Below are 56,916 nucleotides of genomic sequence, written 5' to 3'. Positions count from 1 at the left end.
GGCAATCTCCTTCAGCACATCCATACTGGCTGTGAGCGTGGCCGATCCTGTGACCGGCATACTGCCCTCGCCCCGCCAGTCGGAAGAATGCAGCACAAAGCCGCGCCCCTCCTCCAGCGGCCCGCCCGCACACAGGCCCAGCCGCCGCAAAGGGGGAGACGGCGGAATTTCCAGTTGCTCCAGCAGGTCTTCAAACCCCGGTTTGGGCAGACGGCGGTTGATAACCAGCCCCATCGCCCCCTCACCCGAGGCATGCGCGCAAAGATATATGACACTTCTGTCAAAAGGCGTTACGCTGAGGGCTGGCGTTGCCACCAGAAGCAGGCCGGTTAACGTCCCGCCGGGGCGGACAGAGCGTTCAAGTAGGGAAACATGCGGAAAAGCCATAGGCTCGATATGTGGTCCCCGCGTTTTTTTAGCAACCTCTGCCTTCACACCTGCCATACGGCAGGAAAGAGAATGAAGAAGCAAAACGATGAATAAACTCGCCAAATTCCTGCGCGCTCTGGACAGCTACCACGTCACCGACGGGGACAAATTCGACCTCAGCAAATGCAACCCGGATGATGATGGTGATCTGGGCCTGACCAAGGAAGATGGTGCAAAACTGCTGAAAGACGTGAAGGAGCAGTTACAGGACCTGCAGGACCTGCTTTACGCCAACCAGACAAGTTCCGTGCTCATTATCCTGCAGGGGATGGACGCCGCTGGTAAGGATGGCACCATCAAACACGTCATGTCTGGGGTCAATCCGCAGGGCGTTTCCGTGACCTCCTTCAAACAGCCCGGCCCGGCGGAACTCCAGCACGGGTTTTTATGGCGTATTCATGCCGCCGCCCCGCAGGTCGGGCGCATCGCCATTTTCAACCGCAGCCATTATGAGGATGTGCTTGTCACCCGCGTCCATCCTGAAATTCTGGAACGCGAGCATCTTCCCGGCCCGGTCAACACGCCGGAATTCTGGAAAGGCCGTTACAGCGATATCCGCCATCTGGAACATTATCTGAACCGGCAGGGGACGATTGTGCTGAAATTCTTCCTGCATATTTCCAGAGAAGAACAGCGCGAGCGCCTGCTGGAGCGGCTGAATGTTCCTGAAAAACGCTGGAAATTCTCCCCGGCAGATATCCACGAACGTGAATACTGGGACGACTATACAAAGGCTTATCAGGACGCCATTGCCGAGACCGCGCGCCCGCATGCCCCGTGGATTGTGGTGCCTGCCAACCATAAATGGTATGCCCGGCTTGTCGTGATTGGGGCGATTATCCGCGCTCTGAAGGCACTGGGCCAGACAGAACCCAAGCCTGCGCCGGAAGTCACCCAGTCCCTTGATGATTATCGCGCCCGCCTGATGGCGGAAAAGAAATAAAAGGTCTGTCCCTGATGATGGCATATTCCCGCCTGCTCCTCGCCGCGCTGCTGCTTGCAGGACTGAGCAGCCTGACACACCCGGCGCAGGCCCGTGGCTGGCATGATGAGAGGGCTGACGTCCCTCAGACAGTGTCTGCCACCTGTGACAATCAGGATTTTCTGTCCAAACAGCTCGCATATGAAAATGGCGGGGCAAAAGCGGATACGCCTGTACATATCTGCGGCAAAGTCATTGCCGTCAGCCCAAACGCCAAACGCACGCGCAGCGGCTGGCATGGGTATTTTTACGTTGCGGTAAGCCCCTCCGTCTCAATCCGCATTGTCTCGGGTCTGGATGAAATGCACGCCCCGGCCTGGCCGTGGGTCGCCAAGGGGGATCAGGTCGATGTGGTCGGGCGCTATTACTACGATTCCATCCGGCGTCAGGGAGTGGACTGGACCCACCACGGCACTGGCCGCTCCTGGCATGTGCCGGGCTACGTGACGGTGAATGGCACAAAGTACGATTAACTCTTTTAAAAAAAGTCCTGCCTGCATCAGGCGGTCTTTCTTACAAAAGCGGGCAGGTTGTTCCTTGCCTGCAAACTTTTAAACCCAAAACAAACGGCCAGTCTGGATAACCAGACTGGCCGTTCTGCTGTGTCCCTGTCGACTAGTCCTGCCCGCTGAGCGACGGATCAGGAGCGAGGAAAACGCCCGTTAGTCGGCGGCTTCCTCTTCGCGTTCGTTACCGCGCTCGTCTTCTTTTGCGCTGCCGGGCACTTTGCTCGGCAGGATATCGAACACAAGGGCGTCGTTCTTCAGACCGATTTTTACAGCGCCACCTTTGGTCAGTTTGCCAAACAGCAGTTCTTCCGCCAGCGGTTTTTTGATGAACTCCTGAATGACACGCCCCAGCGGACGTGCGCCATACAGCCGGTCATACCCACGCTCTGCCAGCCACTCCTTGGCGGCGGAAGACAGTTCGATCGTCACGTTGCGGTCCGCAAGCTGCGCTTCAAGCTGAAGCACAAACTTCTCAACCACGCAGCCCACAGTTTCCGGCGTGAGGTTGGCAAACGGGATAATGGCGTCCAGACGGTTGCGGAATTCCGGGGTAAACAGGCGTTTGATCGCCTCTTCATCTTCCCCGATCCGCGCATCCCGGCCAAAACCAATGGCTTCCTTGCTGAGGTCAGCCGCCCCGGCATTGGTCGTCATGATCAGGATGACATTCCGGAAATCAACCGTCTTGCCGTTATGATCCGTCAGCCTCCCGTGGTCCATCACCTGCAACAGCACGTTGTAGAGGTCCGGGTGGGCCTTCTCAATTTCGTCCAGCAGCAGAACCGCGTGCGGATGCTGGTCAATCGCGTCCGTCAGCAGACCGCCCTGATCAAACCCGACATACCCCGGAGGCGCCCCCAGCAGGCGGGAGATAGAGTGCCGCTCCATATATTCGGACATATCAAAACGGATCAGCTCAATCCCCAGCGTGGTGGACAACTGGCGCGCCACCTCGGTTTTCCCCACACCTGTCGGCCCGGAGAAGAGATAGTTACCAATCGGCTTTTCAGGGTCACGCAGGCCAGCGCGGGAAAGTTTGATGGCAGCGGAAAGCGTATCGATCGCCTGATCCTGCCCGAACACCATGCCCTTGAGGTCACGCTCAAGAGACCGTAGCACTTCCTTATCATCCGCCGAGATGCTTTTGGGCGGAATACGGGCAATGCGGGCAATGATATCTTCCACATCCTTCAGGTTGACGGTTTTACGCCGCCGCCCTTCCGGCTGAAGCATCCGGGACGCCCCCACCTCATCAATCACGTCAATCGCCTTATCGGGCAGCTTGCGGTCATGAATATATTTGGCGGACAGTTCCACGGCCCCACGGATCGCATCATCCGTGTAGCGCACCTTATGGTGTTTTTCGTAGCTGCTCTTCAGCCCGCGCAGGATTTTGACGGCATCATCCACACTCGGTTCCGGCACATCAATCTTCTGGAACCGGCGCACCAGAGCACGGTCCTTTTCAAAATGCTGGCGGAATTCCTTATAGGTTGTGGAGCCAATGCAGCGCAGCGTGCCCGCAGCCAGAGCAGGCTTGAGCAGGTTGGAAGCATCCATCGCGCCGCCGGATGTCGCACCAGCCCCGATCACGGTATGGATTTCATCAATAAACAGGATGCCGTGCGGGTCCTGATCCAGCTCTGTCACCACAGCTTTCAGGCGTTCTTCAAAATCCCCGCGGTAGCGGGTGCCAGCCAGCAACGCGCCCATATCCAGAGAATAGATGGTGGACTGCAACAGCACTTCCGGCACGTTACCTTCCACAATGCGGCGGGCCAGACCTTCGGCAATGGCGGTCTTCCCCACACCCGGGTCCCCCACATAAAGCGGGTTGTTCTTGGTGCGGCGGCACAGAATCTGGATCGTGCGCTCAATTTCCTCATCCCGCCCGATCAGCGGATCAACCTTACCGGCTTCCGCCTTGGTGTTCAGGTTGACGCAATAGGTGGAGAGCGCGTCCTGATTTTTCTGGGTGCGGCTTTCCCCACGCTCCGCGTCCTCGCCTTTTTCAGGCCCCGGCGTGCTGTTACTGCCTGTTACAGGGCGGCGTGTTGAACGATCCGGTGCCTTTGCAATGCCGTGAGACAGGAAGTTGACGGCATCAAGCCGCGTCATGTCCTGCAATTGCAGGAAGTAGACGGCATGGCTTTCACGCTCGGCAAACAGCGCGACAAGCACATTCGCCCCTGTCACTTCATCCCGCCCGGTGGACTGGACATGAATAGCCGCACGCTGAATGACGCGCTGGAACGCGGCTGTGGGTTTGGGTTCGGTCGGGCGGTCCGAGGCCAGCCCGGCCAGATCCTTATCAAGAAAACCTGTGAGATCGGTACGCAGGCGTTCAAGATCAACACCACACGCCCGGAACACCGTTACGGCGTCCGCATCATCAACCAGGGCAAGCAGCAGATGCTCCAGCGTGGCATATTCATGATGCCGCTCCCCGGCCAGAATAAGCGCCCGATGTAGCGTCTGCTCAAGATTGCGTGACAACATGACGAGACGCTCCTTTCCCCCGATGCCCAGAGTGCGGTGACTATGACCGCCACCGCGTCTGGTACCTTCACATCATATTTGGCTGCTTTGCGAGGAATTGCGAGTCACAACTGCACAAAAAATGGCATGTGTGCTTTTTCTGCTGCTCCGCACTCAGTCCTTTTCAAGTGTGCATTGCAGGGGGTGCTGGTTCTGCCGGGCCAGATCCATCACCTGCGTGACTTTTGTCTCGGCCACTTCATAGGTGAAAACGCCGCATACCCCCACGCCGCGTTTGTGCACGTTGAGCATGATGCTGGTGGCTTCATCCCGAGTCTTCTGAAAAAACCGCTCCAGCACATGCACGACGAATTCCATCGGCGTGTAATCATCATTCAGCATCAGAACTTTATACATGGCCGGTTTGCGGGTTTTGGGGCGCGCACGCACCACCACGCCCACATCATTCAGATCATCGCCCGAATCGGCCCCTCCTGCATCACGCCGGGAGGGCCCGTTACCCGCATGCAGGACTGAAAAATGACGCGATACCATCGGGCTAGAACTCCGGCTCCGGTTTCTGACAGAAAAAATCATGCCACATCATATTGGTATTCCCCTGAGGGATGGAAGAGGCTTAGGGGCTGACAATCGTTCCAAAATCAAGACAATACCGGGGCAAATGCCTTATTTATGCCACATGCCAGACTGACATTTCACGCAGAATACCCCCGCGCCAGAGTCCGGAGTCTCCAGATTTCTTATAGACGCGGTCTTATTATCTGAAGTACCACACTTAAATATCCTGAAGAAGAACCAGGTAGGATCGCGCAGTGTCAGACAGTTACGCAGCAGGAGACGGGACAGGCCGCCGCAAACAGGCTGGAATTTCACACAAACGCCGCTCCGGGCTGCGCAAATGGGCTGGCCTGCTTGCTGGCGTGGCACTGGGCAGCTTTGCAACGCAGCGCGCAGCGCACGCACAGTATGCCGGGCAGCTCAGCTCCATTGTGATGGATGCCAGAACAGGCGCCGTTCTCTCTCAGGACGATCCGGACCTGCGCCGCTACCCTGCCAGCCTGACAAAACTGATGACGCTGTATATGGCGTTCTCCGCCTTGCGCGCTGGTACCATTACGCTTGATCAGACAATCCCTGTCTCCATTCATGCGTCTACTATGGAACCCTCCAAACTCGGTCTGGTTCCCGGCTCCCGCCTTACGGTCGAGCAGGCCATGCTGGCTCTGGTGACAAAATCCGCCAATGATGCCGCCTGCGCGCTGGGTGAGTTTCTGGGTGGCGGCAGTGAGCCGCAGTTTGCCGCCATGATGACGCAGCAGGCCCGCGCACTGGGCATGAGCAACACCACCTTCCGTAACGCCTCCGGCCTGCCGGACCCGGACCAGCTCACCACCGCGCGGGATCTGGCCGTGCTGGCCCGCCATATCGTGACGGACTTTCCCGAGGATTATCACTATTTCTCGGTGGCGGCGTTCCGCTTCCACGGGCGCATGATCCCCAACCATAACCCCATGCTGAAGGCCTATGTCGGGGCTGATGGCATGAAGACGGGCTATACGCAGGAAGCAGGCCGCAACCTCGTCACCTCCGCTATCCGCAATAATGTGCGGCTGGTTGGTGTGGTGCTGGGCGCTTCCTCCAATGTGCAGCGCACGCTGGCCATGGCCGACCAGCTTGACCGCGGGTTTGATGCGGAAGGCGTGGCCCCGGTTGCGCGTCCGCTGGTGCTGGCCCGCAACACCGTCTCCCCCCGCCATACGCGCGGTGGCCGCGTGATCATGCTGGCAGCAGCCTCCTCCCGCCATGCGCCGATGGAAGTGGCGGAAGCCCCGGCAGGCCGCCGCACCACGCTGCGGCATGGCCACCGCTACGTGCTGGCAACTCCGGTTGCCGGCGGGCATCATATCCGCCTGATCGGCGCAAAGGTTCGTCCCGCTACGGCCACAACACATCGGGCGCGTGCTGGCCATACCTCACGTAATCATACCTGATTTTTCTCTAAATAACCCGCTTCCCTCCCGGAAGCGGGTTGCCTTTACTGCGCCCTGACTCCATTTTGCACCTCTCTTTAAAACGAGAGCTGTATCAATAAGGGAGTCTCAGCATGGCGGGCAGGAACGGCATTGTTCTGCATAACGAACAGGATTTTGTGGGCCTGCGCGCCGCGGGACGCCTTGCGGCCGCCACACTGGATATGATCACCCCCTACGTCAAACCCGGCGTCACCACAGGGGAGCTTGACCGCATTATTCATGAGTACACGCTGGAACACGGCGCCATTCCGGCCCCGCTGAACTATCGCGGCTTCCCTAAATCCTGCTGTATTTCCATCAATCATGTGGTCTGCCACGGTATTCCGGGGGAAAAAACCCTTCAGGAAGGGGATATCGTCAATATTGACGTCACCTCCATTGTGGATGGCTGGTATGGTGACAACAGCCGGATGTACACCGTTGGCAAAGTGCCCATCAAAGCCGCAAAACTGGTGCAGACAACTTATGACTGCCTGATGCGCGCCATTGATGTTGTGCGTCCGGGCGCTACTCTTGGCGATATCGGCCATGCCATTCAGACACTGGCTGAAAAACATCGCTATTCCATTGTGGAAGATTTCTGCGGGCACGGGATCGGTCGTACCTTCCATGCAGAACCTACTGTTCTGCACTTCGGCAAACCCGGCGAGGGCATGAAGCTGAAAGCCGGGATGGTGTTTACCATTGAACCGATGCTCAATCTCGGCAAAGCTGACGTGAAAATTCTCGATGATGGCTGGACGGCCGTCACACGGGACCGGTCTTTGTCCGCACAGTTCGAGCATATGCTGGGCGTGACAGAAACCGGGTGTGAGATCTTCACCCTCTCCCCCGCTGGCTACACCTGCCCGCCCTACCCGACTGAAAGCTGAGCCCTATGCCTGTTCTGCCTGACCGCACCCTCTCTGCCCTGCGTTCCGCCGCACTGGTTTTGCTGGCCTGTGGCGCAGGCAGTCTGCCCACTCTGTCCTTTGCCGCAGCCCCGCAGGCCGCCGATGCGCCAGACCCGCTGGCCTACGGCACCAGCCAGCCGGAAGGCCTGCCTCCCCTCGCCCCCACGCCGGGGCAGCATGGGATGGCCGTTTCCGCGCAGAAGCTGGCGTCTCAGGTCGGGGCGCGTATTCTGGCACAGGGTGGCAACGCGGCGGATGCGGCCGTTGCCATGGGCTATGCTCTGGCGGTTGTTTATCCTGCTGCCGGGAATATTGGCGGCGGCGGCTTCATGCTGCTGCGCGCACCGGGCAAACAGGCGATCTTTATCGATTTCCGGGAAAAAGCTCCCGCAGCCGCCCGCGCCGATATGTATCTGGACGCCAAAGGCAATGTTATCCCGGATCTGTCCGTCACCGGCTGGAAGGCCGTTGCTGTGCCGGGCACCGTGGCGGGGCTGGACAGTGTTCACCAGAAATGGGGGCATCTCTCCCGCAAGGCCGTCATGGCTCCGGCCATTGCTCTGGCACGGGATGGCTTTGTGCTGGAGGAGGGAGACGTCGCCCTCCTGAACACCTCAACCGCAGCGTTCCGGGCCGATCCGTTCGCCCGCTCCATTTTTCTGCGGCCTGATGGCGCCCCCCTTCAGGTCGGGGACCGTCTGGTGCAGAAGGACCTTGCCCGGTCTCTGGAACAGATTGAGCAGCATGGGCCGGATGCCTTTTATAAAGGCCCGATCATGCAGGCGATTGTTGCGGAGTCCCGCAAGAATGGCGGCCTGCTCCAGCCAGCAGACTTTGCCAGCTATGCCCCGCGTGAACTTGCGCCCCTCAGCTGCGCCTATCGGGGCTTTCAGGTTGAAACCGCGCCGCCTCCCAGCGGCGGCGGCATCGCGCTGTGCGAAATTCTGGACATTCTCTCTGGCTATGACATGCACGCACTGGGTCTGCACACGGCTCCGGCCCTGCATTATGAGCTGGAAGCCATGCGCCATGCCTATTCTGACCGGCGTGACCTCGGGGACCCGGCTTTTGTAAAAAACCCGGTGGCCCATCTGCTGGACCCGGCTTATGCCGCCGCCGTGCGCGCGCATATTCCAACGGATACAACGGTGCCCTCCAGCACGTTGCAGCCGGGGGACAGCACACCGGAAAAGCATGAAACGACCCAGTTTTCCGTAATTGATAAAGATGGATTTGCCATCTCCACCACCTACACGCTAAACGGCTGGTTCGGCGCAAAGGTGATTGGCGGCAATACCGGCATCTTCATGAATGACGAAATGGACGATTTCTCCGCCAAACCCGGCTCCGCCAACATGTTTGGCATTGTCGGCAGTGCGGCCAACGCCATTGCACCGGGCAAGACGCCTCTTTCCTCCATGTCTCCCACCATTCTCTCACGCGATGGCAAACCGGTGATGGTTATTGGCAGCCCTGGCGGTTCCCGTATCCCCACCATCGTTCTGTCCGTGGTTCTGGGCGTGGTGGATTACGGGCTGGATATCCAGCAGGCCATTGACCTGCCGCGCCTGCACCAGCAGTGGCTGCCCGAAGCGGTGGAAGTGGAGAGCGGCGCGGTCTCCCCCGATGTGCAAAAAACACTGGAGCATGAAGGCTATCAGTTTTCACCCCACGCGCCGTGGGGCATGCCGGAAGGGATTCTGGTCGGCGGTCCGCGTCTGGGTGAAAAAGGGAGCGCCCGTTATTATGGCGGGTATGACCGCAGGCACCCCGGCGGTGGCGCAGTCGGGGAATAATTTCTTCCCACCCAGCAAAGCGGCGCTCCTCTCCGGAGCGTCGCTTTTTTTATGTCTGTGGACTTGTATGTCTGTGAGCAGATACTGGTGACCATCTCCCCCCCCCACCAGACTGGTGTCTCCCGCATGGTCACGACCGCCCGATGGACCTGTGGCCTTCTCCGAACGCCTTATAAACGCTGTAAATGATGCAGCCGCCCCTCCGGGTCCCGCACCTGCAACGCGCCATCCACATAGTCCGGGCCAAGCGGCACCTTGCCGTAGCCGCCGGGAATATCCAGCACATACGTGGGCCATGCGAGCCCCGTAACGCGCCCGCGCAGGCCAGCCAGAAGCCGCTGCCCTTCTTCCACCGGCACATGGAAGCGCGCGGTGCCGGGGGCCGGGTCAAGCTGATGCAGGTAATAAGGACGCATCCGTACTTCCACCATGCTCCGGAACAGGTCTTCCAGCGCCTGCTCACTATCATTCACGCCGCGCAGCAACACGGACTGGCCCAGCAGCGGCACGCCACGCCGCACAAGGCGCTTCAGGCAGGTGCGTGCTGCCTCAGACATTTCCCGCGCATGATTGATATGGACGGCCATCCACAACGCCTTGTCCGTCTCCAGCATATCCAGCAACGCATCCGTCACACGCTCCGGGGCGGCAACCGGCACCCGCGTATGCAGACGAATGGTGGTGACATGCGGCATAGCGGACAGCGCCGCAATAATCTGACCAAGCCTGCGCGGGGAAAGCATCAGCGGGTCTCCCCCCGTCAGAATCACTTCCCGGATTGCGGGATGCGCCCGCAGCCAGTCCAGCGCCACCTCCAGCGCGGCATCATCCAGCACACCACCACCCGGCCCCACATGCTCACGCCGGAAACAGAAGCGGCAATAAAGCGGGCAGACCAGCAGGGGCTTGAGCAAAGCGCGGTCCGCGTATCGATGCACAATGCCCGGCACCGGGGAGAGCGCATCATCCCCTATCGGGTCGGACCGTTCTTCCGGCGTGACCAGCAGTTCCTCCGGCGAGGGAATAACCTGTATGCCAATCGGGTCGTCCGGCTGTTCAATCAGGTCCAGAAATGCCGGGGGAATGGCGGTGGCATAGTCCTGCGCCACGGCGGCCAGCGCCTCTCTCTGCTCAGGCGGAACCAGCCCTGCGGCAATCAGATCCTCAGGAGTGCGCAGCAGCCTGCGCGCGGATGAAGGGGGGTTGACCGGATGAGACATGTCACGGCTCTACTCTCACCATGTCCAGTCCTGCAATCCCACAGACTGATTCCCAGTCTCGTTCCACGCACCCTGACCCGGCCCATATCCGGGACCGCCTGCCCTTTTTGCGCCGCCGTGGCCTGATGATGCGGGGCATCCGCGCGTTTCTGGAAGCCCGCGATCATCTGGAAGTAGAAACCCCTTACGCCGTGCCCACACCGGGGGAAGAAGTGCATCTGCACCCCTTCCGCACCGTGCGGGAAACACCACAGGGGGAGCAGGAAGCCCTTTTCCTGCACACCAGTCCGGAATTCGCCATGAAGCGGATTGTCGCCGCGACGGGCCTGCCCGTATTCCAGTTTGCGCGAGTCTGGCGCAATGGCGAGCAAAGTGCCCTGCACGCGCCGGAATTTACCATGCTGGAATGGTATCACCCCGGCATAGGGCTGGACGGGCTGATGGACGAGACAGAGGCTCTGGTGCGCGCCGTCCTGCCGCCCCGCCTTGAACACACCGGCCCCACGCTCGACCAGACGCTGGACATTCAGTCCCCTTTTGAACGCCTGACCATGCAGGACGCCTTCCGCCTGCATGCCGGGGTCGATCTGCTGCCCACGGAAGGCGATGCCACAGCACTGGCGCAGGCCGCAGGCTGCACCCTCCGTAGCGGAGAAAACTGGGAAGATCTGTTTTTCCGGCTGCTGCTGGAACGGGTGGAACCCGCCATTGGCCGCACGCGCCCGACCTTTCTGACCCACTGGCCCGCCAGTCAGGCCGCCCTTGCCCGGCGAGACCCTGCGGACCCGCGCGTGGCGCTGCGGTTTGAGCTCTATGCCGCAGGCATGGAGCTGGCCAACGCGTTTGAAGAACTGACAGACGCTGCGGAACAGCGCCGCCGCTTTCTGGCTGACCGCGCGGCCCGCACAGCCCTTTACCCCACCCGCCCGGACTGGCCGATGGATGAAAACCTGCTGGACGCCCTGCCCCACATGCCCCCCTGTTCTGGTATTGCACTGGGGTTTGACAGGCTGGTTATGCTAGGCTGTGGCGCGCGCCGCATACAGGATGTCTTGTGGCTGAGCCGTTAGTCTGCAAGATTTAGCGTATGTCTCTGTTAACCCGCCCCCGTTAGGCCGCACGCAGCATAACGGGGCAGCATGTTTCACCCTGTCTGGATCTCGTCATGACGCATAGAAAATTTCTTCTTCTGGTGAGCATGCTCTCTCTGGCTGCCTGCCAGGTGCCGACAGCCAAAGAACGCCGCCAGCTTGATTCCATGATTGGCAAGCAGGCAGTGGACGTGGTGCGGACCTACGGCGTGCCCACCCGCCAGTTTGTGTCCGGCAACCATACGTTCATGTCCTACATCAACCAGCAGACTGACTACTCCATGCCCATGAGCGGCTGGGGTGGTGGCTGGGGCGGAACCGCCTATACCTACACCTGCCAGACCAATTTTGAGCTGGTGAACGGAGTTGTCTCCGCCTGGACAATGCGGGGAGACGGCTGCTGACCATGCCCGGCGCAGTCTGCATTGCGACTCCACTCTGATTTTTACGGCATGATTTTTTGGGAGACGCCCATGCGGCATCGCTGCGTTCCGGCTCGTACATCGTTAAAACCGGCCCTGCTGGCCCCTGCCTTTCTCGCTCTGACAGCTCTGGCCGGGTGCCAGAGCGGCGCACGGCAGGATACGTATGTGACGCATAACTCCACGTGCTCCTACATGCTCCCCACCGTCTCGGGAGAACGCACCTACGCGCCGGGCAAAAAAGCGGCTGAAAACCAGAAAGGCATTCCGGACAGCGCCATTGCCTACGCGGACCCGGAAAGTCCGGCTTTTTGTGACCGCCCGCTGTCTGACACGCTGCCCTCCGCCATCGAGATGGCAAACTATGTCCACGGCCTGAACAGCACCGGCCTGTTCAGCACCTTGCAGCAGAGCGGGCCGTTTACCGTATTCGGCATCCCCAATGCCGTGCTGGAAAACTACCAGACGCCCACCGGCAGCAAACTGAATGCACCGGAAAACGCTGCCCTCCTGCAGGAAATTCTGGCCTATTCCATTGTAAAAGGGGAATGGTCGGTCGAGCAGTTGCGGGCCGCAGCCCTCGCCTCCCCCACCCATTCCGTTGGGCTGCCGACTCTGAATGGCCGTATCCTGTCCGCCTGGATTGACCAGCCGACCGGCCAGATCATTCTGGGGAACGGCGTAGGCGTGACAAGCCGCCTGTGGGTGACGGGTGTGCCGCAATCCAACGGCCGCCTGTATTTCACCCAGTCCCTGCTGCTACCCCCGGTGAGTGACCCGGCTCTGACAGTCGCAAAACAGGCGACGCAGGCCGCACGGGCCGATACCCCCAAAGGCCTTCCCGCCCCGGTTGCCGTGCAGCCGGTTGTGCCCCAGCCCAAGCCGGGCCACCGCATAACCGGGGCAGCCAGCAGCCTTGCAACGCCGCCTGTGCTGCAAAACAGCGCATCCCGCTAAGCACAAAAAAAGCCTGCCAGTTTTTATCTGGCAGGCTTTTTTCATACAGCGGCTCAGAGCCTTACAGCAGAGACTGCGCCTTGCTCAGCACCATGTTACACAGCTTGGTCTTCAACTGTCCTTTCAGATTGGCGAGGGAAAACATCTGATTGTCCCCCGTCTGAAGCAGACCCTGCTGCCCGGCGCTATAGCCGCTGGAAGAGGTCACGCCCTGCTGCTGGGTCAGGTTGTTCAGCACAGAATTGGCTGAGGTCGCCGTCGTGCCGGAAAGCACGTTGTTCTGCACGCAATAGCCCAGAATACCGGTCAGGTTGCTTGTGCTGGCGGAGGACAGGCTGGGAAGCATATTCCCCACCATGCCCGTCATCCCGCTTTTGGCGCTGCTGGTGGCAGCGGACAGAGCGTTCTGCCCGATGCTGCCAAAGCTCTGCGCCTGCGCGGAAGAGGCCGCACCCGTAAGCCCGGCAACAGCAACCAGTGCCAGAAGAGTTTTCTTGTTCATCATGGGAATACCCTTTTTGAAACGTCCTCAGCCTGTATGCGGCCAGACAGGCCGGGCTTCAAGCTGAAGATCAGGGTGCAGACATGGCGCAGACACATGGCTGAACTAAGGCGCAGCCTCAGTGTTCAGCCAGAAAACGTCCACAAAGACGGGTTTTCCCAGAAGACCGGACCGGGCTGGATAAAATCCGCTCCAACCTCCGCAAAAGGAGCAACCTGCGCCGGAGTTTCAACCTCCACCACGGCAGGCAGTTCCATCACCAGACACCACCAGCGCACAAGGTCGGTCAGGCTTTCGGGAGCCTCCCCTTCCGCCGCAACCACCGGAATGGTTGTGGAAAAGCTGATATAATCCGCACCAGCCTCACCCGCCCGCATTGCGGCATCCCGGCTACCGCCAACAGACACACCCAGTTGCAGATCATCCCCGATCTGCCTGCGCACATCCTTGATGGACGCCCCCGCAAAACCTGGGGACAGATGTACGCCATCACACCCGGTACGGGCCGCAAGTGCCGGTCTGTCCTCCAGCATCAGGGCAATATCCTGCGCCTGCACCACGGGCTGAACGGTCTGAATTTTTCTGATAAGGTCCGCATCCGGCGCATCCGCCAGACGCAGCAGAACAGCCGCGGGGGCATGCTGCTGCATCCCCCGCGCCAGATCTGGTAAAAAAGCCTCGGCGTCCCGCAGAACGGGGGTGGCGAGATAGACATCATACGCCGTCATCCCGGCCCCCTGTCCTGTGGTCACGTCCGCTGTTTCAGCTTTTGAAGATGGTGATGATCTGGTTCAGCAGATCGAGAGCTTCCGCCTTCGGACGCTGGAAGACGTTACGGCCAATGATGGAGCCGAAGCCGCCGCCATCGTGAATGCCCTTAATCGTCGTCAGCAGGTTGTCCGTCCCGGCTTTTTCACCACCGGAGAAGATCACGATGCGGCGGCCGGCAAAGCTGGACTGCACCACATGCTGGATACGGGCCGGCAGCGTGGAGATATCAATCTTGTTCTGCTCATAAGCCGCCTTGTTGGCGGGCAGAGCGACCAGATCCGTCGGCGGCTTCACCTTAATGATGTGCGCACCACACAGAGCGGCCATATGAGCCGCGTAAGCACAGACGTCCACTGCGGTTTCAGCCGGTTTGTCCAGCATCGGGCCACGCGGGTAGCTCCACAGGATCACGGCCAGACCAGCCGCCTTGGCTTCTGCTGCCAGTTCACGGAATTCTTCCATCTGGTCGAAGCAGTATTCAGAACCCGGATAGATGGTAAACCCGATACCCGCACAGCCCAGACGCAGGGCGTCCGCCACGGTGCCGGTCACGGCCTGATCTTTTTCCGTCGCAAGGCTGTTGGAGCTGTTGCACTTCAGGATCAGCGGAATTTCAGACGCATATTTGGCCGCGCCACATTCCAGCATACCCAGCGGAGCCGCATAGCCGCTCAGCCCGGCTTCAATCGCCAGTTCAAAATGATAGTGCGGGTCATAAGCGGCCGGGTTTGCCGCAAAAGAGCGGGCCGGACCGTGCTCAAAACCCTGATCAACCGGCAGAATAACCAGCTTACCTGTGCCACCAAGTTTACCTGCATTCAGGAAACGGGCGAGATTTGTTTTTGTACCGGGATTATCGCTCTCGTACTGATCAAGAATAGCCTTAACCTGGGGGGTAAGCGTCATTGGGAAATCCTTCCTCTTGGCTTTTATCCGGGCCGTTATTTCCCGGAACCGTTTATTGGCAATAACTGCGCATGAAATACGCGGCAAGATGCGTTTTTGAAGATAGCGGCCCGGTAAGGTCAAATGATGGCGGTCGCGCCGAAAAAAATACCCCGCCTTCTGACTGATACAGAACGCGAACTGCGGCGGCACGTGCGGGGTCGGTCTGTAAAATGACATTTTTCTGACCCTGCGTCCGGGCCAGCACCGCATGCCCGACGCTGCTGCCGCAATCCAGAACATGGACGTACTGGCAGCCTGTCTCCTCTTCCATCTGGCGGATCAGCGCCTGCCACCAGAGGGCGCCCATAAATCCGGCCGCCCCCGGTGCGGAGAGAAACCCGAACGGCGCAACAGACGCCTGTGCTGTCAGCACGCCAGCATTTCGTGCGGCAGCGCAGGCTGCCATGCCGGTGGCGTAATCATGCAGTGTAAGGAACCCGCAGGGCAGAAAAGTGGGGAATAAATTTGGAGTGTTTTCCATGACCATGCTTGACGCCGCCGCGTTTGCGGGTGATTCCTTTTGTGAGAAGGGTAAACAAGAATGCAAGATCAGGGTCCCGGACCAGCTTTGACAGACACACAGACATCTGCCGCCCATGCGCTGGCAGAAACACCCTCCCCTGCAGAAACTGACCCGATTGACCGGCTGAATCGTGCCTTGCAGCGTATCTCCTTCGCGCTTGATAAAAGCCGTCAGGCAGAACAGCGCAAGAGCGTTGATACGCAGGAACTCGTCGCTAATGTTGATGTGCTGATCAGCCGCGTGCGCGACGCTCTGGCCCACGCGGACCGACCGGAAGATAAATAATCATGGCGCTTGTTTCAATTCGCATTAATGGCCACAGCTATTCCGTCGGATGTGAAAACGGAGAAGAACGGCACGTTCAGGCCATGGCCCAGCAGGTTGAACGCCGTGTGCAGCGCGTGCGGGACCTCGGTTTTACCGGGGAAAGCCGGGTGCTGGTGCTGGCCGCGCTGTTCATGGCCGATGAAATTCAGGATCTCTCAAGCCAGCATGTGCCGGAAAGCACGACGCAGGCCGTGGAAGAGGCCGAGCGCCTGCGTGTCGAGCAAATGCTGAGGAACAATCGTCTGGCTGAAATGGCAGACCATGCGGAAGCTATTGCAGCCAGCCTTGAGGACGCCTACATAGAAGAGGCGGAGCTGCCCGGCACGTCAGGCGAGTCATCCCCTGGGCCGATAAGCACTTCCTAAGGGAGCTGGCTCTGTTGTGGCCCTGGTCACATTATCCGGCGCCCACCTGCACACGCAGGTCCTGGAGGTTGAAAGACCAACGGCCATGGCGGCTTCGCACTCTCCTTCTTCTCTCATGTCAGACTCTCCGGCCATTGCCGAAGCCAAGCAGGCCCTGCGCGCCCGCTGCCTGAGCGTTCTCAAAACGCGGCCTGCCGGGGTTGATGCCGTTCTGTGCGCACGTCTGGCCGAAAGACTGCTGGCAACAGACCACGCCCATATTGCCTGCGTCTGGCCCCTGCCGCACGAACTTGACCTTCGTCCTCTCTGCCATCAGCTAAACGCCGCCGGGCGGCACGTTCTCCTGCCGGAGACACCGCCACGCGGCCAGCCGCTGACGTTCCGGCTCTGGACACCACAAACCGCCCTGCTACGCGGCCGCTTTGGCACGCAAGTGCCTGATGGACCTCTTATGAGGCCGGACCTCGTATTAGTGCCGCTGCTGGGGTTTGACCGCACCGGCAACCGTCTGGGATATGGGGGCGGCTATTATGACCGCACACTGGCCGCCCTGCCAGGTATTGCGAGCATGGGCTACGCGCTGGCTGCGCAGGAAGTGGAGCAGCTTCCCACCGGGCCGTATGACCAGCCACTCTCCTCTCTGGTAACAGAACAGGAGAGTCTGCATTTTGACTGACTATAACCAAAGAAAGACGACGGCGTGAGAATTCTGTTTCTGGGTGATATTGTTGGCCGGTGTGGCCGTGAGGCCGTTCTGTCCCGTCTGCCCGCTTTACGGAAATCGCTCGCGCTTGATCTGGTCGTCGTCAACGCGGAAAACGCCAGCCACGGATTCGGCCTCTCCCCCGCCATTGCCACAAGCCTGTTTGAAGGCGGCGTGGATGTTATCACGCTGGGCAACCATAGCTGGGACCGCCGGGATCTGATCGGACATATCGACGCCACACCCCGCATTATCCGCCCCATCAACTTCCCGCCCGGCACCCCCGGCAACGGCAGCGTACAGGTTGAACTGCCGGACGGCCGCAAGGCGCTGGTGGTCAACGCCATGGGCCGCCTGTTCATGGACCCGCTGGATGACCCTTTCCGCTGCATGAACGAACTCCTCAGCCGCCACCGCCTCGGTGTGACCACGCAGGCCATTGTGGTGGATATTCATGCGGAAGCCACCAGTGAGAAATGGGCCTTTGGCAATGTGCTGGATGGCCGGGTTTCTCTGGTTGTGGGCACCCACACCCACACACCCACCGCAGACCACCGCATTCTGCCTGCCGGAACAGCCTTCCAGACCGATGCCGGGATGTGCGGGGATTATGACAGTGTGATTGGCATGACCAAGGAACCGGCCATGGCCCGGTTTATCCGCAAAATGCCCGGTGAACGCCTGCAACCGGCGGAAGGCGACGCCACGATGTGCGGCATTATGGTGGAAACAGACGACGCGACAGGTCTGGCCCGCCGCCTCGCCCCCATCCGGCAGGGCGGACATCTGGCCCAGACGCTGCCAGATTTTTAAACCACGAGCGCACAACCCCGTGAACGCTCCTCCATCGTCCCACCACAGAGGAAGGCTTTATCTGCCTTCCAGCAGGTTACCAGACCAGTCGCGGTAAGGTTGCCACAGGCCGCAGACCGGCAGCATCCGCTTCTCTGGCGGCCAGTTCCGCATCGTCGCCCACCATTTCCTGATGAATGCCGCCCAGAATCCATGCTCCGGCAATCCCGGCCACAGCAGCCCCACGCATGTCCGTCGCCAGTGCATCGCCAATGGCCAGAATACGATCCTGCGGGACATTGAGCATGGAAAAGACGGGGGCGTAAATCTCTTTGTACGGCTTACCAACCCACCGCACATTACCGCCTTCCTGCTCATAAAACGCTGCCAGAGCCCCGGCACAGATCATCCTGCGGCCGCCTTTGACCACAACCATATCCGGGTTTGCGCACAGCATTGGCAGGCCGCGTTCCAGACCGACCCGCAGTTCCGGCAGATAAGGATCAACCGAGTCCGTGCCACGCTCGGCATCCGGCCCGGTGTTGAGAATAAACTGCGCCTCTGCCGGGTCTGCCACCCGCTCCAGATCCAGCCCGTCATACAGGCCCAGATCATGCGTGCCCCCCACATGAAGCACGCGCTGGCCTAAGCGGGCAAACCACGGATCAGCACGCTCACGCAGGAGGCGGCGCACTTCTTCCCCACTGGTCATCACACCGTCATGCAGGTCTCGGTCGATCCCAAACGCTTCAAGCTGACGGGCGACAACATCCGCCGGGCGCGGCGCGTTGGAAAGCATCACCACGCGCTTCCCTGCCGCCCGTAAGGCCTTAAGGCAGGCAACCGCGCCGGGGTAAGGCTGCACGCCATCATGCACCGTGCCCCACAGATCAATCACGTACCCGTCATACTGGTCCGCAAGGGAGGACAGACCCGTCAGGGTCTGCATGTCGGTCTGTGTGCCCGGCATCTTACAGGTCCGCCCCGCGGATATCTGCCAGCGTTTCCACGCCGTCAGCCCGCATACGGTCCAGCATTTCCTGCTTCAGACGAGCAAGAATAGCCGGACCTTCATAAGAAAATGCGGCGTAGAACTGCACCAGATCCGCGCCAAGCCGGATGCGCTCCAGCACATCCGCACCGGATTCAATCCCGCCGCAGGAAATCAGCGCCATACGGCCGGCAGAGGCTTCCGCGACCAGCCGCAGCATTTCCGTAGCCCGCGCACGCAGCGGACGACCGGAGAGACCACCGCTTTCCGTTTTGTGCGGGCTGAGCAACGTGGCAGGCCGGGCCAGCGTGGTGTTGGTCACAATCAGTCCCTGTGCGCCACCGGCAATGGCCGCTTCCACAATCGGGCCGACCGCATCATTTTCCAGATCCGGGGCCAGTTTGACCAGCAGCGGAGGCCGTTCCGGGTGGCGCTCCGCAATGGCATCCAGAATACCGCGCAGGCGGGCCGCATCCTGCAAGCCGCGCAATCCCGGCGTGTTGGGGGAGGAAACGTTCAGCACAATGTAATTCACATAGGGCTTAACGCGCGCCACAAGAGCAGGGTAATCCCGCTCCGGGTCCGCTCCTGTTTTATTAATCCCCAGATTAGCGCCAACCGGCACGCCTGCCCCGGCCCCGCGGCCAGAGGGCAAAGGCCGGTGCAGGCGGGCCAGCCGGACCGTAAAGCGGTCAATACCCTGATTGTTAAAACCCATCCGGTTAATCACCGCGTGGTCTTCCGTCAGGCGGAACAAGCGCGGTCTGGGGTTGCCTGCCTGCGGGCGCGGCGTAACCGTTCCGGCTTCCACAAACCCAAATCCCAGTTTCGCCAGCGGGCGAATCACGCGCGCATTTTTATCAAACCCGGCTGCAATCCCCAGCGGGTTTGAAAAGCGCATACCCATGGCGCGGGTGGCCAGAGCCGGATCATCCTTCGGGCGGCTGACCGGCACGGACACACCCAGTTGCAGGGCGTCCAGCGCCAGCTCGTGCGCGGTTTCAGGGTCCATCTTACGAAGGAGCGGAAGGGAGAGAGATGCGAGCAGAGACATGCGTCTGTACTGCCCCAAGCCGCCAGACAAGAAAAGAGGAAAAACCATGCCCTCCTCAACACACTGGCCGCCACGGGATGCTGCCTCCCGTATTTTTATCTTGCAAATGAGAATTGTTCTCATTTAAATCAGAACATCACCGCAAAAGAGGACCGAAGGGCTGCCCCCTTCAGGATGACGCCATGACACGCTCACCGGTTTACCTGACAGACCTTGCCTGCAGCGAACGGCTGACCATCTGGACCATTCGCCGCCTTGCCGGCACGGCCTCCTGCTGCCAGCATGCCCGCAACACAACACCCACCAGCCTGTTTCTGCCGTGCTTCCGGCAGGACTTTCTGGCGGTAGCCCATGCCTTCCATGAGACTCTGAGCCAGATGGCTGCGCTGGAACTCCCCTCTCTGGATATCCGCTCAGGCAGCGCGCTGGCCATTACGCCCACAGAATACAGCCTTCTTCTGGCAACGGAAGCCGCGCAGAATGAGCAGGACACCACGGTCCAGTCCCTGCTCAAGCCGCTCATGTCCTTCCCCACCCTTCTGGCCCGGCTGACCAGAGCCATCACAACACTGGGAGCCTGTCTGGCGGGTGCCGGATACTGGCTCTCACACCACACCGGCTGGCCCGGTCCGGGCTCCATGCAGGCGGGCCCCATGCCCAAAGGCGAAAAGCCTGCTGCCTCACCGCGCAAACTGCACACTACAGCCGCGGCTCTGTCTCTGACGCGCTGGCATGATTTTGATATTACGTCCGCCCCCATAAGCTGGCCGCAGGCGCTGAGACACGCCCCGTTACCAGACGCAGCAATCGCCGTTCCGCACTGATCCTGAGAGACTGACCCGGATAGGAGCCCCGAGCCGTCAGCCCGACAGCTCGGAACCTGAGCAAGATCAGGGCCAGTCTTTTCCAGAGCCCAGACTTCGTTTTTCCCCGGTGGCTATCCTGCTGCCCCTCAGGACGTGTTATCCTGCGCGGGATGACTGAGCCTGTACGCCGGATTATTCATATCGACATGGACGCTTTTTATGCGTCCGTTGAACAACGCGACACACCAGAACTGCGCGGTCGGCCTGTCGCTGTCGGGCGCAGTCAGGAACGTGGGGTTGTGGCGGCCGCCAGCTATGAAGCCCGAAAATTCGGCGTCCGTTCCGCCATGCCGTCTCTGGTTGCGCAACGGAAATGTCCGGAATTGATTTTCGTGCCACCTCGCTTTGATGTGTATCGTGCGGTCTCGGCCCAGATTCATGCGGTTTTTGCCCGCTACACCCCCATTATCCAGCCTCTTTCTCTGGATGAAGCCTATCTGGACGTGACAGACCCGCTACTGCCCCGCCCCTCGGCCACAGCTATTGCGCAGGAAATTCGGGCCGCCATTTATGCGGAAACCCGGCTGACCGCATCCGCCGGCATTTCCTACAACAAGTTTCTGGCCAAACTGGCCTCCGATTACCGTAAACCTGACGGCCAGTTTGTGATCCCACCCGGCGCGGGAGAAGCCTTTGTGGCAGACCTGCCTGTCGGGAGTTTTCACGGAGTTGGGCCAGCCACCGCAACACGAATGAACGCTCTGGGTATTTATACCGGAGCCGATCTGCGCAGGCAGACGCTGGACATGCTTGTCCGCCATTTTGGGAAAGCCGCGACCTTTTATTATGGCATTGCCCGCGGGGAAGACCCGAGACCGGTGGAACCCCATCGCCCCCGCAAGTCGATCGGCAAAGAAACGACTTACGAAAAAGACCTGCTACAGGAAGAGGCGCTCTTTGCAGCACTGACAACATTATCCCAAAGCGTCTGGCACGCCTGCACCCGGCGACAGACATCCGGGCGCACAGTCACGCTCAAACTGCGCTACGTAAATTTCCAGCAACTCACACGCAGCCGCTCCTTTCCAGACCCGGTCACGTCAGCGACAGCACTGGAAGAAACAGCGCGTTTCCTGCTGCACCCACTGTTGCCTCTTCCCCGGCCTGTGCGTCTTCTGGGCATTACCGTTTCTTCTCTGGCATCAGCAGAAGAAAAGCCAGCCTCACGACAACTCTCACTTCTTTCCGATTTTGAGTAATAGCAATACAAAATTCAAAAAAAATAAAAATTATTTTTTACTATTTTGATATTTTATATTTTCTTAAACTTACTTCTTACAAAAAAATTAAGGCTCTATAAGAAAGATATACTCTGACACATGCTCTGCCAGCGTCAGCAACCACACCCTAAAGACACTCTTCCTTCGCACGAGGGACAAACACATTCCGCAACAAAGACGTTAATAAATTATTAAAAAATAGCATGAAATTTTAAGAAACCTTATGCTGATACCCGCATAACTCTTTGTCCGAAAACACCAGTATTCTCCAGCGTTTAAATAAAGATAGATTTATTCTTAAATTCGACATCAAAGCAGAATGCCGACTGATAATATCTCAGGCACCCACTAGGCCTGTTAGAGCTATACCGGGAAATTTTCGATTGTACGAGAAAATATAGCTTATTGACTGGCTGTTGACCAATTAAGCCAATTTACAGAACAAAACGCACGATCCTGCCTTACAGACAATGAGCACTGCCTCTGATTCTTTTGCAGATGACAGGCCCCGGATTTCTTCCGCCCCTCACCCAGTACCCAGAGGGCTCCTCTGAATACTGGGTGAGGAGAAAGCTTTTAACGCAACGGGCGCTTTTCCTGAAAACCGAAGCAAATATAATGAATAAACGGGCCGCGTTCAAAATCAGCGACGTCCGGGTTCGCACGCAAATAGGCCTGACTATCAAAAAGCGCATTCGGGCTGCGGCCTTCCTGAGAACCATGATTCAGGAAATGTTCCAGCGGATCGATCCCTGCGGCGCGTACATCGGGATACATATCCAGATACCAGCCCCCATCAAAATAAATGGCAGACTGGAATTCCTGATTTTCCTGCATGGACGGCTGTGCTCCGTTAATTTCATCTGGCAACGAGGCTGTCGCAGGCGCAATCTCCTGCGGCCTCTCTTCTGCTTTTGGTGCTTCAACACTGGGTTCCGGAGCAAAAGCCACAGCTTTCTTAGACACTCTGGAACGGCGTGCGACCTTGAGGTCCTTTACCAACTTCGGTTCTGCTCCCTTGGCCGCTTTGGTCTGACCCTTGCTCGTACGCACACTCATATGCCAACTCACACCTTTAGATATATTCGGTTTTTTACTAATAATTTTTCGAGGATATTGTCCAGCAAAAACAGATATAAACCGAGTTTAATTTTCTTTTATGTAACGTCAAAAAACGATAATAAATGCTCCGTTAATCCTTCATTTACGCATTAACTGCGATTGTTTCAATAAAACACAACAACCATTTAATCTATAAACTGTAATAGAACTATTTTCCAAAAAAAAATGCCGCATTAAAATGCGGCATTCAAAGAAACACTTATTCGTAACGATTTCAATACTACGCAACGGCCTTGATATGAGCAGCAGTTTTAGGGTTAAGGCCTTCATCCAGAATATAATAATGAATCCCTTCCGAAACCCAGTCTTCTCTGAAACCAGCACGAACATAAACATCCCGACAAGGAGTATTGTCCGGCAGTTCATGCACAGACGCCGTCACCCGAACATTCCCATGCGCTTTACGAACATGGGCAACCGCCTGCGCGACAACAAACTCCTCGACTTCCATCCCCAGCACGCGGCAGCTCATAACATACTGAACAATTTCGGATTTTTTGAGATATAACACCCCAACCAGCCCGTACTCCGTGAATTTATCCTGCACATTAAATGCCAGTAGCTGCCCACCGTCCTTCAGAAAATCTGCGACTTCCTTAAAAGACCACCGTTTGCCAGATGTATTGAACTGGTTGGTTTTGTTGGTCAGCTCGAGGGCACGTGCAAATTCAGGTTGTGCCGTGTCGGTAATATATTTGATGGCCACCCGACAGTCGAGAGAAGCCAGAAACTCTTCCCGGCTCATGGCGGAGCGCGTTTCTTCCCGCTCGATCTGGCTCCGAATCATGTCTTCGCGCCGTTCAGATTCCGCTGTGAGCTGGGCAATTTGCGTCTCGGCTGACCACAGTAGAATACGCCGCGTCAGATAAGGATTGCCGCCCATCACACGCAAATCCGGGAAAGTAGAGGCCACTGCGGCCCGCTCTACAGGATTATCGTCAACAAAAACCACGCTCTTGGGCTTGATGTTGAATTCCTTGCAGATCGCCGCAATATTTTCCGCCTTGGGCTGCCAGTTGATTTTCAGAGACGCAAAATCTTCCAGAGCGACAAATCCGGGGTTAACCACATCATCCCACCTCTGCCTGACAGTCTCATAATCATTTTTTGAGCAGATCGCGACGAGAATACCGCGGGCACGCAGGTAATGGATTGCCTCCCAGATCCCTAGCGGCCAGCCGTCCGTACGCGGCCAGGGCTGCACGTCCGGGCGATAATGTTCTGCCAGTTGCCCCCGCCACAGGGTATTATCGAGATCAAAGATAACAGCCTTGACCTGATCCACCTGATGCACCGTGCGATAGGACGTCACAATCTGGCGGTAAATTGCATCCAGAAACTCCTCGCGCCTGACAGGATACACTGTCTCCAGAGGCGGGATAGGCTCATTACGGGCAATCGCTCCAAAATCATCCCAATCCTGAAACGCCACCCCCCCGTGTGAATAGAAATAAATGACATCATCCAGAATATGTCGTTTCCCAATCGCACTGGCGACGGCGTCGACATCCAGCACATAGGCATTTTTATAGGTTTCGACACGCTCATTCAGATAGTCATTCAGGCGATGAACCAGCGTCACGAGATCACGCTGGCTGCCTTTACCCCGCAGGCTGGACGCACTGCTCATTTGCGGCACAATAAAATTCGAGACGAATGTCAGCAGTCCGTGTGATTTATTGTAAACCATTGCTGCGGAGAGCATGACATCCAGAAGATTTTTCGCATCTTCAAAAACTGTCTCAGCAAAACCAGGCTCGTTGAAGCGAAAGCCCTCGATAACCCGATCACTCAGAAGGGTCCGCAAAGGGATCTGAACGTATTGCAGATCATAGCCTTCAACCGGGGATGGCGGCTGCGGAGGAAGAATGCTGACAAAGTTATAGGGAATATAGTCAAAAGTGGTCTCAGGATAACGGGCCTTGAACTGTTCAAAATACAGAGCGGTCAGGCAGGAACCGATTAGAAGAACCCGATCAATTTTTTTTTCCGTCCGCTCCAGATCGGAAGGAAACAGAAATTCTGCCGCAGACATACCCTGTTCGACTTCTTGCACCATGATAACTCTGTTCCTGCTCCGCTCGAATATCTCAACGCACTTTATGCCGCGCGCTTCTACCTCTTGGACGCGCTTGCGCGCCTCCGGTTCATCGCGACATCATATTAAGACATCTATATCACTTTTCGAAGCATTGGCAGTGGCCAGAAAAAGAAAAGCCGTGTCCTTCTATAAAAAAAGACAAAAGATTTTTTTTATCGACGCCCCATGACTTATATAGATTGCTCAGAGTAAAGAGATACCCCCCTCAAGAACATATCAATTCTTCCTGAGCAATTAATTTTCCTTCTTTGAGCCGCAAGTATTCATCACATAATAAAACGCTATTTTAGCTTGAGACTACGCAATCTCAGAGCGCAAACAAAACCGTTAGCGAATATCAAAATATTCACTTATTTAAAAATTATTTCATTGTGCCGTTACAAATTTATTTTGATGAACACTATTGCTGCGGCCAATTAATTTGACTTTATGTTTGTTATTTTATAACAATATCTCCTTAGATTTGTCACATAATACCGGGAAGTTCGTCGTTCTCAGGACAATATTTTTGCGGTATGCTTGCTAAGACTTCACAAGTTACATTTGGCACAAACGGGAAATATAATGGCTACTCTAACAGCGTGGAACAAAAAAGACATAAAAACGATAGTTGATTCAGAGAAATTTGATCTTGATTTTTATTTTTCCGAAAATCCTGATGTAAAAAAATCAGGTCTTGATCCTATTGTTCATTATGTTCTTTACGGCTGTCAGGAAAACAGGAACCCCAACGAAAATTTTAATACCGAAATTTACTATAATCTTTACAAAAACGTTATTGGCCAGGACGAAAACCCGTTTGCTCATTATATAAGAAATAATGAAAATCTTTATTTCTTTGAAAAAGGCCTTCTGCAGGAATACGGCTATGATTCCATCAGTAATGCCCTGAATCGTCTGAAAAAATACCCGTTCTTTAGCTCAGATGACTATCTCCGGATGAATGCTGATATTTCATCCGCCAAAATGTCCCCGGTTCGTCACGCATTGCTTTACGGGATTGGAGAAGGGCGCGAAATCTTCTCCAAACGGTCGATCGTCAGTTTTCTGGGCAAAGAATGTAAGAACGACATTGACTATAAAATTAACAAAGACGACACCAGCGACGCACTCCCCAAAACCGTCGGCGTCTTTTACCATTCAGAAGGCAATTCCTTTATCAAGGAACTCGCCGAGTGTCTGGATGACTACCTCAAGAATAGTGGGATCAATTCCCGCGTCATGACGGAAGATACCCCGGAAGAAGACGCTCCCGAACTCTGCATCTTCTGCGCTCCGCATGAATTCTTTTTTCTTTCCGGGAATGAGACCTGGAAAAAAGATGAAATCATCAAGCGTTCCATTATGTTCAATACAGAGCAGCCGCAAACACTGTGGTTCACCCGTGGCATCATTTACATCATGATGTCCGCTGGCGTGATGGATCTGTGTTACCAGAACCTGAAATCCTTCTCGGATGTCGGTCTGAACGTCTTCCACTTTGACCCACCTGTGGAAATTGAGGCCTGCGCCCTCTCTGCGGAAGACAAGAAGCATCCGCTGTTCCGTGTGCTGCCACAACCTGCGCAGAAAGCCTCTTCTCCGTTCACGCCCATCAATGAGCGCAGCATTGATGTCAGCTTTTTCGGCAATGCCTCCCGCAAGAGAGAGAAGTTTTTCTCCCGTGCCGCAGCATTCTTCGCCGACTATCAGAATTTCTTATATTACCGGAAGGCTGATGGTCCTATTCCCAGCTCCGGCCTGTATGACATTCTCTCACGCCTGCCGCGCTACGTTTCTGAGAATTCAAAAATTTCGCTCAATATTCACCGTGATGATAACTGCTTTTTTGAATGGCACCGCATTGTCAAACAGGGCATGGCATCCGGGTCCATTATTGTGACAGAAGAATGCTTCCCACACCCTCTGTACAAAAATGGTGAGCATTATCTGACTGAAACACCGCGCCATATGCCCAATCTGATTGAATGGCTGATCCGCACAGAAGAGGGTCAGGCTGAAGCCGCAAGAATTCAGAAAAACATTTTTGATGTTCTGCAAAACGAAGACATCTTCAATTCCAAAAATCTGGACCTGAAAAACTATATTTCTTCCGTGTGGAGCAACCTGAAATGAGCATTCTGAAACCCTGGGCTCCGGCTGGTAACATTGAATTTTCGTTCAAGAAAAAATCAAGAAAACCCAAAGATCTGGTGACAGTCTGCGTCACCAACTTCAATTATGCGTCTGTTATCTGCGAATGTCTGGACTCCATTGTTGACCAGACTCACGAGAATATTGACCTCGTTGTTGTGGATGATCTGTCTGAACGTGATGAGTCTATCGCGGTCATCACGGAATGGATGGAAGAGAACAAGCAGCGCTTCTACCGCGCGACCCTGATCCAGAATAAGCGGAATCAGGGACCGTCTTTTTCCCGGAATGTCGCCTTTGAAAATGCTTTAGGTGAAGCTGTCTTCATCATGGATGCAGACAACACCGTTTACCCTAAAGCTCTGGAAAAGACGTACGCCGCCCTGATTAACGGTGGTTTTCCGGCCGTTTACACCCAGATTGAAGAGTTTGGTGACCGCAAAGGCATTGGTCATGCCGATATCTGGGACCCAGCCCGGATGAAGCAGAACAATTATGTAGACGTTATGGCCCTAATCCGTAAGGATGCGTGGGCGCGTGTTGGCGGCTTCTGCCATATTGAAGAAGGCTGGGAAGATTATGATTTCTGGCTGAAATTTATTGATTGCGATCTCAGCCCCGGATACCTGCCCGAAATTCTGTGCCGTTACCGTGTTCACAACACATCCCGCACGGCCACGGAAGCCCTTTCCGCGCATTATGACCTTGAACTGGTGATGGAGTTCCGCCACCCGTCACCTCAGAAAGAAAGCTGATTTGTCTGAAATCGGCTATCTGGTCAGGCCCCTCGGGGTCTGACTGTCTTTTCCCCTACTCTGAGACGTAAGACTTTCTGTCTGCTGATCTAAGACATAGAGAAGACAACGCCAGCCATCTTCCTGAGTGTGGCTGGCATTATTTTATACTTCAAAAATCTTTTAGCCTGCCTAAAACAGGCCGCAGGTTTATTGCGCCGAAAAGCAAGCTTTAAAAACCCCCGTTTTCTTGATGATATTTCAGAAGAAAACGGAGGGTTATTTTTACCAGGTCGGTGCTGGTCCTTTGACAATCTGAGCCAGATCATCCGGACGGATCCATTTCTGGAATGCGGCCTGCACTTCAGCGCCCGTTGCTTTGTAATAAACCTGCGCGGCGCGATCGGTATTATCCAGTGGCAGTCCAAGCTCCTCCAACCCCAGATACTGCGCGGCAATGCTGCTCAGGCTGGCGCGACGCAGTGGCAAACTCCGCAGAAGAGAAGCTTTTGCCAGAGACAATTCATCCTCCGTCGGGGGAGCCGTCTGCATGGATTTCAAATCCTGCAACGCAGCGACACGGGCTTTACCAACTTTGTCCGGATCTGATCCGTATTCAATATTATAAGAGCCCCGAGTACGCCCCCAGTCAAAGCTGCTGCCCACGGAATAGACATAACCAGTTTTGACCCGCAGATCCCGATACAGACGGGAAGAGAAGAGACCACCCCCCAGCACCTCATTGCCAAGCTGCAACAGGAAATGGTCCGGGTGAGACGCCGTCAGGCCCAGCGTTTCCGCCAGCACCACGCTATCCTGCACGCTGCTTTTATCAGGCACATTGGCACGCGACGCTTTGCTGAGCGGCACAGCCGGCAAATCCACCACCGGTTTTGGCCCCTCTGCTTTCCAACCGCCAAAAGCCTGCTCTACCACAGAGCGCGCTTTTTCCGGCGTGATGTCGCCCGTCACAACAATTGTCGTGAGGTCAGGCCGCCAGGCTGCCTGATAGTATTTCAGCACATCATCCCGCGAAATGCTCATGAGAGATTGCGGTGTGGCGTGGCGCAGTTCCGGATCTTTTGCTGGCAAAAGGGCCGTTTTAATCGCCTGCCCGAACAGGAAGCCGGGAGACACCAGCAAACCGGCCTGCCCCTGTGCGGCCTGCATCCGCACAATCTGAAATGCCTTTTCCGGAAAAGCCGGATGTAGTTCATTTTCTGCAAGCAGAGCAATGCCTTTTTCAAAATCAGGCGTCAAAACCTGAAGTGAGAAGCTGCCCCCGGCACTTTCCCATGCCGGAATATCATCCAGTGCTTTCTGGAAGCCCAGACGATCATGTGTTGCCGTACCGTAGGAGAACAGGCCCTCCGTCAGGTCCTCCACCCCTTCTTTGCCCTCGGGTTCCTGCATGGCCGCGTTCTGGCGGATCTCACCGGAAAGCTGAATGGTGTGGCTGACGTGAGACGGCCAGACAATCAGCTTCAGCCCATTGGGCAAGGTGCTGACGACCGGCTGCGGCGTGGGTTTAGGTTCTTCCAGATGGGACAAGGCGTTTTCTGCCCAGTCCGGCAGTTTAACCGGCTTGTCAGGCGTAGAGGCAAAAGATTCCGCACCACCAAACCCTTTTCCGGCCACAGGCTTGCCAGATGCTTCCGGCGTCAGCACTGCGGTCACAGCGTGAGCGGGATCCAGTAGTTTTGCCGCCAGACGATTAACCGCCTCCGGCGTAACAGCCTGATAGGCGGCAACGATATCGCCCGGAGCGTCAAGATTGTGGAACGCCAGTGCGGTGGACCACTGGGCCGCCAGACCACTCACAGAGTTTGCGGAAAACTGAAGCTGGGCAATTTCCCGCTTTTTCGCTGCTTCCACCAGCTCCCCTGGAACGCCGTCTTTACGGATTTTCTCCAGAACACCGCGCAGATCATTCAGGGCTTTTGCGGAATCTCCTCCTTTGGGAAACGCGGCAAGCGCCAGACCAAACCCTGCTTCTTTCTTGGGCGCGTATTCAAAACCGGCAAACAGCGCCTTGCCCTGCGGCACCAGATCATACAACGCCCCGCGCTGGCTCCCCAGCACATCAGACAGAATATCCGCAACAGCAAACGTGTCTGCCGTGCGTCCCGGCATGGGGTAGGCGAGCGTTGCAAAGCCAACCGGATAATCCGTCGGGAAGCTGAGCGTTTTAGCCGGAGGCGGCACCGGAGCCACTTTTGGCCGCTCCGGCAGGGTTTTACGCGGCACAGCCCCGAAGGCGTCCCGCACCTGATCCAGCGCCGTCACGGGGTTTACATCCCCCACAATGACCAGAACCGCATTGTTGGGCGCATACCATTTTTCGTAAAAAGCGCGCAGATGGGCTGCATCTGTCTTCTCGAAGGACGGACGCGTGCCCAGCGCGTCATGCGCGTAAGGCGTCCCTGCAAACAGGATGGACTGCAACTGTTGCAGATACAGATAGGCCGGGCTGGACAGATCCCGTGAGACTTCCTGCTCAATCGCCCCGCGTTCCTTACTCCAGTCTGCTTCAGACAGAGTCAGACCTTTCATGCGCAGAGCTTCAATTTTCAGAAGAACAGGAAGGTCCTGCGCCTGTGCGGTATAGAAATACTGCGTAACGTCTTCAGTCGTGTCCGCATTGTAGCTGCCGCCCAGACGGGTGCCCACAGCAGCCAGCTGGTCCTTATCCAGCCCGGTGCTACCGCGGAACATCATATGTTCCAGCGCATGGGCCGTACCGGGAAAGCCCTCCGGCGCCTCTGCCGAACCAACGAGATAATTGATTTCCGTTGTCACGACGGGTGCCAGACGGTTGGGCACAATGACCACCCGCAGGCCGTTAGGCAGGGTCGCGCGCACCACCTGTGCACTGCTAAGAGCCGCAGGCACCAGCGCAGACGGGGCCTGTTGTGCCAGAGCCGCCGGTATGGACATAACTGAGGATAGCGCTGTGCCTGCCAGAATGGCCGCCCCCAGAATAAGAGGCGATACGCCCGACGCCCGTAACCGCGCCGGTCTGCCAGACTGTTTTACAGTACCTGATATAGAAAAGGGAAAAGCCATTCTTAAATCCTTTGTCCGTATAATTTATTTACAGAAATCAGGCTTCAGACACTGACACCCGGCAGTGAGAATTTTTTCGCCATAGCCGACAACTGATGCCGCCGCAGTTCAGACCGGGCACGGGCATCTTCCGTCATATAATTCAGCTGAATGGTGTAACGCTGGCCCACAAACTGCCGATGCCCATGCCATGTGGTGGGGCCGTTGGGGAAAATCAGCAGTGTGCCTTCTACGGGCGGCACTTCCTTGGCGTAATCTTCAATATCATGCGGGCCACGCAGCAGACGGACACAGCCTTCCTGCTTCTGCCAGCTCTCTTTTTCCGCAGGGTTCAGATACAGCAGAACCGTCACGCGCTTGGCGAGGGAATCTGTATGAATCCGGCCATCCTTCTCCCGCGTGCGGCCACGGATGGTCAGCATTGTAGGCGCGTGGTCCAGATCAAGATGGAATTTTTCCGCAATAATGCGCCGCAGCTCCGGCCCTTCCATGGCCGCCACCACAGACTGCATCAGCGGGGAAAGGGTAAGGGACGAAGGCGGGAAAGACCCGCCAGACCGGATATCGGGCAGGCTGGCAAACAGCCGGGGCAGATCATCCTGCCGGATAAAATGCGGGACAACCACATGCGGAAACGGGTCAGCACAGACAGGTGCTGTGGCCAGAGCCGCATAATCCGGCTGTATCGAGGTGTCTGACATGGTCTTGCGTTCCGTCCAGATATGAACCCTTTGCAAGACGAACGGTAGAAGGGAAGTGCGGCAGGAACAAGCCCTGCCCCCCTTTCTTACGGCCCGATAGCCCGGTAACAGGCATTTTTCAGGGCAAACTGCTTCACGCCCGCAGGCAGCGTGTTCAGCCGCTCGGTCTGGGCCATCATGGCCCGCCCTTCCGCCGACCAGCTTGCCGGACGCACCTTCGGGCTGCTGAAGCTGCCGCTGACACGCACCGGAATATCCAGCGCAAAACGCCCGGTTGTGGAGGCCTGACTGCCAAAAGTCAGATCAAACCACTTCCTGTTCAGGTCAAAACGGGCATTGGCCGCCACGGTGCCATCCCCTGTCCGGATGCGCAGAGGCAGAGCCTGCCCTACACCAGCACGGGAACTCACCACGCCGAGCATACAGGCCACCGGCGTCATACCTTTGGGCTTGTTAAACAGCATCCGCAAATCAGCCGAGACAAGGCCGATCACCTTACGGTCCAGACTGCCGCTGGTCATGGAAACAGCGGCCGCCACATCTGCCGCATGCACAGCCGCGTTCAGCGTCTTCTGGGTCGCATCCGCCCGCATCTGCATGTCTACACGCCCTTGCAGCGGCACAGGGCCAAAGCCCAGAACCTGACGCAGTTTTTCAATATCCGCGCCAGAGACATTCACGGACGCCCCGACATGCGACGCCCCTTTGTCGGCCGCCTCAATTTTACCGGAGGCCTTCAGATTGGCGCCGAGATAATCAAGGCTCAGCGTATCCACCGCAACCGCGCCGGGGGCGACAGACGCCGCCAGCGTCATGTTTGAGAACGTCAGAACATTGTAGGACAGTTTTTTAACGGACAGATGCGCATCAACCAGCGGGTCCGGCGCGGGATCAACCGTGAGCGGCATATCCGTCTGCGTCGGGCTGGCGGCTTTCTGATGGCTGAGAAATTCATTCAGGTTCAGCTGACTGAAGGCAATATCCGCGGTGATATGATCCGGCTTGCCGTGGCTGCCTTCCACAAGGCGCATCAGGGTGATGGTCATGGGGTTGTCCTTCACCATCCCCTGACCCTGCGTGACGCTCCACAGATCTCCCTCATGCTCAAACTGGCCGGACATCTGCACGGCAATATCCTGCTGCGCGGGCAGCCCGGCAATCTGCATCATCGGGCGGGAGGTCGGGCTGTTAAAGGTAACAGCCCCCCTGATACCATCGGCGTTGATCGGGTCCGTTGCCGTCCCCCTGAACGTGATGGTCATGTCACCAGACTTCGCCTCCATATCTATCCCATAGGGCGTTTTTGTCTGCCGCAGGATGGAGAACGGCTGCATGGTGGCTGTCATGGTCACCGGGGTGTCATTATACGCCCCGTCAACCGTTAGATGGACGGGTTTGTCCGCACCCTCTGTCTGAAGTGTGACGGTTTTCAGCGTGGTGCGGAACTCTGAACCATGCGCCGTGCGGTAAATGACCTCCCCCTTCTGCACAGCAACATCAAGCGCCGTGGGGTAATCACTCCGGTCGTCCGGGCCACTCTGAGCCGGATGTGGCGCGGGCTTTGCTCCGGCTTCCGCCTGCTTGCCGAACCGCCAGTTTGGCACGCGCTGCGGGGTACGTTCCACCATCACATAAACATCTGAAATAGCGACATGCCGCACCAGCATCGGACCATGCAGCAGGGAGGACACATTCACTTCCGCGGCAAGATGCCCCACCCGCACCATATCCGGCCCCGTGCCGCCAGGAATATTGGCCAGACGGGCATTGGCAATCTCAACCTTCAGCCAGCGTCCGGGCGTGACATGCAGGCTGCCGATTTCCACCGTCCGCCCCAGAGCCGCCGTTGCGCGGCGGGCAACAAAACGCCCCAGATCCGCCTTGCGGAGAAAAACCCAGCCCGCACCGCCAGAGGCTGCAACAAGTGCGACAGCCCCCACGCCACCCCACAGCGCCCAGAAGCCCGTACCGCGCCGTCTGGTCTGGCCACTGGCCGGGCCGCCCTTCTGGCTCTCGGGTCTGGCGGCGTTATCACTGGCCTGATCTGACATTCAAATCCTCAATTTCCCGCACCCTGTTTCCAGCCGGAACGATGCGCTTTTTCTGCCCGCTGGCAGGATCGGGTGCTCTTGTAGGAAAAAATGACGCCCCCGTCATGTCCATGATTGGCATAGCAGAGAACCTCAGATACCTCTGTGCCTTGCCGGGTCGTCTTTCTATCCCCACTGTGGCGGCGGAGCAGCGCAAAGAGCCTTCCTCCCTGAGGATGAAAACGGACGAAATGACGAACAAGACCCTCCCCCCCAGTGACATACCCGCACACCAGACACGAGTCGTTCTGGCTGCCATGACGGCGGTGGGGATGATCCTCTGCTCGCTCTGGGTTGTGCGCCCCTTTCTGCCAGCCACCATCTGGGCCGTGACAATCGGGATCACCACATGGCCCCTGCTCCTGCATATTCAGAAATTTCTGTGGGGCAGCCGCGGGCTGGCGGTCACCGTGACCTGTCTGGTAGCGCTGATGGTCTATGTCCTGCCCTTCTGGCTGGCGACCACCACCGTCCTGACGCACACGGCAGAACTGAAAACCCTTGCGGATTCTGCTCTGGCATTCCGCATCCCCTCAGAACCGCAATGGATCCAGCATCTGCCGCTGATCGGCCCCAAAACAGCCGACTGGTGGCAGCAGATTGAAAATGTACGTCTGCCGCAACTCGCCAACCGTATTTTGCCTGATACGGGCAAGGTGATCGGCTGGGTGCTGGATTATGCGGGCAGCTTTGGCATGCTCGCGCTGCAATTTCTGCTGACCCTGATTATTCTGGCCGCCCTCCACACACGTGGGGAAGCCGCCGCCAGTCTGGTCATGAACTTTGGGTCTGCTCTGGCGGGGGAACGCGGCCGGGAGATGGTGCTACTGGCCGGGCGGACCATCCGGGGCGTGGCTGTGGGTGTGACCGTAACGGCGATTGCGGAAAGCGCGGTCGGCGGGATCGGCATGGCCTTAACCGGAGTGCCCTGGGCCAGTATTCTGACAGCCGTGACCTTTATTGTCTGCCTGCTTCAGGCTGGTCCCGGCGTGACGCTCATTCCGGCGGTGATCTGGATGTTTTTCTTGCGCGGCGCTGGCCCGGCCATTGTGCTGCTGGTGTTTACCATTCTTGCGATTGTAATTGATAACCTTCTGCGCCCCTTCCTTATCCGCAAACAGGCCAATGTGCCGCTGGTGCTGATTATGGTGGGCGTTATTGGCGGGCTGGCGGCGTTCGGGCTTGTGGGGATTTTTGTCGGACCGATGATCCTGTCCGTCACCTATACACTCGTGAAAAGCTGGCTTTCAGAAACAGATTTCCAGACGTCTGATCTGAACGACCCTCTGCCAAGCCTGCCCGCAACGGCACAGACCCGCTCCTCCACCACTGATACAGAGTGAGGCGGCCTTCCGCGCAGCAGAGTAGGGGCAGCAGAACCACCCCCCTTCTCCTTAACTCTGGCCCCTTAACTCCGGCTGCGCCCGCGTTTAGGTTTGGGCTCATATCCGCCACCGCCCGGCCCCAGCGGGCGTGGCACCTGATCCTTTTTTGCCTTGCGCCGCGCTCCGGATTTCTGCCCGGCGGTTGAAGACGGAGCCGGGGGCGCATCCAGCCCCAGTTGCAAGGCTTCCAGCCGCTTGATTTCATCCCGCAGGCGGCCTGCTGTTTCAAATTCCAGATCGGCCGCGGCTTCACGCATCCGCTTTTCCAGCCCGGCAATAGCGGTATCCAGATCCTGCCCGACAAATTCAGCAACACCCGCATCTTCATCCGGTGCGACAGTCACGTAATCCTGCTCAAACACGGAGGAGACAATGGCACCAATATTCTTGCGCACACTTTGCGGCGTAATGCCGTGCGCCTCGTTCCACGCCATCTGCTTTTCACGCCGCCGGGCTGTTTCCTCCACCGCGTATTGCAAAGAGTCCGTCATTTTATCAGCATAAAGCAGCACCCGCCCTTCCACGTTACGGGCAGCACGGCCAATGGTCTGGATCAGAGAGGTACGGGAACGTAGGAAACCTTCCTTATCCGCATCCAGAATGGCAACCAGCGAACATTCCGGAATATCCAGCCCCTCACGCAGCAGGTTGATGCCTATCAGCACGTCAAACGCGCCAATCCGCAGGTCCCGGATAATCTCAATCCGCTCCAGCGTATCCACATCGGAATGGAGATACCGCACTTTGATGCCAGCTTCGTGCAGATAATCGGTCAGATCTTCCGCCATGCGCTTGGTGAGGGTTGTCACCAGCACACGGCCACCCTTAGCAACCGTCGCCCGACATTCCGCCAGAAGATCATCCACCTGATGCTCCACGGGGCGGATATCCGTCACCGGATCAATCAGGCCGGTCGGGCGAATAACCTGCTCGGCAAACACGCCACCTGTCCGCTCCATTTCCCACGGGCCGGGTGTGGCGCTGACAAAGAGACTTTGCGGACGGAACTTGTCCCACTCCGCAAAATTCAGCGGGCGGTTATCAAGGCAGGAGGGCAGACGGAACCCAAACTCGGCCAGAATAGATTTCCGCGCGTTATCGCCACGCTCCATGCCGCCAATCTGCGGCACCGTAACATGGCTTTCATCCACAATCAGCAAGGCATCTTCAGGCAGATATTCAAACAGGGTCGGTGGCGGATCACCCGGTTTGCGGCCTGACAGATAGCGGGAATAATTTTCAATCCCTTTGCACACGCCTGTCGTTTCAATCATTTCCAGATCAAATGTCGTGCGCTGGTCCAGCCGCTCGGCCTCAAGCAGCTTGCCGTCCTTCGTAAATTGATCGAGCTGCTGACGGAGCTCCTGTTTGATCCCCACAATCGCCTGCTGCAAAGTCGGGCGTGGCGTAACGTAATGGCTGTTGGCGTAAATGGTAATTTCCTGAAGATCAGCCGTCTTTTCACCCGTCAGCGGATCAAACTCGATAATCCCGTCAATCTCATCCCCAAACAGGGAAACACGCCAGGCCCGGTCTTCATTCTGCACCGGGAAAATATCAACCGTCTCCCCGCGCACCCGGAAGGTGCCACGGGTAAAGGCTGCGTCATTCCGGCGGTATTGCAGTTCGACCAGCCCCCGCACCAGACGGTCCCGGTCAATCTCCCCACCCAGTTCCAGCTTGACGACCATGCGGGAATACGTTTCGACCGAGCCGATACCGTAAATGCAGGAGACAGACGCCACGATAATCACATCGTTCCGCTCCAGCAGCGCCTGCGTGGCGGCGTGACGCATCCGGTCAATCTGTTCGTTAATCTGGCTGTCTTTTTCAATATAGGTATCGGACCGGGGCACATAGGCTTCCGGCTGATAGTAATCATAGTAGCTGACAAAATACTCAACCGCGTTATTCGGGAAAAACTGTTTCATTTCCCCGTAAAGCTGTGCGGCCAGTGTTTTGTTGGGGGCCAGAATAAGGGTTGGTTTCTGGGTGGCCTCAATCACCTTCGCCATGGTGAAGGTTTTACCAGACCCGGTAACCCCCAGCAGAACCTGATCACGCTCATTCGCCTCAATCCCTTTAAGGAGATCGGCAATCGCCTGTGGCTGGTCCCCTGCCGGTTCATATTCCGAGACCACTTCCATGCGCCGCAGTTTGGGCCGCGCCGCCTGACGGTCAGGCTCAAACGTGACAGCCGGGAGGCTGGCGGCACGCTCACTCAGCGTGCCCCGTTTTTTACCACGGGCAGCCGCCGGAGCAGAGGAAGAACGAGACGCGGAATCGGGAGCGGTGCGGGATGCCATAGGCCTCAACATGGTGTGCGAACCGGTTTGCTGCAAGCCTGAGTGCGTCAGACCGTTCCCGGCGGTATCCGCGCCAGCGCTCCGCTGCCGGATACCGCCCGAACCTTCAAAAAAAGGTCAGCTTCTGGCGGACGGGGCCATAAACTCCGGCCCCACAGGATCAGAAATGTCACGTGTCAGAATGGCGTCAATAGCCTTCATATCCGCCTCATCCAGCGTCCAGCCAAAAGCTTCATCCACCCCGGTAATCTGCTCGGGCTTTCTGGCACCCCAGAGCGCAATGGTCGGTCCACGGTCCAGCACCCAGCGGATGGCAAGAGCCAGCATGCTCTTGCCATGCTTGTCCGCAATGGCCTTCAGATCATCCACCGCTTTCAGATACTGGCCAAAGCGCGGCTGCTGGAATTTGGGGTCGCTTTTGCGCAGATCATCGCCTTCAAACTTGCGGTCCGCCGTCATGCGGCCGGACAGCAGGCCACGGCACAGCGGCCCATAGGCCAGCACAACCAGATTGTTTTTAATGGCGTAAGGCAGAACGTCTTTTTCAATCTCACGCTCAAACAGATTGTAGGGCGGCTGGATTGTGGCGAGAGGCGCAAACTTCCGGAATTCATCCATTTGCTCCGGCGAGAAATTACTGACACCCAGCGCGCGCACCTTGCCGTCCTTCACCAGTTTTTCCAGCGCACGGGCCGTTTCTTCCAGCGGTGTTTTGGGGTCAGGCCAGTGCACCTGATACAGGTCAATATGGTCCGTCCGCAGGCGGCGCAGAGAGTCTTCAATCTCCTGCGCGATCCGCGCCGGGCGGCTATCACGGAACACTTTGCCGTCCTGCCAGTTCAGCGCCACCTTGGTCGCCAGAATGACTTTGTCCCGCTTGCCTTCCAGCGCGCGGCCAATCACCTCTTCTGAATGGCCGAACCCGTAAACCGGAGCCGTATCAATGACGTTGATGCCCAGTTCCAGTGCCTTATCAATGGTTTTTGCAGCATTCACATCATCCGGGCCACCCCACATGGACCCACCAATAGCCCATGTTCCAAGCGCAATGCGGGATGCAGGCTTGGCAAGACCCGGAATGGAAAGGGTTTCTGCTGTCATGATCAGACACTCCTCGTAACGTCATAAAAAACTGTCCATCAGACGGACCACGCGCCGGACCCTGCCTGACAGAAGACATCTGTTTTAAACGCAGCACGCCCCACCTGTTGCATTACACATGCGAAAGGCGGGCATGTTCCTGACGGGATGCGCACCATAAACCCGGCGCAACGCCCCGCACAATGCTTGACCATGACCAGAAAATTTTTGCATTTTCTGAGCATGATTTCTGCATCTCCCCCTCTCATGCCGCGCGTAGGTGTTCTGGCGCTTGTGCGGCATGGCCGTAATGTTGTGCTGGTGCGCCGGGCCAATGCGCCTGACGCCGGCCTGTGGGGCTTTCCCGGCGGGCGGGTGGAAGCCGGAGAAACCCTGTTTCAGGCCGCGGAGCGTGAATTACGGGAAGAAACCGGCCTGAACGCACGCGCCCTGCAAACCGTTGATGTTTTTGACAGCATCCACCGCACACCAGAGGGCACACTGGCCTTCCATTACGTGATTATTGCTGTCCTGTGTGAGGAAACGGCCCGACACCCCACAGCGCCCCACGCCGCAGATGATGCCCTTGAGGCCCGGTGGTTTTCTTATGAAGACGTGCAGGCTCTTGGCCCCAAAGCCTGCGCCCGCCTGTTTGAACTGACGCAGAAAATTATTCCGCCCCGTCAGGCCGAATAAACGCACGATTACACATTCTGTTAAAAAAAGAATTGATTTTCCGGTCAGGCCAGCACGCAAGGCCTGTAAAATCCGGCAGGTTTTGTAAGAGGCCACAGAATGGCCTGTCTCTCACAAAACCTCCGGTTCAGTCTTTGAGAATCACAAACCAGTTTTATGAAAAGCTGAGAATACCCTTTAACTGTTCAAGATATATCTCGCGGGAATGTTCCTCTCGCACCCGGGCAAGCTCATGCTCACGGATGCTCTCCCACAGCACCTTATCTTCATACAGTCGGACAACAGCATCCGCGAAGGCCTGCGGGTCCGTCGTGCTGACACTCAGCATGTCCTCACCCGGCGTCCAGCCCACCTGCTCACACAGGATGGAGGAGGCCACAATGGGCAGACCATGCGCTGCGGCCTCGTGAATTTTGTAGGGAATACCGGCTGCAAATCGCGTCGGGGCCACAAAAATCCGGTGGCTGTCATACACCGGGCCAACGGCGGAAACGCGCCCCAGCAGGTTCACGCGCGGATTTTTTGCCAGCAGAGAGAGATCAACTCTGGGGCTGATATAGCCACACACAGTAAATTTCACATCCTCCGGCAGACGCCCTTCCAGCCGCGGCAGGACCTCGCTGCTAAACCATGCAAGGGAATCCACATTGGGGGAATCTGCATCATGCATCGCGCCGAGGAAGAGAATATCACGCCGCGCGTCCCATCCCGGACTATAGGGCAACGGCTTTTGCATATGGCCCAGAACCCCGACATTCGGGAAGCCGTTCTTCTTCAGAATCTCAGCATCCTTTCTGTTCACAGCAACAATTTTCTCAGCCATGAACAAATGACGGAATTCGTGCTTCAGCATTTCATCAACGGTCTGCTCCGGCGCACCTGTGCCGCGCAGAAGGTGCTTCTGATGCTCACGCGGTGCCGCCACAGCCTCGGTATCAATAATCACGGCATGGGATGAAATGGCATCCGCACACTGCATCAGCACCGGTGCCAGACGGTCCGCATTATGGGTGCGGGCAATCCACACAAGATCATAATATCCGGCACGGGATTTAATGAAGTCTTCCAGTTCCGGCAGTTCCCGGTCCCAGATCACCTCCGCGCGGTCCGGGAAGGCACTGCAAATTTCTTCCATCGGTTCTGTGGGCCGGTAAACCGGATACACCGTGACATGATACCCCAGATCAATCATGCTCCGGATGACGTCATTAGACCGCGTAAAGCCTGACCCGAGGAACCGGTACGGCAGCCGGTCTTCAATAAACAGAATCCGCTTCTGCCGCGTGGCGGAAGAGCGTGCCCGTACCAGCAGACGCTCATGGAACAGATTTTTCTGCCGCAGATAGGCACCGTGCTTCCTGCGGAAAGTTTCCTGATTGCGCGCAATCATGGAGGCACCGCTGATAAAGCCGGACGTGCCATATTCATAGTGAATAACTACAATCGAGGGGTCATACACCACGTCCGACCCGGCCTCATGAATACGGAGGCACAGATCTGTTTCCTCAAAATAGGCCGGAGCATAATCGGTATCAAAACCACCCAGTTCTTTGAGGAGAGTGGTTCTGACCAGCAGGAACGCACCGGAGCAGAAATCAACCGAGCGCACAAAATTGGCTTCCGGCACATCCGGCCGCCTGTCACGCAGATAGCCGCAGACAGACCCGTCACGCCAGACAATGCTGCCAGCTTCCTGCAACATCCCGTTGGTGCGGACCAGCTTGGCCCCCACAGCCCCCGTCTGCGGCTCATTGCGCAGGCGCGCCAGCGCATTACCCACAGCGCCCGGCATCAGCTCCAGATCATTATTCAGATAGAGCGTGAAAGGGCCGCGCACTTTTTCAAGCGCTGCGTTGCAGCCCAGCAGAAAACCGATATTCCCCGGAAAGCGGATCACTTCCAGACCGCGCACATGCTGTTCAATCGTGCGCATTCCGTCAGTAGAGCCGGAATCCACCACAATAACCTGCATAGGCCCATTATAATTGGCCCGCAGAGACGCAAGCGCGCTCAGCGTCATGGCAAAATGGTTGTGCGCGATAATAATGACGGTCAGATCAGGATATTCATACGTAAAATCCAGCGTCTGATCGAGCAGCAGCGGCATCCGGATCCGGCACATCTCATGATAGAGCTTTTTGGAAATATGCTCGCTTTCCTGCTGGAAGGCCGCATTATCCTCAACCTTACCACCATGCGCGATGTAGTGTGCGAACGCGTCCGGATAATCCCCGCGACTGACTTCCTGCTGCACCGCCGGGTTGCGGTAATACCCTTCCAGATCAACGGTGGAGAGCGGTTTACGCAGTTCATGCACCCCATATTTCAGGAAATGCTCAAAGAAGTTGCGGAAATTTCCGTTTTCAACAGCGCCCGACACATCGTTATTGATGCTGCCGTAAAACTCTTCTGAAAAATACGGGTCCGGGTTGAAGAGTGTTGGCGTTTTATTGGCCAGATAATGGTGCAGGGCAGACGTCCATTCCTCGGCGTCCAGTTCCTTCCGCACCTGCGGATAGGTTTCCAGATACCATTCCGGGTCAAAATACCAGGAAAGTCTGTGGCCATACCCCGTGACAGGCGTTGTGGCCCGCACACACTGGGAATAAGGCCCCAGTTCGGTGGTGGTGGGCTGGCCGCCTTTCAGATAGGCATTGGGGTCGAAAAACCATGACCCGCTGCTATACTGGAAATCCCCGATATTCAGATAATGGTCATACCCGTTCCGGAAGCCCTCTTCCGCAAGGCTGACGTCAGACACGTCCTGACGCCGCTTCAGATAATAGCTTTCATCAAACAGCCAGTGCGGATTGTGGGAGGCAAAGCCCTTCTGGCAATAATGCTCAAACCCTGAGCGGAACTCCCCCCGGATAATCTGTTCCGCCACGCCGGGATATTTGCTCAGATACCAGTCTTCATCAAAATAAGGGTTGGGTGAGTGTTTAAGCCCCACCCCTTCTTTCTGATAAAAATCCTGAACATCCGCATCTGTTTGAATGTTCAGGAATGTCAGAAGCTCTGAATATTTTTCTTTATACCAGACACAGTCAAATACGCTCCAGTCGAGCTTCTTTTTGTTATCATATGTCGTCATAAAAAATTCCCGGGGCTTCCTGTTAGGCTGTGGCTCTATATTTTGGCGGAGCCTGCCAGCAGGCCCCGCGTTGCTTGCCTAAATGCTATCACAGGATCAGAACCGGGAACAGAAAACCGTGAGGCGCACAGACTGAAAATGCCTGTGCCCAAACCTCAGCGCGCGCCGGTTCCGCGCAGAGGCGGAATTTAGTAAAAAATTCTGCGGGCGGTGTGGCTCACACGGTAGCGCCAGACGCCAAAGACCCCCAGCACAGCCGCCGCATACAGCCCGCCCATGACAGACATGGATAACGGTAGACCGGGCAGCAGATAGGTTGGCGCGTCACACGGTTTAGACGGCAGAAGCGGCATGGATGCCAGACGTTCCGCCATGGTTGTGCCCGTAATATGGGGCGCATGGCATCCGGGGAGCGGGCTTTGCCACCAGCCCCACTCCACACCGGCATGGCAGAACGCCAGCCCCACGGAGGCCAGCAGGGTTGGCACACACAGCCACAGCACCGGGCCACCCGCAGCGCCGGGCAGCAGAATATCCACCAGCCCAATGAGAATCAGAACACGCCAGGGCCAGCGCTCAACCAGACATAATTCACACGGCATGATGTGGAGCACATGCTCCACCCACCACGCCACACCCAGCGCCACGGCCCCGGCCAGCGCAAGGAAGAGCCCCATTTTTCTGGCAGGTAATGCTGATCTCACGCGGTACGCGCCTTTCCCAGAGCCTGAATAAAGTCACGCGCCCACGTAACAGCCGTCACCCGCCAGACATCCGGCTCCAGATGATCCCAGCGGGCGCGCCGCTCCCCATCCGGCATGGTCAGGGCTTTATGCAGGGCGTCCGCAATCTCATCCGCATCGTGCGGGTTGACCATCAGGGCCGCCTCCATATCAGGTGCCGCCCCTGCAAAATGGGAGAGGATCAGCACACCGGGATTAGCCTTGTTCTGCGCCGCCACATATTCCTTGGCCACCAGATTCATGCCATCCCGCAGGGGCGTCACAAGGGCTGCGTCCGCAAGGCGGTAAAAACTGGCCAGCAGCGCACGCGGCACAGGGTGCGTCAGATACCGGATGGGCGTCCAGTCAAAATCCCCATAAGTGCCGTTAATGCGGCCGGCGGCTTCATCCAGTTCCCGCCGCAAGGCGCGATATTCCGGCACATTGCCACGGGAGACCGGCGTTACCTGAAGGTACACCACCTTGCCCCGATGCTCCGGGTAGCGTTCCAGAAAGACCTCATACCCCCGGAACCGCTCCGGCAGGCCTTTGGAATAGTCCAGCCGGTCCACCCCGATAATAAAGGGCTTTCCGCGCAGGCTCTCCTTCAGGCGCTGAACATCCGGATTGCTCAGCCCTTCTTCCGCCTGCTTTGCAAAACTGTCCGGGTCAATCCCGATGGGGAAGACCTCAGCCTTTGCCTCCACGCCGACAATGGCAAACCCGTCATTCATGTTCCGGGCATCGTCCTCGGTCTGCACACCGATCACATCATACGCCTGCATGGTCCGCAGCAGGGTATCCGCATCCGGCAAAGCGCGCATCAGGCTCCATGGCGGGAACGGGATGTGCAGGAAGAACCCGATCGGCGCGGTAACACCCAGATCCCGCAACGCCTGCCCCAGCGGGAACAGGTGATAATCATGGATCCAGATCATATCGCCCGGCTGCAACAGGGGCAGCAATTTACGGGCAAAGAGCGCGTTGACGTTCTGATAGACTGTCTGGTCCTTGCGCTCATAATCCATCAGGCCAGCGCGGTAATGGCAGAGCGGCCACAGGATGCCGTTGGAATATTTCTGGTAAAATCCGTCATATTCCGCGTGTGTCAGGTCGATTGTCGCGTAGGTGACATTCTCAACCTTATCAACACTCACCTCCGGGTCATGCCCATCTTCTTCAGGCACCTGCTGGCCTGACCAGCCAAACCACAGGCAGCTCCCCTCCTTCAGCGCCGCACGGAGGGCCACGGCCAGCCCACCGGCAGGCTGCAACCGGTCCCGCGGTGCGGGCACCCGGTTGGAGACAACAACGAGACGCCCCATTGCTCAGCCCTTCCCTTCAACCAGAGAGGCCAGCCAGGCCCGAAACGCTGTAGGGTTTGGAAAATCCGTCGGAATACGCAGGCCGACACCCCCAAGGCGCTTTGCTGCGGCCATGCCATCTTCATCCGTGACATCATCGCCGACAAAAACGGGTTTGCGGCCTGTAAACGGCGCGGACTTCATCAGCATGCTGACGGCATACCCTTTATCCACCCCGGCAGCCCGGATTTCCCACGCCATTTTTGCCGTCTGAACTTCAAAGGTGCCATTGGTACCCTTGACCCAGCTTTCGGCTGCCTGACGCAACGCGGCTCCGGCTTCCGGCACGGCACGGTAATGCAGCACAAAGCCGCCGGGCTTGTGCTCAAGCCGCGCACCCGGCCAGCCCGCAACAAGCTCCCGTGCCTCGGCAAACCATGACTGCGGAACCTGCGGCAGGGCGGCACGCTCAACCGGGCCACCGGGGCGATGCCGCACGGCAATGCCATGTTCACCCGCCACGGCAAACGGGATATCGCCCAGAAAATGGTCAATCTGATCAATCGAGCGGCCAGACACAATGGCCAGTGCATCTCCACAGGCCGCACGCAGGCGGCGCAGGGTTTCCGGCAGCCCCTCCGGCACCACAACAGAGTCTGGCGTCGGAGCAATATCGACCAGAGTGCCGTCAAAATCTAAAAGGAACGCTGCCTGATCCAGAGAGGGAACCTGAAAGCGAAAGTCCTGACTGGAAGAAGAACTGATCACGTAAACCTCTCTCGTTTTGCCGCAGGACCGTCCGGCCGGAAGCGAGCTGGCCCTGCGTTATGTCTCTGAACGATGCCTGAGCCGGAACGGCCAGACAACACCCCCAAAAGGCAAGACAGACCACACAGTCATAAACGATCAGGCCTGCCCGCCCTCAGTATTCTCCACCTGATTCAGGAGAGGCCGGGGGCGTATCCCCCGCAGGCGACGCATCGGAACCGGGGGCACCCTGCGCAGGGGCGGACTTATCCTCCCCGGACGGTGCCAGCACAGGCACGGCTGGCGTGGGCAGAGGGGGTGCCATCGGGGCGACATCCGCCCCTTCACACCGCACCATCCGTACATCATAGACAGCGCTCTCAAACACACCCAGCCCCGGCTCCGCAGCCAGCATCCAGCCCTTGAATGTCGCACCATCGGGGTGCGTATCATGCAGCTCCAGCCAGCCTGCGGCATCGGGAGACAGCGTTTTAGGCCGCTCCAGACACCGGCCTGCGGTGATATCCAAACTCTTATAGTGCGCCGTGGTTCCCGCCGGGACCGAAATCACTTCCACATGCGCATCCAGCCGGTCCAGCACCCGCACAACCGCCGTGCCCTTCCCCTGCCACACGCCAGACCCGTAAACCGCGGGGGGAGCAAGGGGCGTGCCCACAGCCAGCGCCGCCGGTACCATGCCCAGACCGCCCGGCCCCGTCACAGTCACAGTCACAGCCAGCAGGCTGCTCAGTGCAGCCAGACGGGAAAAATGCTTCATGCTCATGCTTTCTTTCCCTGATGCGGAGATGTGAGGGAGGCGACAAGATCCGTCAGACGGGCGCGCATTCCCTGCTCACTCACGCCCATCAGCACAGCGTCCTCAAAGGCATCGCGCAGGATCTCCTGCACTTCCAGCCAGTTTTCATCCAGCACACGCAGTTTTTCCTGACAGGAGACGGGCTGCCCGTCCTCCTGCAACCATAGTTTCGGGCTTTCCATACGGGAGTCGTCCTCTTCAGGCAGTCAGCATCAGAACAGAACGGCTCACGGAAGATCAGCTTTACCGGCGTCCCCTGTGGCGGGCGCTTTTGCGCCTGCCGCGTCTTTGTTGGCGCGGGTCAGCGTATCGGTAACTGAGAAAATGAATTTGCTGAGCAACTGTTCCAGACTGATGGAACCCTGCGTCTCACTGATGGTCGCATCAGGCGCCATTGTATGGTCATCCCCACCGGGAGACAGGGCGATATATTTTCCGCCCAGAAGGCTGTCACTGGTGATGATGGCCGCACTGTCCGTCGGCAGTTTGATATCCGGCCGCACCGTAAAGGTCACTTCCGCCTTGTAGGTTGCCGGATTGACGTGTTCCGACACCACCTGCCCGACGGTCACCCCGGCAAGCCGCACATCCGAGCCAACGCCCAGACCATCAATATGGGAAAAACCGGCATGCAGCCGGTAGCCGGTGGTGTCGGTCTTGCGGCCTTCCCCCACCACAGCGGCAACAAGCATCAGCCCGAGCAGGCCGAGAACAAGAACACCCGTCAGCAGTTCAAGTGACGTGCGCCGGGGTTTTACTGCCGTTACTGAAGCCATGCGTCCTGTTTACTCCCTGTCTGGAGACATACCTTAGCAGGGAATGTGTTTCAGATCACGCCTCAGGAGACCAGGACTCATAATCTCCCGTCGCGGGGGGATGCTGGCCGGTTTTATAGGGGCTGCCCACGGGGCGGTACGCCTGTGCGGTCCCGGTCAGGTTCGGCTGATGCGGCAGCTGCCAGGGCTTGCGCTCTTCCTGCGGGATGGGCGCATCCATTGTATGATGCAGCCAGCCCCACCACTCCGCGGGCACGGCGGAAGGGTCTTCCCCCTTCAGGTAAATCACCCAGCGTTCGGGCCGGTCCACCCCGCCGCCACGCCGGGCCGGTCCTGTGGATTCGTAATAGCACCGGCCGTCACAATCCTTGCCAATAAGGCGACCTTTGCGGCGCGTATGCAGCCATGTTCCGAAGTTTGCCATGAGCCAGAGGATAGGACTCCACTGCCCCGGCGGTCCATGATTTTTGCAGTCTGTGTGATCAACTCCACTCGATCAGAAACCGTGCGGCACGGGCAAAATCGCGCTGTGGAAAAGTTATCCCCCATATCCTCGTTATACCGGGCATTGTATACCGCAAATGACGGTCCGCACGGGTTCCACCGGCATTTGGGGCGGGCGTAGACTGCCTGCATGACAAAAGCCAGACGCCATTGGAACGGCGTGCTTATGAGCACGCTGCACGCCGCAGCAGACCCGGATGCCCCCCTGCGCTCCGTAACGCTGCCCGCTGAGTGGGATGCCGAGGCCGCCTCCGCTCTGGCCCAGCTTGTACCCGGCACGGGGCCCATTGATCTTGCCAGCACAGCCTCCCGCTGGGTGGATGCGCTGACGCAGGATGAGTCCACGGCTCGTTCTCTGGTGTGGCTGCTGCTGCTGCGGCAGGCCGCCCCGACGGAAGCCGTCTGGTCCTGCGAGTTTGATCGCCCGCCGGGCTTTCTGGTCAATCTGGCCGCCTTTATCTCCCCCGGTGAGGGCTTTGCGGCCGAAACCTTTGTCGCGGCCATCCGCCTGCTGTCTTCTGTTCTGCGCAACGCCGCGCGGACCACGGCAGACCAGCGGAACGGGGAACTGCCGCTGCCCGACCTGTTTGCCCCCGCCCCTGTGGCGGAAGCCCCGGCAAAACCGGCGGCAAAAAGCCAGACCGCCAAAGACAGCGAGGATCAGCCCACCCCTCCGGTTATCGCGGGCGATATCATGCTGACCAATCTGGATGCGTGTCTGGCCGGGGTCGGTCTGGATTATGATAGTGAAGATGGCCGTGCCGCCGCCTGCGCCATTGCCACGCTGGCCACCCTGACGGCCCATTCCGGCACTGGCCCCGAGTCCCTGCCGCTGCCGCCCGTGCGCACCGTGCTGCCCGGTCTGAGCGAGACGCTCCGCGCCGTCTGGCGGGAAGCGGCGGTTGCAACGGAAACGCCGCTCGCAACAGTGGAAACCGGCTTTTCCACATGCAGCGCGGTAGACGGGTTGCTGGGCGTGGAAGCCTGCGGTCTGGCCCCGGTGTTCTCCCTGCTCCGCCCGGATGGGCGGCTGGCCCCCAGCACACGCAACCGTCTGGATGCGCGGGATTTTACAACGGAAACGGCTCTTGCCGCCGCTCTGGCGGGCGAGACGGTTCTGCCCCTGCCCGGTCCGAACGCCCATATGGCCATGTATCGCGCCCTGACCGGCTTTATTGACCGCATGCCCGCCCGGCCGGACCCGGCGGCGCAAACGCTGGTGCGCAAGCTGGAACGCGGGATGCGCCGCGCCCTGCCGCAGCGCCACGGCGGCTTTACGCAAAAAACCAGCATTGGCGGGCACCGGCTGTTTCTGCGCACCGGCGAGTATGAAGACGGCACGCTGGGGGAACTGGCGTTAAACCCCACACGGGAAAGCTCCATGGTCCGGGGCCTGATGGAAAGCTTTGGGGAAGCCGTGAGCATTGGCCTGCAATATGGCGCGCCGCTGGATGCGTATGTCAGCAGCTTTGCATATTCCTGCTTCGGCCCCTCCGGCACGGTGGAAGGAGACCCTGTGGCCTCTTACGCCACCTCCATGCTGGACTATACGTTCCGCGCTTTATCAGACGCCTATCTGAACAAAAAGCTGCCCGATGGCCCGCATCAGGACAGTCAGATGGACCCGGACCCGCTTCTGCCGCTTGATTTCCCGGCGCAGGAAGGCGACCCTGTCCCCCGCAAACGCGGCAGCCTGCGGCTGGTCAGCTAGACCGGACCGGCCAAAGGCTCTGCCCGAACCCTGTCATTAAGGATCAGTCTCTCATGAGCACCACGCCTGAAGCCCGCCTGAAAGATCTCGGCATCACGCTGCCTACCCCTGCCGCACCGGTTGCCAACTACGTGGCCTGCGTGCAGACGGGCAATCTGCTGGTTGTCTCCGGTCAGCTCCCGCTGGCGGACGGCAAGCTGTTTGCAACCGGCAAGCTGGGCGACGCCGTTGCTGTGGATACCGCTGTGGAAGCCGCGCGCTACAGCATGATCAACGTCATTGCGCAGGTCAAAGCTGCTGTGGGCGACCTCAGCCGCGTGAAGCGCGTAGTGCGTCTGGGCGGCTTTATTGCCTGCACGCCCGAATTTACCGCTCATGCGTCCGTCATGAACGGTGCGTCCGATCTGGCCGTTGACGTCTTTGGCGATGCAGGACGCCATGCCCGCTCCACCGTGGGCGTGCCCTCCCTGCCGCTGGATGCGCCGGTTGAAGTTGAAGGCCTGTTTGAGATCGGCTGAATAACAGGGGGCCGGTATGTCTGACTGGTCTGTCTCCCTGCATGATGGCCTTGCCGCCATAGGCCAGACCGCGTGGGACTCCTGTGCCGGGGCTGACAACCCGTTTGTCAGCTACGCCTTTCTCTCCGCGCTGGAGGACAGCGGGTCTGTCAGCCAGCGCACCGGATGGCTGCCCCGGCATGTGACCTTACACGCGCCCGACGGCACACTAGCCGCCGTTTGCCCGGCGTATCTGAAGGGCCATTCCTGGGGCGAATATGTGTTCGATCAGGGTTGGGCCAGAGCATTTGAAGCCGCGGGCGGGCAGTATTACCCAAAACTTCAGGTTGCGGTGCCTTTCACCCCGGCCCCCGGCCCGCGCCTGCTGTGCGCCCCGTCAGCCCCGCCGGAAACCGCTACCATTCTTGCCGATGCCCTCCGCCAGATCTGCGGAGAAACCGGCCTTTCCTCCGCCCATGTCACGTTCTGTGAGGAACAGGAAAGCACTCTGCTCAGCCAGCACGGCTGGCTGCCGCGCCTTGGCGTGCAGTATCACTGGCATAACCACGGCTACAGCAGTTTTGATGATTTTCTGGCGACCCTCGCCTCGCGCAAACGCAAGGTGCTGAAGCGGGAACGGCGGGATGCCAACGCGGCGGGCCTCACCTTTCATACCCTGCGCGGTGCCGAAATTACCCCGGCAGACTGGCAGGCGTTCTACACCTTCTATCGCAACACCGTGGACCGCAAATGGGGTAGCGCTTACCTGACCCGTGAATTCTTCCCCCTGCTTTCTGAACGTCTGGGGGACCGCGTTGTGCTGATGGTGGCGCGGCACGGGGACACACCTGTTGCAGCCGCCCTCAACCTGCTGGGGGGCGATACGCTCTATGGCCGCAACTGGGGCTGCTCGGGGGACTGGCCCTTTCTGCATTTTGAACTCTGCTATTACCGCGCCATTGATTTTGCCATTGCGCATGGGCTGAAACGTGTGGAGGCCGGGGCGCAGGGTGAGCATAAAATTCAGCGCGGTTATGTACCCAGCCTGACCCATTCCGCCCACTGGCTGGAAAACACGTCTCTACGCTCCGCCGTCTCCGCCTTTCTGGCGGAAGAACGTCCGGCCATACGGGCTGAGGCCGACGCTCTCAGCGCACTCTCCCCTTACCGCAAGGATGAACCGGGGCCGTCCTGACGCTCTTCAGGCTGCCCTTTCCCCCGGCCCGGCACAACCATCTGGCCGCCTTTTATCGGGCAGGCAGCCGCCCCGTCCACACCGCCTGCATGGCGCCCTGCCATTGTCTGCCTGCGTTTTTTTGCGTATGGCAGGCAGGTCTTCCAACCGCCTTTTTCCGGATTGACCGCAGCAGTGACGATGAGCCCATCCTCCTCCCTTCCGTCTGACCATCAGGCTACTCTCATTGACGGCAAAGGCTTTGCCGCCACCCTCCGGCAGCAGATCCGGGAGGATGTCCGCACCTTTCATGATGAGCATGGCGTCACCCCCGGCCTGGCTGTCATTCTGGTGGGGGACGACCCGGCCAGTGAAGTCTATGTGCGCAACAAGGCCATTCAGACACACCATGCCGGTATGCGTTCCTTCATGCACATGCTGCCGGAAACAACGTCCGAGCCGGAACTGCTCGCACTGATCGAGCGCCTGAATCATGACCCGGAAATTCACGGGATTCTGGTGCAGCTCCCGCTGCCAAACGGTCTGGATGCCCGCCGGGTGACCAATGCCATCCAGCCGGAAAAGGATGTGGATGGTCTGGGGGAAATCAATGCCGGGCGTCTGGCCATTGGCCTGCCCAGCCTGATCCCCTGCACACCGCTGGGTTGCCTGCTGCTGCTGCGGGACCAGCTTGGCGATATGCGCGGCAAGCACGCGGTGGTGATCGGCTGCTCCAATCTTGTCGGCAAACCGCTGGCCATGCTGCTGCTGGCGGAAGGCTGCACTGTTTCCATCGCGCATATCCACACGCGGGACACCGCGGCCCTCGCCCGGCAGGGCGATATTCTGGTGGTGGCAACCGGCTGCCGGGAGCTGGTGCATGGAGACTGGATCAAACCGGGGGCGACGGTGATTGACGTCGGCATTACCCGTGTCACGACTGAAACCGGCAAAACCCGTCTGGTGGGTGATGTGGTGTTTGATGAGGCCGTAAAAGTTGCTGGCCGCATCACGCCCGTTCCCGGCGGCGTTGGCCCCATGACCATTGCCTGCCTGCTGAAAAATACCCTGACAGCAGCGCGCCTGCTGGTCACGGGGACGGCGGAATGAGTCTCTCCCGCCTTTCTGTTGAACTCATCCCCCGGAGTGAGGATGCACTGGCGCAGGATGTTTCCAGCGTTAAAACCCTGTTCCCCGCTGCGGATACGCTGAACATCCCGGACCTGATGCGCTTCCCGCTGCGGAGCTGGGACGCAACCGCCCTGACCATGCCGCAGTTCGGCACGGTGATCCCGCATGTGCGCGCCATTGATATCGCCCCCGGCGCGCCGCTGCCGGGCAGTGATCTGCCGGGACTGAAGGAAGTGCTGGTTGTGCATGGTGACCCGCCGGCCGACCTTGCCCACCGGACTTACCCCAACAGCACGGAAAGCATTATCCGCCGCTACCGGAAGGAAGCTCCGCATCTGCGGATTTATGCCGCGTTTGACCCCTATCGCCGCGCGCCGTGGAAAGAACTTGAGGATATTGCCCGCAAGAAAGAAGCCGGAGCGGAAGGTTTTTTCACGCAGCCGGTCTTTGACAGAAAGCTGTTTGACCTGTGCCGGGAATGGCTGCTGGGTGAGCAGGTGTTCTGGGGGCTTTCCCCGGTTATCGGGCCACGCTCCCGCTCCTACTGGGAGACAACCAACCATGTGGTGTTCCCCAAAAACTTTGAGCCAACGCTGGACGCCAATATTCAGTTTGCCCAGTCCGTCCTGCGGGACCTCTCACAGGAGCAGGGCAGCGCCTATCTGATGCCGCTGCGCGTCAGGCTGGACCAGTATCTGCCGCCGCTGATGGATGCCCTGACGTCCTAGCCGACATCAGGGTTTCTGGCCGCCATAGAGCGCCGTCAGGCTGGCGGAGGCCAGCTTGTGATGGTGCACCATAAAACCAACCAGCGCCGGGCTGGAGTCTGGTTTGACATCCAGTCCGGGCACATCCAGCGCATGCACCGTAAAAATGTAACGGTGCGCCGGGCCGGGTGGTGGCGCGGCCCCGCCGTAACCGGGCACACCAAAATCGGTGCGCACCTGCACGGCCCCTTCCGGAAGACCGCCTTTGCCGGAGCCCGCCCCTTCAGGCAGCGCCGTCACGCCGGACGGAATATTGGCGACAACCCAGTGCCACCAGCCGGAACCGGTGGGGGCATCAGGGTCATACACCGTCACCACAAAGCTTTTTGTTCCGGCTGGCGCGTTTTTCCATTCCAGCGCCGGGGATACATTCTGCCCCGTCTGGCCCATACCGTTATAAACCTGCGCCTGCGGCAGGGTGGCCCCGTCCGTAAAATCGGGGCTGGTCAGAACAAAAGCCATTGGTGCGCCTTTCTTACCAGTTGCGGCTGATCAGCCAGAACTCTTCGGATGTAAGCGTAACAGCCTTGCCTGCGTCAGAGTCCGCAGCCGCAGCGGCAAGCGCTTCAATCCGTTCAATCATGATCACTTTACGCTGGTAGGCTTCCGTGGTTTCCGGGTTGGTCTTGAGCACATCCAGTGAGACTTTGGACGCTTTGGCAACGCGGGCGGCATCAAGCAGAGCATAGGACATACGTTTTAATCTCCGTATCGGGTTGTTTGCTAAGGGAAATCTGGCCCCGCGGAGCCTCTTCTTCAACCCCGCATGCGCACGGGCCACCCATGCCCGCTCTGTGTGATCCGGCAACAGCCCTCCGCCCACACAGGTTTTCAGGACGCACTGCGCACCAGAAAACCTGCCGTCTCCGGCCTGTTTGACCCCCGGAAACTGCACTCTCCTCTGGCGTCCGCGCACCCTATTGCGTAAACCCCTTCCACCATGAGCGACCGCACCGAAGATTTTGATTTCCACCTGCCTGAAACCCTGATTGCGCAGGAACCGGCCAGACCGCGTGAGGCCGCACGCCTGCTGGATGTTCCCGCCCACGGCCCGCTGGCAGACCGCCATGTGTCTGACCTGCCCGGATTGCTGAAAGCCGGAGATCTGCTGGTCGCGAATGATACCGCCGTGATCCGCGCCCAGTTGCATGCCCTGCGCGGGGAGGCCCATATCGGCATCACGCTGGACCGTATTCTGCCTGACACCTCATGGCATGTGCTGGTGCGCAATGCCCGCCGCCTGAAGGTGGGGGACACCCTGACCTTTACCGGCAGCCCCCACACCGCCACGGTGCTGGCGCGGGAGGAAGGCGGCGGCGCGGTTCTGCGTTTTTCGGCGGAAGGCTCAGCGTTTGACACCTTTTTGCAGGATGTCGGCGCGCTGGCGCTCCCCCCCTATATCCATCGCCCCCACGGCCCGACCGCGCAGGACACGCGGGACTACGCGACCATTTTTGAACACCATAAAGGGGCCGTCGCCGCCCCCACGGCTGGCCTGCATTTTACCCCGGCGCTGCTGGAGGCTGTAGACGCAACCGGAGCGGACCGCTGCACCCTGACGCTGCATGTGGGGGCGGGCACCTTCCTGCCCGTGCGGGAGAACGATATTTCCAAACACCACATGCACGCCGAACGCGGCATTATCACGCCCGAAACTGCCGCACGCATCAATGCCGCGCGCAAAGCCGGAGGCCGTATTATTGCCGTGGGCACCACCAGCCTGCGCCTGCTGGAAAGTGCGGCGGATGAGAACGGCATTGTGCATCCGTTTGATGATGTCACCTCCATTTTCATCCGGCCCGGCTACCGTTTCCGCGCGGTGGATATGCTGATGACCAACTTCCATCTGCCGCGCTCCACGCTGTTTATGCTGGTCTGCGCTTTTGCAGGGGAAGAGCGGATGCGGGCGGCCTATGCCCACGCCATCCAGACGGGATACCGTTTTTATTCCTACGGGGATGCCTGCCTGCTGCGCTGCGCCAGCCCCATTGAGGCCCACCGTACGGGAGAGTCCGCATGAGCCGTTTCCACTGGACCTGTGAGAGCACAGACGGCGCTGCCCGCGCCGGAATGCTGCATACCGCCCACGGTCCCGTCGCGACCCCCACCTTCATGCCGGTCGGCACCGTTGGCACCGTCAAGGCCATGACGATGGACGCCGTGCGCTCCACAGGCGCGGGCATTGTGCTGGGCAACACCTATCACCTCATGCTGCGGCCCGGTGCTGAGCGTGTGCGCGCTCTGGGCGGCCTGCATCGCTTTATGGACTGGTCCGGCCCGATCCTGACGGATTCCGGCGGCTTTCAGGTCATGTCCCTGGGTGCGCTGCGCAAGCTTGATCAGGACGGCGTCACGTTCCGCTCCCATATTGATGGCTCCTACCACCGGCTAACGCCGGAAAGCTCGACCGATATCCAGCACGCGCTGGATGCCACCATCACCATGTGTTTTGATGAATGTCCGGCCCTGCCAGCCCCGCCGGAAACTATTGCGGCCTCCATGCGGATGTCCATGCGCTGGGCCGCCCGCTCCCGCGAGGCCTTTGTGCAGCGCACCGGCTATGGCCAGTTTGGCATTGTGCAGGGCGGCACCGAGCCGGACCTGCGGGCCGAAAGCGTGAAGGCCCTGACGGATATCGGGTTTGAAGGCTACGCCATTGGCGGTCTGGCCGTGGGCGAAGGGCAGGAGCTGATGTTCGCAACGCTGGACACCACCGTGCCCGCCATGCCGCACACGGCCCCGCGCTATCTGATGGGCGTTGGCACCCCGGATGATCTGCTGGGCAGCGTGCAGCGCGGTGTGGATATGTTTGACTGCGTGATGCCCACCCGCGCAGGCCGCACGGCACGCGCTTACACGGAACGCGGCACGCTCAACCTGCGCAATGCCCGCCACGCGACGGACGCCCGCCCCATCTCCCCGGACTGTGACTGTCTGGCGTGCTCCCGCCACAGCCGCGCCTATCTGCACCATCTGTTCCGGGCCAATGAAATTCTCGGCCCGATGCTGCTGACATGGCATAACATTGCCTATTATCAGCGCCTGATGCGCCAGATCCGGGCTGCGATTGTAGAAGGCCGTCTGGACGAACTGGCCACCACCCTGCGCGCCAACTGGGCCGCGGAAGACTGGACGGAAGATGAAATGCCACAGCCCGCCATTCCCCCCGTCCCCTGAGAACAGCCCTGTGCCCGCTCTGCCCGGACCGTCTCCTGTGAGCCCGCCTCCCGCGAGTCCGTCCAGTTCAGCCGGGCCGCTGCAGGGTGCCGAAAAACTCGCCGCCCGAATCCGGGAAAAAGCGCTGGCTCTGGGGTTTGACGCCATTGGCTTCTGCCCGGCCCATCTTGGCCCGGACGTGCGGGAACGGCTGACGGATTTTCTGGCCAAAGGTTACCATGGGGAGATGGGCTGGCTGGCCGACAGGGCAGACCAGCGCACCCAGCCTACAACACTCTGGCCAGACGCCCGGACCGTGATTGCGCTCGGCGTCTCCTACGCGCCGGAAGGGGATCCGCTTGCCACACTCAGGCAGCCGGACCGGGGCAATATTTCCGTCTACGCCCGCCACCGCGACTACCATGACCTGATTAAAGGCATGCTGAAGCATCTGGCGCAGTTTGTCGTCCGGGAGGGTACTCTGGAGACAGCGCGGTCCTTTGCCGCAACACAACGCCAGACGGATCTGCGCAGCCAGACTGGCAAATCAGGGCATTACGCCAGCGAGCCGGGCCAGCACCCTGCTGAAACCCCGTTGCCCCAGCCTCCCGGCGTTAAAGTCTTTGTCGATACTGCCCCGGTGGCGGAAAAACCGCTGGCCGAGCAGGCCGGGCTGGGCTGGCAGGGCAAGCATACCAATCTGGTGTCCCGCAGCCACGGAAGCTGGCTGTTTTTAGGGGAAATCTACACCACACTGGAGCTGCCCTCCTCACCCCCCTCCGGCGGAGGATGCGGCAGTTGCACGCGCTGCCTCGCGGCCTGCCCTACACAGGCTTTTCCCGCCCCTTACCAGATGGATGCCCGGCGCTGCATTTCCTATCTGACAATTGAGCATGCCGGGCCGATTCCGCTGGAACTCCGCCCCGGCATCGGCACCCATATTTATGGATGCGATGATTGTCTGGCCGTCTGCCCGTGGAACCGGTTTGCCAGAACCTCCCGCCAGATCAAGCTGCAACCCCGGGCGGACCTGATAGCCCCGGATCTGGCCAGCCTGAGCACGCTGGATGATGCCGCCTTCCGCCAGAAATTTTCCGGCTCCCCCATCAAACGCATTGGCCGCAACCGGTTTGTGCGGAATGTGCTGATTGCTATTGGCAATTCCGGTCTGCCAGACTTGCTGCCTTACGCACACCGCCTGACACAAGA

General features: G+C 58.5%; 53 protein-coding genes, 1 other RNA gene and 1 pseudogene (2 of these 55 running past the window's edge). 27 read left to right on the top strand and 28 right to left on the bottom strand.

Going from position 1 to position 56,916, the window contains the following annotated elements:
- On the bottom strand, window positions 1–387 hold the 5' portion of the coding sequence (locus tag KP699_RS02165; protein WP_035373701.1) for a YqgE/AlgH family protein. Its footprint begins 219 nt before the window's first position; the window shows 387 of its 606 coding nt (coding positions 1–387); its start codon is at window positions 385–387; its stop codon lies beyond the left edge, outside the window.
- 88 nt (window positions 388–475) lie between these two features.
- Between KP699_RS02165 and KP699_RS02160 the strand changes: the two genes are divergently transcribed.
- Together KP699_RS02160 and KP699_RS02155 are read left to right on the top strand one after the other, a co-directional pair.
- Window positions 476–1,372, top strand: coding sequence for a polyphosphate kinase 2 family protein (locus tag KP699_RS02160; protein WP_077930520.1), 897 nt, complete (start codon window positions 476–478; stop codon window positions 1,370–1,372).
- Window positions 1,373–1,386: 14 nt separating this feature from the next.
- Window positions 1,387–1,884: a DUF3465 domain-containing protein gene (locus KP699_RS02155; RefSeq protein ID WP_215761459.1), complete on the top strand. Its 498-nt coding sequence runs from the start codon at window positions 1,387–1,389 to the stop codon at window positions 1,882–1,884.
- 189 nt (window positions 1,885–2,073) lie between these two features.
- Here the strand turns inward: KP699_RS02155 and clpA are convergent, their stop codons facing one another.
- Together clpA and clpS are read right to left on the bottom strand one after the other, a co-directional pair.
- The gene (gene clpA, locus KP699_RS02150; protein WP_077930521.1) at window positions 2,074–4,419 is read right to left on the bottom strand and encodes an ATP-dependent Clp protease ATP-binding subunit ClpA; all 2,346 of its coding nucleotides are present in this window, start codon (window positions 4,417–4,419) and stop codon (window positions 2,074–2,076) included.
- Between the two features lie 153 nt (window positions 4,420–4,572).
- Window positions 4,573–4,953, bottom strand: coding sequence for an ATP-dependent Clp protease adapter ClpS (gene clpS / locus KP699_RS02145; protein WP_025826315.1), 381 nt, complete (start codon window positions 4,951–4,953; stop codon window positions 4,573–4,575).
- A 278-nt stretch (window positions 4,954–5,231) separates the two neighbouring features.
- On the opposite strand from clpS, the gene KP699_RS02140 reads away from it, so the two are divergent.
- From KP699_RS02140 to ggt, 3 genes are all read left to right on the top strand, one after another.
- Entirely contained in the window at window positions 5,232–6,410 is a 1,179-nt protein-coding gene (locus KP699_RS02140; RefSeq protein ID WP_374196857.1) for a D-alanyl-D-alanine carboxypeptidase family protein, read from the top strand.
- Window positions 6,411–6,523: 113 nt separating this feature from the next.
- On the top strand, window positions 6,524–7,324 hold the full coding sequence (map, locus tag KP699_RS02135; protein ID WP_077930523.1) for a type I methionyl aminopeptidase: 801 nt from the start codon (window positions 6,524–6,526) through the stop codon (window positions 7,322–7,324).
- A 5-nt stretch (window positions 7,325–7,329) separates the two neighbouring features.
- Entirely contained in the window at window positions 7,330–9,141 is a 1,812-nt protein-coding gene (gene ggt / locus KP699_RS02130; RefSeq protein WP_212358590.1) for a gamma-glutamyltransferase, read from the top strand.
- Between the two features lie 170 nt (window positions 9,142–9,311).
- On the opposite strand, the gene KP699_RS02125 is transcribed toward ggt, so the two are convergent.
- The gene (locus KP699_RS02125) at window positions 9,312–10,361 is read right to left on the bottom strand and encodes a lysine-2,3-aminomutase-like protein (protein WP_215761458.1); all 1,050 of its coding nucleotides are present in this window, start codon (window positions 10,359–10,361) and stop codon (window positions 9,312–9,314) included.
- A gap of 20 nt (window positions 10,362–10,381) precedes the next feature.
- Here KP699_RS02125 and epmA point away from each other — a divergent pair, with 20 nt between their 5' ends.
- From epmA to KP699_RS02110, 3 genes are all read left to right on the top strand, one after another.
- Window positions 10,382–11,431, top strand: a complete 1,050-nt coding sequence (epmA, locus tag KP699_RS02120) for an EF-P lysine aminoacylase EpmA (RefSeq protein ID WP_215761457.1) — start codon at window positions 10,382–10,384, stop codon at window positions 11,429–11,431.
- A gap of 95 nt (window positions 11,432–11,526) precedes the next feature.
- Window positions 11,527–11,856: a hypothetical protein gene (locus tag KP699_RS02115; protein WP_212375460.1), complete on the top strand. Its 330-nt coding sequence runs from the start codon at window positions 11,527–11,529 to the stop codon at window positions 11,854–11,856.
- Between the two features lie 69 nt (window positions 11,857–11,925).
- On the top strand, window positions 11,926–12,831 hold the full coding sequence (locus tag KP699_RS02110) for a fasciclin domain-containing protein (RefSeq protein ID WP_252346722.1): 906 nt from the start codon (window positions 11,926–11,928) through the stop codon (window positions 12,829–12,831).
- A gap of 61 nt (window positions 12,832–12,892) precedes the next feature.
- On the opposite strand, the gene KP699_RS02105 is transcribed toward KP699_RS02110, so the two are convergent.
- The 4 genes from KP699_RS02105 to KP699_RS02090 all read right to left on the bottom strand — a co-directional run bounded on the left by KP699_RS02105 (window position 12,893) and on the right by KP699_RS02090 (window position 15,533).
- Window positions 12,893–13,336: a DUF2501 domain-containing protein gene (locus KP699_RS02105; RefSeq protein ID WP_035374060.1), complete on the bottom strand. Its 444-nt coding sequence runs from the start codon at window positions 13,334–13,336 to the stop codon at window positions 12,893–12,895.
- A gap of 122 nt (window positions 13,337–13,458) precedes the next feature.
- Window positions 13,459–14,085 carry a thiamine phosphate synthase gene (locus tag KP699_RS02100; RefSeq protein WP_308164779.1) on the bottom strand — a complete coding sequence of 209 codons (627 nt, stop codon included), beginning with the start codon at window positions 14,083–14,085 and terminating at the stop codon, window positions 13,459–13,461.
- A 10-nt stretch (window positions 14,086–14,095) separates the two neighbouring features.
- Window positions 14,096–15,010 (bottom strand): class I fructose-bisphosphate aldolase, encoded by a 915-nt coding sequence (locus KP699_RS02095; RefSeq protein WP_086655964.1) that lies wholly within the window; start codon window positions 15,008–15,010, stop codon window positions 14,096–14,098.
- A 52-nt stretch (window positions 15,011–15,062) separates the two neighbouring features.
- The gene (locus KP699_RS02090; RefSeq protein ID WP_215761455.1) at window positions 15,063–15,533 is read right to left on the bottom strand and encodes a hypothetical protein; all 471 of its coding nucleotides are present in this window, start codon (window positions 15,531–15,533) and stop codon (window positions 15,063–15,065) included.
- 60 nt (window positions 15,534–15,593) lie between these two features.
- Here KP699_RS02090 and KP699_RS02085 point away from each other — a divergent pair, with 60 nt between their 5' ends.
- From KP699_RS02085 to KP699_RS02065, 5 genes and pseudogenes are all read left to right on the top strand, one after another.
- Window positions 15,594–15,860 (top strand): hypothetical protein, encoded by a 267-nt coding sequence (locus KP699_RS02085; RefSeq protein WP_237590794.1) that lies wholly within the window; start codon window positions 15,594–15,596, stop codon window positions 15,858–15,860.
- Window positions 15,861–15,862: 2 nt separating this feature from the next.
- Window positions 15,863–16,222 (top strand): annotated as a pseudogene (locus KP699_RS16340) (cell division protein ZapA); the annotation flags it as partial.
- Window positions 16,211–16,366: non-coding RNA, 6S RNA (gene ssrS, locus KP699_RS02075), on the top strand. The pseudogene KP699_RS16340 and the gene ssrS, both read left to right, overlap by 12 nt.
- Entirely contained in the window at window positions 16,353–16,943 is a 591-nt protein-coding gene (locus KP699_RS02070; RefSeq protein ID WP_215761454.1) for a 5-formyltetrahydrofolate cyclo-ligase, read from the top strand. The genes ssrS and KP699_RS02070 overlap by 14 nt, the downstream gene beginning before the upstream one ends.
- Before the next feature lie 24 nt (window positions 16,944–16,967).
- Window positions 16,968–17,783 (top strand): TIGR00282 family metallophosphoesterase, encoded by an 816-nt coding sequence (locus tag KP699_RS02065; protein WP_025827392.1) that lies wholly within the window; start codon window positions 16,968–16,970, stop codon window positions 17,781–17,783.
- 76 nt (window positions 17,784–17,859) lie between these two features.
- Here the strand turns inward: KP699_RS02065 and KP699_RS02060 are convergent, their stop codons facing one another.
- Window positions 17,860–18,711, bottom strand: coding sequence for a TIGR01459 family HAD-type hydrolase (locus tag KP699_RS02060; RefSeq protein ID WP_374196867.1), 852 nt, complete (start codon window positions 18,709–18,711; stop codon window positions 17,860–17,862).
- A 22-nt stretch (window positions 18,712–18,733) separates the two neighbouring features.
- Window positions 18,734–19,807 (bottom strand): quinone-dependent dihydroorotate dehydrogenase, encoded by a 1,074-nt coding sequence (locus tag KP699_RS02055; protein ID WP_215761452.1) that lies wholly within the window; start codon window positions 19,805–19,807, stop codon window positions 18,734–18,736.
- Between the two features lie 182 nt (window positions 19,808–19,989).
- Here KP699_RS02055 and KP699_RS02050 point away from each other — a divergent pair, with 182 nt between their 5' ends.
- Window positions 19,990–20,631, top strand: coding sequence for a hypothetical protein (locus KP699_RS02050; RefSeq protein ID WP_215761451.1), 642 nt, complete (start codon window positions 19,990–19,992; stop codon window positions 20,629–20,631).
- Between the two features lie 152 nt (window positions 20,632–20,783).
- Window positions 20,784–21,872, top strand: coding sequence for a DNA polymerase IV (gene dinB / locus KP699_RS02045; protein WP_215761450.1), 1,089 nt, complete (start codon window positions 20,784–20,786; stop codon window positions 21,870–21,872).
- Between the two features lie 597 nt (window positions 21,873–22,469).
- Here the strand turns inward: dinB and KP699_RS02040 are convergent.
- Window positions 22,470–22,952, bottom strand: a complete 483-nt coding sequence (locus KP699_RS02040) for a hypothetical protein (protein WP_215761449.1) — start codon at window positions 22,950–22,952, stop codon at window positions 22,470–22,472.
- Window positions 22,953–23,235: 283 nt separating this feature from the next.
- Window positions 23,236–25,074 (bottom strand): HAD family hydrolase, encoded by a 1,839-nt coding sequence (locus KP699_RS02035; protein ID WP_215761448.1) that lies wholly within the window; start codon window positions 25,072–25,074, stop codon window positions 23,236–23,238.
- A gap of 981 nt (window positions 25,075–26,055) precedes the next feature.
- On the opposite strand from KP699_RS02035, the gene KP699_RS02030 reads away from it, so the two are divergent.
- Window positions 26,056–27,231 carry a hypothetical protein gene (locus KP699_RS02030; protein ID WP_244285119.1) on the top strand — a complete coding sequence of 392 codons (1,176 nt, stop codon included), beginning with the start codon at window positions 26,056–26,058 and terminating at the stop codon, window positions 27,229–27,231.
- A complete protein-coding gene (locus tag KP699_RS02025) occupies window positions 27,228–28,004 on the top strand; it encodes a glycosyltransferase family 2 protein (RefSeq protein ID WP_215761447.1) in 777 nt (258 codons plus the stop codon). The genes KP699_RS02030 and KP699_RS02025 overlap by 4 nt, the downstream gene beginning before the upstream one ends.
- A 264-nt stretch (window positions 28,005–28,268) precedes the next feature.
- Here the strand turns inward: KP699_RS02025 and KP699_RS02020 are convergent, their stop codons facing one another.
- The 3 genes from KP699_RS02020 to KP699_RS02010 all read right to left on the bottom strand — a co-directional run bounded on the left by KP699_RS02020 (window position 28,269) and on the right by KP699_RS02010 (window position 33,801).
- The gene (locus tag KP699_RS02020) at window positions 28,269–30,920 is read right to left on the bottom strand and encodes a pitrilysin family protein (protein WP_215761519.1); all 2,652 of its coding nucleotides are present in this window, start codon (window positions 30,918–30,920) and stop codon (window positions 28,269–28,271) included.
- 173 nt (window positions 30,921–31,093) lie between these two features.
- Complete coding sequence (locus tag KP699_RS02015) at window positions 31,094–31,750, bottom strand: 2OG-Fe(II) oxygenase (RefSeq protein ID WP_215761446.1); 657 nt, start codon at window positions 31,748–31,750, stop codon at window positions 31,094–31,096.
- An 86-nt stretch (window positions 31,751–31,836) separates the two neighbouring features.
- Window positions 31,837–33,801, bottom strand: coding sequence for an AsmA-like C-terminal region-containing protein (locus KP699_RS02010; protein ID WP_215761445.1), 1,965 nt, complete (start codon window positions 33,799–33,801; stop codon window positions 31,837–31,839).
- Between the two features lie 230 nt (window positions 33,802–34,031).
- Between KP699_RS02010 and KP699_RS02005 the strand changes: the two genes are divergently transcribed.
- Window positions 34,032–35,183, top strand: a complete 1,152-nt coding sequence (locus KP699_RS02005) for an AI-2E family transporter (RefSeq protein WP_215761444.1) — start codon at window positions 34,032–34,034, stop codon at window positions 35,181–35,183.
- Window positions 35,184–35,248: 65 nt separating this feature from the next.
- Here KP699_RS02005 and uvrB read toward each other — a convergent pair whose 3' ends face one another.
- Together uvrB and KP699_RS01995 are read right to left on the bottom strand one after the other, a co-directional pair.
- Window positions 35,249–37,531 carry an excinuclease ABC subunit UvrB gene (gene uvrB / locus KP699_RS02000; RefSeq protein ID WP_215761443.1) on the bottom strand — a complete coding sequence of 761 codons (2,283 nt, stop codon included), beginning with the start codon at window positions 37,529–37,531 and terminating at the stop codon, window positions 35,249–35,251.
- A 117-nt stretch (window positions 37,532–37,648) separates the two neighbouring features.
- Window positions 37,649–38,632 carry an aldo/keto reductase gene (locus tag KP699_RS01995; protein WP_025827365.1) on the bottom strand — a complete coding sequence of 328 codons (984 nt, stop codon included), beginning with the start codon at window positions 38,630–38,632 and terminating at the stop codon, window positions 37,649–37,651.
- A gap of 192 nt (window positions 38,633–38,824) precedes the next feature.
- On the opposite strand from KP699_RS01995, the gene KP699_RS01990 reads away from it, so the two are divergent.
- Entirely contained in the window at window positions 38,825–39,307 is a 483-nt protein-coding gene (locus KP699_RS01990; RefSeq protein ID WP_252346721.1) for an NUDIX hydrolase, read from the top strand.
- Between the two features lie 154 nt (window positions 39,308–39,461).
- Here the strand turns inward: KP699_RS01990 and KP699_RS01985 are convergent, their stop codons facing one another.
- From KP699_RS01985 to KP699_RS01950, 8 genes are all read right to left on the bottom strand, one after another.
- Entirely contained in the window at window positions 39,462–42,401 is a 2,940-nt protein-coding gene (locus KP699_RS01985; protein ID WP_215761442.1) for a glycosyltransferase, read from the bottom strand.
- A gap of 188 nt (window positions 42,402–42,589) precedes the next feature.
- Window positions 42,590–43,105 carry a disulfide bond formation protein B gene (locus tag KP699_RS01980; protein WP_212358621.1) on the bottom strand — a complete coding sequence of 172 codons (516 nt, stop codon included), beginning with the start codon at window positions 43,103–43,105 and terminating at the stop codon, window positions 42,590–42,592.
- A complete protein-coding gene (locus tag KP699_RS01975) occupies window positions 43,102–44,448 on the bottom strand; it encodes a trehalose-6-phosphate synthase (protein ID WP_086655978.1) in 1,347 nt (448 codons plus the stop codon). The genes KP699_RS01980 and KP699_RS01975 overlap by 4 nt, the downstream gene beginning before the upstream one ends.
- 3 nt (window positions 44,449–44,451) lie before the next feature.
- Entirely contained in the window at window positions 44,452–45,195 is a 744-nt protein-coding gene (gene otsB, locus KP699_RS01970) for a trehalose-phosphatase (protein ID WP_025827359.1), read from the bottom strand.
- 154 nt (window positions 45,196–45,349) lie between these two features.
- Window positions 45,350–45,952, bottom strand: a complete 603-nt coding sequence (locus KP699_RS01965) for a DUF2155 domain-containing protein (protein ID WP_252346720.1) — start codon at window positions 45,950–45,952, stop codon at window positions 45,350–45,352.
- Between the two features lie 2 nt (window positions 45,953–45,954).
- Window positions 45,955–46,173, bottom strand: coding sequence for a hypothetical protein (locus KP699_RS01960; protein ID WP_215761441.1), 219 nt, complete (start codon window positions 46,171–46,173; stop codon window positions 45,955–45,957).
- Window positions 46,174–46,218: 45 nt separating this feature from the next.
- The gene (mlaD, locus tag KP699_RS01955) at window positions 46,219–46,767 is read right to left on the bottom strand and encodes an outer membrane lipid asymmetry maintenance protein MlaD (protein WP_025827354.1); all 549 of its coding nucleotides are present in this window, start codon (window positions 46,765–46,767) and stop codon (window positions 46,219–46,221) included.
- A gap of 55 nt (window positions 46,768–46,822) precedes the next feature.
- Window positions 46,823–47,191 (bottom strand): NADH-ubiquinone oxidoreductase subunit NDUFA12 family protein, encoded by a 369-nt coding sequence (locus KP699_RS01950; protein WP_215761440.1) that lies wholly within the window; start codon window positions 47,189–47,191, stop codon window positions 46,823–46,825.
- 210 nt (window positions 47,192–47,401) lie between these two features.
- Between KP699_RS01950 and KP699_RS01945 the strand changes: the two genes are divergently transcribed.
- From KP699_RS01945 to KP699_RS01935, 3 genes are read left to right on the top strand one after another with little or no spacing between them, the layout of a single operon-like run.
- Complete coding sequence (locus KP699_RS01945; RefSeq protein WP_215761439.1) at window positions 47,402–48,982, top strand: vitamin B12-dependent ribonucleotide reductase; 1,581 nt, start codon at window positions 47,402–47,404, stop codon at window positions 48,980–48,982.
- Window positions 48,983–49,035: 53 nt separating this feature from the next.
- On the top strand, window positions 49,036–49,500 hold the full coding sequence (locus KP699_RS01940; RefSeq protein WP_077930550.1) for a RidA family protein: 465 nt from the start codon (window positions 49,036–49,038) through the stop codon (window positions 49,498–49,500).
- 16 nt (window positions 49,501–49,516) lie between these two features.
- Window positions 49,517–50,674, top strand: coding sequence for a GNAT family N-acetyltransferase (locus tag KP699_RS01935; RefSeq protein ID WP_215761438.1), 1,158 nt, complete (start codon window positions 49,517–49,519; stop codon window positions 50,672–50,674).
- Here KP699_RS01935 and KP699_RS16595 read toward each other — a convergent pair.
- On the bottom strand, window positions 50,644–50,778 hold the full coding sequence (locus KP699_RS16595; RefSeq protein ID WP_256442265.1) for a hypothetical protein: 135 nt from the start codon (window positions 50,776–50,778) through the stop codon (window positions 50,644–50,646). The genes KP699_RS01935 and KP699_RS16595 overlap by 31 nt on opposite strands.
- A 76-nt stretch (window positions 50,779–50,854) precedes the next feature.
- On the opposite strand from KP699_RS16595, the gene KP699_RS01930 reads away from it, so the two are divergent.
- Together KP699_RS01930 and KP699_RS01925 are read left to right on the top strand one after the other, a co-directional pair.
- Complete coding sequence (locus KP699_RS01930; protein WP_215761516.1) at window positions 50,855–51,763, top strand: bifunctional methylenetetrahydrofolate dehydrogenase/methenyltetrahydrofolate cyclohydrolase; 909 nt, start codon at window positions 50,855–50,857, stop codon at window positions 51,761–51,763.
- Window positions 51,760–52,512 (top strand): methylenetetrahydrofolate reductase, encoded by a 753-nt coding sequence (locus KP699_RS01925; RefSeq protein ID WP_215761437.1) that lies wholly within the window; start codon window positions 51,760–51,762, stop codon window positions 52,510–52,512. Before KP699_RS01930 ends, KP699_RS01925 begins: the two co-directional genes overlap by 4 nt.
- Window positions 52,513–52,518: 6 nt before the next feature.
- On the opposite strand, the gene KP699_RS01920 is transcribed toward KP699_RS01925, so the two are convergent.
- Complete coding sequence (locus tag KP699_RS01920; RefSeq protein ID WP_212377211.1) at window positions 52,519–53,013, bottom strand: kinase inhibitor; 495 nt, start codon at window positions 53,011–53,013, stop codon at window positions 52,519–52,521.
- Between the two features lie 13 nt (window positions 53,014–53,026).
- On the bottom strand, window positions 53,027–53,245 hold the full coding sequence (locus tag KP699_RS01915) for a hypothetical protein (protein ID WP_025826330.1): 219 nt from the start codon (window positions 53,243–53,245) through the stop codon (window positions 53,027–53,029).
- Window positions 53,246–53,491: 246 nt separating this feature from the next.
- Between KP699_RS01915 and queA the strand changes: the two genes are divergently transcribed.
- The 3 genes in view from queA to queG are tightly spaced (at most 37 nt apart) and all read left to right on the top strand, a layout consistent with a single transcriptional unit that may run on beyond the window.
- Window positions 53,492–54,571 carry a tRNA preQ1(34) S-adenosylmethionine ribosyltransferase-isomerase QueA gene (gene queA / locus KP699_RS01910; RefSeq protein WP_215761436.1) on the top strand — a complete coding sequence of 360 codons (1,080 nt, stop codon included), beginning with the start codon at window positions 53,492–53,494 and terminating at the stop codon, window positions 54,569–54,571.
- The gene (gene tgt / locus KP699_RS01905; protein ID WP_025826334.1) at window positions 54,568–55,728 is read left to right on the top strand and encodes a tRNA guanosine(34) transglycosylase Tgt; all 1,161 of its coding nucleotides are present in this window, start codon (window positions 54,568–54,570) and stop codon (window positions 55,726–55,728) included. The genes queA and tgt overlap by 4 nt, the downstream gene beginning before the upstream one ends.
- A gap of 37 nt (window positions 55,729–55,765) precedes the next feature.
- On the top strand, window positions 55,766–56,916 hold the 5' portion of the coding sequence (gene queG, locus KP699_RS01900) for a tRNA epoxyqueuosine(34) reductase QueG (RefSeq protein WP_374196855.1). Its footprint extends 64 nt past the window's final position; only the first 1,151 of its 1,215 coding nucleotides appear in the window; the start codon lies at window positions 55,766–55,768; the stop codon falls past the right edge of the window.

This window comes from Acetobacter sp. P1H12_c, assembly GCF_018811975.1.
GTDB classification, from domain to species: domain Bacteria; phylum Pseudomonadota; class Alphaproteobacteria; order Acetobacterales; family Acetobacteraceae; genus Acetobacter; species Acetobacter persici.
Note: the sequence above shows the minus strand (reverse complement) of the source record. Positions and strands in the feature narration are given on the sequence as shown.

Bases quoted from the DNA above. Each gene is read 5' to 3' on its own strand.
- KP699_RS02160 (WP_077930520.1), top strand. From the start codon at position 476: ATGAATAAACTCGCCAAATTCCTGCGCGCTCTGGACAGCTACCACGTC.
- KP699_RS02155 (WP_215761459.1), top strand. From the start codon at position 1,387: ATGATGGCATATTCCCGCCTGCTCCTCGCCGCGCTGCTGCTTGCAGGA.
- clpA (WP_077930521.1), bottom strand. From the start codon at position 4,419: ATGTTGTCACGCAATCTTGAGCAGACGCTACATCGGGCGCTTATTCTG.
- clpS (WP_025826315.1), bottom strand. From the start codon at position 4,953: ATGGTATCGCGTCATTTTTCAGTCCTGCATGCGGGTAACGGGCCCTCC.
- map (WP_077930523.1), top strand. From the start codon at position 6,524: ATGGCGGGCAGGAACGGCATTGTTCTGCATAACGAACAGGATTTTGTG.
- ggt (WP_212358590.1), top strand. From the start codon at position 7,330: ATGCCTGTTCTGCCTGACCGCACCCTCTCTGCCCTGCGTTCCGCCGCA.
- KP699_RS02125 (WP_215761458.1), bottom strand. From the start codon at position 10,361: ATGTCTCATCCGGTCAACCCCCCTTCATCCGCGCGCAGGCTGCTGCGC.
- epmA (WP_215761457.1), top strand. From the start codon at position 10,382: ATGTCCAGTCCTGCAATCCCACAGACTGATTCCCAGTCTCGTTCCACG.
- KP699_RS02115 (WP_212375460.1), top strand. From the start codon at position 11,527: ATGACGCATAGAAAATTTCTTCTTCTGGTGAGCATGCTCTCTCTGGCT.
- KP699_RS02110 (WP_252346722.1), top strand. From the start codon at position 11,926: ATGCGGCATCGCTGCGTTCCGGCTCGTACATCGTTAAAACCGGCCCTG.
- KP699_RS02105 (WP_035374060.1), bottom strand. From the start codon at position 13,336: ATGATGAACAAGAAAACTCTTCTGGCACTGGTTGCTGTTGCCGGGCTT.
- KP699_RS02095 (WP_086655964.1), bottom strand. From the start codon at position 15,010: ATGACGCTTACCCCCCAGGTTAAGGCTATTCTTGATCAGTACGAGAGC.
- KP699_RS02090 (WP_215761455.1), bottom strand. From the start codon at position 15,533: ATGGAAAACACTCCAAATTTATTCCCCACTTTTCTGCCCTGCGGGTTC.
- KP699_RS02085 (WP_237590794.1), top strand. From the start codon at position 15,594: ATGCAAGATCAGGGTCCCGGACCAGCTTTGACAGACACACAGACATCT.
- KP699_RS02070 (WP_215761454.1), top strand. From the start codon at position 16,353: ATGGCGGCTTCGCACTCTCCTTCTTCTCTCATGTCAGACTCTCCGGCC.
- KP699_RS02060 (WP_374196867.1), bottom strand. From the start codon at position 18,711: ATGCAGACCCTGACGGGTCTGTCCTCCCTTGCGGACCAGTATGACGGG.
- KP699_RS02055 (WP_215761452.1), bottom strand. From the start codon at position 19,807: ATGTCTCTGCTCGCATCTCTCTCCCTTCCGCTCCTTCGTAAGATGGAC.
- KP699_RS02050 (WP_215761451.1), top strand. From the start codon at position 19,990: ATGACACGCTCACCGGTTTACCTGACAGACCTTGCCTGCAGCGAACGG.
- dinB (WP_215761450.1), top strand. From the start codon at position 20,784: ATGACTGAGCCTGTACGCCGGATTATTCATATCGACATGGACGCTTTT.
- KP699_RS02040 (WP_215761449.1), bottom strand. From the start codon at position 22,952: ATGAGTGTGCGTACGAGCAAGGGTCAGACCAAAGCGGCCAAGGGAGCA.
- KP699_RS02035 (WP_215761448.1), bottom strand. From the start codon at position 25,074: ATGGTGCAAGAAGTCGAACAGGGTATGTCTGCGGCAGAATTTCTGTTT.
- KP699_RS02030 (WP_244285119.1), top strand. From the start codon at position 26,056: ATGAATGCTGATATTTCATCCGCCAAAATGTCCCCGGTTCGTCACGCA.
- KP699_RS02025 (WP_215761447.1), top strand. From the start codon at position 27,228: ATGAGCATTCTGAAACCCTGGGCTCCGGCTGGTAACATTGAATTTTCG.
- KP699_RS02020 (WP_215761519.1), bottom strand. From the start codon at position 30,920: ATGTCCATACCGGCGGCTCTGGCACAACAGGCCCCGTCTGCGCTGGTG.
- KP699_RS02015 (WP_215761446.1), bottom strand. From the start codon at position 31,750: ATGTCAGACACCTCGATACAGCCGGATTATGCGGCTCTGGCCACAGCA.
- KP699_RS02010 (WP_215761445.1), bottom strand. From the start codon at position 33,801: ATGTCAGATCAGGCCAGTGATAACGCCGCCAGACCCGAGAGCCAGAAG.
- KP699_RS02005 (WP_215761444.1), top strand. From the start codon at position 34,032: ATGACGAACAAGACCCTCCCCCCCAGTGACATACCCGCACACCAGACA.
- uvrB (WP_215761443.1), bottom strand. From the start codon at position 37,531: ATGGCATCCCGCACCGCTCCCGATTCCGCGTCTCGTTCTTCCTCTGCT.
- KP699_RS01995 (WP_025827365.1), bottom strand. From the start codon at position 38,632: ATGACAGCAGAAACCCTTTCCATTCCGGGTCTTGCCAAGCCTGCATCC.
- KP699_RS01990 (WP_252346721.1), top strand. From the start codon at position 38,825: ATGACCAGAAAATTTTTGCATTTTCTGAGCATGATTTCTGCATCTCCC.
- KP699_RS01985 (WP_215761442.1), bottom strand. From the start codon at position 42,401: ATGACGACATATGATAACAAAAAGAAGCTCGACTGGAGCGTATTTGAC.
- KP699_RS01975 (WP_086655978.1), bottom strand. From the start codon at position 44,448: ATGGGGCGTCTCGTTGTTGTCTCCAACCGGGTGCCCGCACCGCGGGAC.
- KP699_RS01965 (WP_252346720.1), bottom strand. From the start codon at position 45,952: ATGAAGCATTTTTCCCGTCTGGCTGCACTGAGCAGCCTGCTGGCTGTG.
- KP699_RS01960 (WP_215761441.1), bottom strand. From the start codon at position 46,173: ATGGAAAGCCCGAAACTATGGTTGCAGGAGGACGGGCAGCCCGTCTCC.
- mlaD (WP_025827354.1), bottom strand. From the start codon at position 46,767: ATGGCTTCAGTAACGGCAGTAAAACCCCGGCGCACGTCACTTGAACTG.
- KP699_RS01950 (WP_215761440.1), bottom strand. From the start codon at position 47,191: ATGGCAAACTTCGGAACATGGCTGCATACGCGCCGCAAAGGTCGCCTT.
- KP699_RS01945 (WP_215761439.1), top strand. From the start codon at position 47,402: ATGACAAAAGCCAGACGCCATTGGAACGGCGTGCTTATGAGCACGCTG.
- KP699_RS01940 (WP_077930550.1), top strand. From the start codon at position 49,036: ATGAGCACCACGCCTGAAGCCCGCCTGAAAGATCTCGGCATCACGCTG.
- KP699_RS01935 (WP_215761438.1), top strand. From the start codon at position 49,517: ATGTCTGACTGGTCTGTCTCCCTGCATGATGGCCTTGCCGCCATAGGC.
- KP699_RS16595 (WP_256442265.1), bottom strand. From the start codon at position 50,778: ATGGCAGGGCGCCATGCAGGCGGTGTGGACGGGGCGGCTGCCTGCCCG.
- KP699_RS01930 (WP_215761516.1), top strand. From the start codon at position 50,855: ATGAGCCCATCCTCCTCCCTTCCGTCTGACCATCAGGCTACTCTCATT.
- KP699_RS01925 (WP_215761437.1), top strand. From the start codon at position 51,760: ATGAGTCTCTCCCGCCTTTCTGTTGAACTCATCCCCCGGAGTGAGGAT.
- KP699_RS01920 (WP_212377211.1), bottom strand. From the start codon at position 53,013: ATGGCTTTTGTTCTGACCAGCCCCGATTTTACGGACGGGGCCACCCTG.
- KP699_RS01915 (WP_025826330.1), bottom strand. From the start codon at position 53,245: ATGTCCTATGCTCTGCTTGATGCCGCCCGCGTTGCCAAAGCGTCCAAA.
- queA (WP_215761436.1), top strand. From the start codon at position 53,492: ATGAGCGACCGCACCGAAGATTTTGATTTCCACCTGCCTGAAACCCTG.
- tgt (WP_025826334.1), top strand. From the start codon at position 54,568: ATGAGCCGTTTCCACTGGACCTGTGAGAGCACAGACGGCGCTGCCCGC.